The organism is Microbacterium sp. DWRC1-3 (genome assembly GCF_049896645.1).
In the GTDB taxonomy this organism is placed as follows: domain Bacteria; phylum Actinomycetota; class Actinomycetes; order Actinomycetales; family Microbacteriaceae; genus Microbacterium; species Microbacterium maritypicum.
On the sequence record NZ_JAFCUS010000001.1, the window covers coordinates 853,267 to 909,464 of the forward strand.

General features: G+C 68.5%; 57 protein-coding genes (2 of these 57 only partly in view). 19 read left to right on the plus strand and 38 right to left on the minus strand.

The window, feature by feature from the left end; translation table 11 throughout:
* Positions 1-499, plus strand: partial view of a flavin monoamine oxidase family protein gene (locus tag ACP699_RS04110; protein WP_426169387.1) — the final stretch only. Its footprint begins 857 nt before the window's first position; the window shows 499 of its 1,356 coding nt (coding positions 858-1,356); its start codon lies off the left edge, out of view; its stop codon occupies positions 497-499.
* Here ACP699_RS04110 and ACP699_RS04115 read toward each other — a convergent pair.
* Positions 468-1,508, minus strand: a complete 1,041-nt coding sequence (locus ACP699_RS04115; protein WP_426169390.1) for a TIGR00730 family Rossman fold protein — start codon at positions 1,506-1,508, stop codon at positions 468-470. The genes ACP699_RS04110 and ACP699_RS04115 overlap by 32 nt on opposite strands.
* 141 nt (positions 1,509-1,649) lie before the next feature.
* Here ACP699_RS04115 and ACP699_RS04120 point away from each other — a divergent pair, with 141 nt between their 5' ends.
* On the plus strand, positions 1,650-2,153 hold the full coding sequence (locus tag ACP699_RS04120; RefSeq protein WP_151486220.1) for a pyridoxamine 5'-phosphate oxidase family protein: 504 nt from the start codon (positions 1,650-1,652) through the stop codon (positions 2,151-2,153).
* A gap of 18 nt (positions 2,154-2,171) precedes the next feature.
* Here ACP699_RS04120 and ACP699_RS04125 read toward each other — a convergent pair whose 3' ends face one another.
* Both ACP699_RS04125 and ACP699_RS04130 read right to left on the minus strand, forming a co-directional pair.
* A complete protein-coding gene (locus ACP699_RS04125) occupies positions 2,172-3,929 on the minus strand; it encodes a proline--tRNA ligase (protein WP_151486219.1) in 1,758 nt (585 codons plus the stop codon).
* 42 nt (positions 3,930-3,971) lie between these two features.
* Complete coding sequence (locus ACP699_RS04130) at positions 3,972-4,742, minus strand: isocitrate lyase/PEP mutase family protein (protein ID WP_426169395.1); 771 nt, start codon at positions 4,740-4,742, stop codon at positions 3,972-3,974.
* 80 nt (positions 4,743-4,822) lie between these two features.
* Between ACP699_RS04130 and ACP699_RS04135 the strand changes: the two genes are divergently transcribed.
* Together ACP699_RS04135 and ACP699_RS04140 are read left to right on the plus strand one after the other, a co-directional pair.
* Entirely contained in the window at positions 4,823-6,238 is a 1,416-nt protein-coding gene (locus tag ACP699_RS04135; protein WP_426169398.1) for an RNB domain-containing ribonuclease, read from the plus strand.
* Positions 6,239-6,266: 28 nt separating this feature from the next.
* Positions 6,267-6,959, plus strand: coding sequence for a hypothetical protein (locus tag ACP699_RS04140; protein WP_426169401.1), 693 nt, complete (start codon positions 6,267-6,269; stop codon positions 6,957-6,959).
* 2 nt (positions 6,960-6,961) lie between these two features.
* Here the strand turns inward: ACP699_RS04140 and ACP699_RS04145 are convergent, their stop codons facing one another.
* The 3 genes from ACP699_RS04145 to ispG all read right to left on the minus strand — a co-directional run bounded on the left by ACP699_RS04145 (position 6,962) and on the right by ispG (position 9,393).
* Entirely contained in the window at positions 6,962-7,828 is an 867-nt protein-coding gene (locus tag ACP699_RS04145; protein ID WP_400645089.1) for a hypothetical protein, read from the minus strand.
* A gap of 63 nt (positions 7,829-7,891) precedes the next feature.
* Complete coding sequence (locus ACP699_RS04150) at positions 7,892-8,224, minus strand: nuclear transport factor 2 family protein (RefSeq protein ID WP_055868827.1); 333 nt, start codon at positions 8,222-8,224, stop codon at positions 7,892-7,894.
* Positions 8,225-8,241: 17 nt separating this feature from the next.
* A complete protein-coding gene (ispG, locus tag ACP699_RS04155; protein WP_174233197.1) occupies positions 8,242-9,393 on the minus strand; it encodes a flavodoxin-dependent (E)-4-hydroxy-3-methylbut-2-enyl-diphosphate synthase in 1,152 nt (383 codons plus the stop codon).
* A gap of 60 nt (positions 9,394-9,453) precedes the next feature.
* Between ispG and ACP699_RS04160 the strand changes: the two genes are divergently transcribed.
* On the plus strand, positions 9,454-10,080 hold the full coding sequence (locus ACP699_RS04160) for a peptidase C15 (RefSeq protein WP_055872810.1): 627 nt from the start codon (positions 9,454-9,456) through the stop codon (positions 10,078-10,080).
* 172 nt (positions 10,081-10,252) lie between these two features.
* Positions 10,253-12,136 (plus strand): chorismate-binding protein, encoded by a 1,884-nt coding sequence (locus tag ACP699_RS04165; RefSeq protein ID WP_055872812.1) that lies wholly within the window; start codon positions 10,253-10,255, stop codon positions 12,134-12,136.
* A gap of 19 nt (positions 12,137-12,155) precedes the next feature.
* Here ACP699_RS04165 and ACP699_RS04170 read toward each other — a convergent pair whose 3' ends face one another.
* The 3 genes from ACP699_RS04170 to ACP699_RS04180 form a co-directional block, all read right to left on the minus strand.
* Entirely contained in the window at positions 12,156-13,388 is a 1,233-nt protein-coding gene (locus ACP699_RS04170; protein ID WP_426169408.1) for an RNA polymerase sigma factor, read from the minus strand.
* A complete protein-coding gene (locus ACP699_RS04175; protein ID WP_017830974.1) occupies positions 13,385-13,753 on the minus strand; it encodes a YciI family protein in 369 nt (122 codons plus the stop codon). The genes ACP699_RS04170 and ACP699_RS04175 overlap by 4 nt, the downstream gene beginning before the upstream one ends.
* Positions 13,754-13,822: 69 nt before the next feature.
* Entirely contained in the window at positions 13,823-15,136 is a 1,314-nt protein-coding gene (locus ACP699_RS04180) for a M50 family metallopeptidase (RefSeq protein ID WP_157559404.1), read from the minus strand.
* A gap of 64 nt (positions 15,137-15,200) precedes the next feature.
* Here ACP699_RS04180 and ACP699_RS04185 point away from each other — a divergent pair, with 64 nt between their 5' ends.
* From ACP699_RS04185 to ACP699_RS04195, 3 genes are all read left to right on the plus strand, one after another.
* Positions 15,201-15,785: a hypothetical protein gene (locus ACP699_RS04185; protein ID WP_055868839.1), complete on the plus strand. Its 585-nt coding sequence runs from the start codon at positions 15,201-15,203 to the stop codon at positions 15,783-15,785.
* 104 nt (positions 15,786-15,889) lie between these two features.
* On the plus strand, positions 15,890-16,573 hold the full coding sequence (locus tag ACP699_RS04190; RefSeq protein WP_055868842.1) for a YcnI family protein: 684 nt from the start codon (positions 15,890-15,892) through the stop codon (positions 16,571-16,573).
* A 93-nt stretch (positions 16,574-16,666) separates the two neighbouring features.
* Positions 16,667-18,289 (plus strand): Mur ligase family protein, encoded by a 1,623-nt coding sequence (locus ACP699_RS04195; RefSeq protein WP_426169414.1) that lies wholly within the window; start codon positions 16,667-16,669, stop codon positions 18,287-18,289.
* Between the two features lie 38 nt (positions 18,290-18,327).
* On the opposite strand, the gene dxr is transcribed toward ACP699_RS04195, so the two are convergent.
* Complete coding sequence (gene dxr, locus ACP699_RS04200; RefSeq protein ID WP_055868846.1) at positions 18,328-19,410, minus strand: 1-deoxy-D-xylulose-5-phosphate reductoisomerase; 1,083 nt, start codon at positions 19,408-19,410, stop codon at positions 18,328-18,330.
* A gap of 38 nt (positions 19,411-19,448) precedes the next feature.
* Complete coding sequence (locus ACP699_RS04205; protein WP_426169418.1) at positions 19,449-20,411, minus strand: FKBP-type peptidyl-prolyl cis-trans isomerase; 963 nt, start codon at positions 20,409-20,411, stop codon at positions 19,449-19,451.
* A 123-nt stretch (positions 20,412-20,534) separates the two neighbouring features.
* On the opposite strand from ACP699_RS04205, the gene ACP699_RS04210 reads away from it, so the two are divergent.
* Entirely contained in the window at positions 20,535-21,332 is a 798-nt protein-coding gene (locus tag ACP699_RS04210) for a lysophospholipid acyltransferase family protein (protein ID WP_017830981.1), read from the plus strand.
* Positions 21,333-21,368: 36 nt separating this feature from the next.
* On the opposite strand, the gene ACP699_RS04215 is transcribed toward ACP699_RS04210, so the two are convergent.
* Complete coding sequence (locus ACP699_RS04215; RefSeq protein ID WP_151486207.1) at positions 21,369-21,863, minus strand: OsmC family protein; 495 nt, start codon at positions 21,861-21,863, stop codon at positions 21,369-21,371.
* A 67-nt stretch (positions 21,864-21,930) separates the two neighbouring features.
* Here ACP699_RS04215 and ACP699_RS04220 point away from each other — a divergent pair, with 67 nt between their 5' ends.
* A complete protein-coding gene (locus tag ACP699_RS04220; RefSeq protein WP_055868852.1) occupies positions 21,931-22,926 on the plus strand; it encodes an asparaginase in 996 nt (331 codons plus the stop codon).
* A 35-nt stretch (positions 22,927-22,961) separates the two neighbouring features.
* Here the strand turns inward: ACP699_RS04220 and ACP699_RS04225 are convergent, their stop codons facing one another.
* The 17 genes from ACP699_RS04225 to prmC all read right to left on the minus strand — a co-directional run bounded on the left by ACP699_RS04225 (position 22,962) and on the right by prmC (position 38,956).
* The gene (locus ACP699_RS04225) at positions 22,962-25,715 is read right to left on the minus strand and encodes an FtsK/SpoIIIE domain-containing protein (RefSeq protein WP_426169423.1); all 2,754 of its coding nucleotides are present in this window, start codon (positions 25,713-25,715) and stop codon (positions 22,962-22,964) included.
* A gap of 57 nt (positions 25,716-25,772) precedes the next feature.
* Positions 25,773-26,576, minus strand: a complete 804-nt coding sequence (locus ACP699_RS04230; protein WP_426169426.1) for a PP2C family protein-serine/threonine phosphatase — start codon at positions 26,574-26,576, stop codon at positions 25,773-25,775.
* Positions 26,577-26,660: 84 nt separating this feature from the next.
* Positions 26,661-26,819, minus strand: coding sequence for a hypothetical protein (locus ACP699_RS04235; protein WP_219868974.1), 159 nt, complete (start codon positions 26,817-26,819; stop codon positions 26,661-26,663).
* An 89-nt stretch (positions 26,820-26,908) separates the two neighbouring features.
* Positions 26,909-27,748 carry a large exoprotein gene (locus ACP699_RS04240; protein WP_426169430.1) on the minus strand — a complete coding sequence of 280 codons (840 nt, stop codon included), beginning with the start codon at positions 27,746-27,748 and terminating at the stop codon, positions 26,909-26,911.
* Between the two features lie 127 nt (positions 27,749-27,875).
* Positions 27,876-28,622, minus strand: coding sequence for a YaaA family protein (locus tag ACP699_RS04245; RefSeq protein WP_055869000.1), 747 nt, complete (start codon positions 28,620-28,622; stop codon positions 27,876-27,878).
* A 76-nt stretch (positions 28,623-28,698) separates the two neighbouring features.
* Positions 28,699-28,959, minus strand: a complete 261-nt coding sequence (locus ACP699_RS04250; RefSeq protein WP_017830988.1) for a F0F1 ATP synthase subunit epsilon — start codon at positions 28,957-28,959, stop codon at positions 28,699-28,701.
* A 2-nt stretch (positions 28,960-28,961) separates the two neighbouring features.
* Positions 28,962-30,416 (minus strand): F0F1 ATP synthase subunit beta, encoded by a 1,455-nt coding sequence (atpD, locus tag ACP699_RS04255; RefSeq protein ID WP_017830989.1) that lies wholly within the window; start codon positions 30,414-30,416, stop codon positions 28,962-28,964.
* A gap of 21 nt (positions 30,417-30,437) precedes the next feature.
* Positions 30,438-31,334, minus strand: coding sequence for a F0F1 ATP synthase subunit gamma (locus ACP699_RS04260; RefSeq protein WP_017830990.1), 897 nt, complete (start codon positions 31,332-31,334; stop codon positions 30,438-30,440).
* A gap of 19 nt (positions 31,335-31,353) precedes the next feature.
* A complete protein-coding gene (gene atpA / locus ACP699_RS04265) occupies positions 31,354-32,994 on the minus strand; it encodes a F0F1 ATP synthase subunit alpha (protein ID WP_017830991.1) in 1,641 nt (546 codons plus the stop codon).
* A gap of 47 nt (positions 32,995-33,041) precedes the next feature.
* A complete protein-coding gene (locus ACP699_RS04270) occupies positions 33,042-33,833 on the minus strand; it encodes a F0F1 ATP synthase subunit delta (protein WP_055869001.1) in 792 nt (263 codons plus the stop codon).
* Entirely contained in the window at positions 33,833-34,387 is a 555-nt protein-coding gene (locus ACP699_RS04275) for a F0F1 ATP synthase subunit B (RefSeq protein ID WP_017830993.1), read from the minus strand. Before ACP699_RS04275 ends, ACP699_RS04270 begins: the two co-directional genes overlap by 1 nt.
* Positions 34,388-34,414: 27 nt before the next feature.
* Positions 34,415-34,651, minus strand: coding sequence for an ATP synthase F0 subunit C (atpE, locus tag ACP699_RS04280; protein ID WP_017830994.1), 237 nt, complete (start codon positions 34,649-34,651; stop codon positions 34,415-34,417).
* Between the two features lie 43 nt (positions 34,652-34,694).
* Positions 34,695-35,363 (minus strand): F0F1 ATP synthase subunit A, encoded by a 669-nt coding sequence (atpB, locus tag ACP699_RS04285; RefSeq protein ID WP_017830995.1) that lies wholly within the window; start codon positions 35,361-35,363, stop codon positions 34,695-34,697.
* 261 nt (positions 35,364-35,624) lie between these two features.
* Positions 35,625-36,143: a hypothetical protein gene (locus tag ACP699_RS04290; protein WP_017830996.1), complete on the minus strand. Its 519-nt coding sequence runs from the start codon at positions 36,141-36,143 to the stop codon at positions 35,625-35,627.
* Complete coding sequence (locus ACP699_RS04295) at positions 36,143-37,312, minus strand: MraY family glycosyltransferase (protein WP_017830997.1); 1,170 nt, start codon at positions 37,310-37,312, stop codon at positions 36,143-36,145. Before ACP699_RS04295 ends, ACP699_RS04290 begins: the two co-directional genes overlap by 1 nt.
* Positions 37,309-38,043 (minus strand): L-threonylcarbamoyladenylate synthase, encoded by a 735-nt coding sequence (locus ACP699_RS04300; protein ID WP_426169442.1) that lies wholly within the window; start codon positions 38,041-38,043, stop codon positions 37,309-37,311. Before ACP699_RS04300 ends, ACP699_RS04295 begins: the two co-directional genes overlap by 4 nt.
* A 52-nt stretch (positions 38,044-38,095) precedes the next feature.
* The gene (gene prmC, locus ACP699_RS04305; RefSeq protein WP_426169445.1) at positions 38,096-38,956 is read right to left on the minus strand and encodes a peptide chain release factor N(5)-glutamine methyltransferase; all 861 of its coding nucleotides are present in this window, start codon (positions 38,954-38,956) and stop codon (positions 38,096-38,098) included.
* 98 nt (positions 38,957-39,054) lie between these two features.
* Between prmC and cysK the strand changes: the two genes are divergently transcribed.
* From cysK to ACP699_RS04320, 3 genes are all read left to right on the plus strand, one after another.
* The gene (gene cysK / locus ACP699_RS04310; protein ID WP_055869004.1) at positions 39,055-39,993 is read left to right on the plus strand and encodes a cysteine synthase A; all 939 of its coding nucleotides are present in this window, start codon (positions 39,055-39,057) and stop codon (positions 39,991-39,993) included.
* 8 nt (positions 39,994-40,001) lie between these two features.
* A complete protein-coding gene (gene epsC, locus ACP699_RS04315; RefSeq protein ID WP_017831001.1) occupies positions 40,002-40,574 on the plus strand; it encodes a serine O-acetyltransferase EpsC in 573 nt (190 codons plus the stop codon).
* A 75-nt stretch (positions 40,575-40,649) separates the two neighbouring features.
* Positions 40,650-41,015, plus strand: coding sequence for a transposase (locus ACP699_RS04320; RefSeq protein WP_426169450.1), 366 nt, complete (start codon positions 40,650-40,652; stop codon positions 41,013-41,015).
* Here ACP699_RS04320 and ACP699_RS04325 read toward each other — a convergent pair.
* The 4 genes from ACP699_RS04325 to ACP699_RS04340 form a co-directional block, all read right to left on the minus strand.
* The gene (locus ACP699_RS04325) at positions 40,899-41,330 is read right to left on the minus strand and encodes a MepB family protein (RefSeq protein WP_426169453.1); all 432 of its coding nucleotides are present in this window, start codon (positions 41,328-41,330) and stop codon (positions 40,899-40,901) included. The two genes, ACP699_RS04320 and ACP699_RS04325, sit on opposite strands and share 117 nt — an antisense overlap.
* A 115-nt stretch (positions 41,331-41,445) precedes the next feature.
* Positions 41,446-42,246 (minus strand): hypothetical protein, encoded by an 801-nt coding sequence (locus tag ACP699_RS04330; protein WP_426169456.1) that lies wholly within the window; start codon positions 42,244-42,246, stop codon positions 41,446-41,448.
* A 72-nt stretch (positions 42,247-42,318) separates the two neighbouring features.
* Entirely contained in the window at positions 42,319-42,726 is a 408-nt protein-coding gene (locus ACP699_RS04335) for a phage holin family protein (protein WP_031206276.1), read from the minus strand.
* A 71-nt stretch (positions 42,727-42,797) separates the two neighbouring features.
* Positions 42,798-44,342 (minus strand): CitMHS family transporter, encoded by a 1,545-nt coding sequence (locus ACP699_RS04340; RefSeq protein ID WP_017831005.1) that lies wholly within the window; start codon positions 44,340-44,342, stop codon positions 42,798-42,800.
* A 156-nt stretch (positions 44,343-44,498) separates the two neighbouring features.
* On the opposite strand from ACP699_RS04340, the gene ACP699_RS04345 reads away from it, so the two are divergent.
* A complete protein-coding gene (locus tag ACP699_RS04345) occupies positions 44,499-46,154 on the plus strand; it encodes an ATP-binding protein (RefSeq protein WP_426169461.1) in 1,656 nt (551 codons plus the stop codon).
* Complete coding sequence (locus ACP699_RS04350; RefSeq protein ID WP_426169464.1) at positions 46,151-46,804, plus strand: response regulator; 654 nt, start codon at positions 46,151-46,153, stop codon at positions 46,802-46,804. Before ACP699_RS04345 ends, ACP699_RS04350 begins: the two co-directional genes overlap by 4 nt.
* Positions 46,805-46,828: 24 nt before the next feature.
* Here ACP699_RS04350 and prfA read toward each other — a convergent pair whose 3' ends face one another.
* The 5 genes from prfA to lysA form a co-directional block, all read right to left on the minus strand.
* Positions 46,829-47,908: a peptide chain release factor 1 gene (gene prfA / locus ACP699_RS04355; protein WP_017831008.1), complete on the minus strand. Its 1,080-nt coding sequence runs from the start codon at positions 47,906-47,908 to the stop codon at positions 46,829-46,831.
* Between the two features lie 11 nt (positions 47,909-47,919).
* Positions 47,920-49,827, minus strand: a complete 1,908-nt coding sequence (gene rho, locus ACP699_RS04360; protein WP_426169468.1) for a transcription termination factor Rho — start codon at positions 49,825-49,827, stop codon at positions 47,920-47,922.
* 164 nt (positions 49,828-49,991) lie between these two features.
* Entirely contained in the window at positions 49,992-50,954 is a 963-nt protein-coding gene (thrB, locus tag ACP699_RS04365) for a homoserine kinase (protein ID WP_055869009.1), read from the minus strand.
* 2 nt (positions 50,955-50,956) lie between these two features.
* Positions 50,957-52,261: a homoserine dehydrogenase gene (locus tag ACP699_RS04370; protein WP_055869010.1), complete on the minus strand. Its 1,305-nt coding sequence runs from the start codon at positions 52,259-52,261 to the stop codon at positions 50,957-50,959.
* Between the two features lie 21 nt (positions 52,262-52,282).
* Positions 52,283-53,701: a diaminopimelate decarboxylase gene (gene lysA, locus ACP699_RS04375; protein WP_288968440.1), complete on the minus strand. Its 1,419-nt coding sequence runs from the start codon at positions 53,699-53,701 to the stop codon at positions 52,283-52,285.
* A gap of 147 nt (positions 53,702-53,848) precedes the next feature.
* Here lysA and ACP699_RS04380 point away from each other — a divergent pair, with 147 nt between their 5' ends.
* The 3 genes in view from ACP699_RS04380 to ACP699_RS04390 are tightly spaced (at most 55 nt apart) and all read left to right on the plus strand, a layout consistent with a single transcriptional unit that may run on beyond the window.
* Positions 53,849-54,895 (plus strand): YihY/virulence factor BrkB family protein, encoded by a 1,047-nt coding sequence (locus tag ACP699_RS04380; RefSeq protein ID WP_426169474.1) that lies wholly within the window; start codon positions 53,849-53,851, stop codon positions 54,893-54,895.
* A gap of 55 nt (positions 54,896-54,950) precedes the next feature.
* Positions 54,951-55,853, plus strand: coding sequence for an alpha/beta fold hydrolase (locus ACP699_RS04385; protein ID WP_426169477.1), 903 nt, complete (start codon positions 54,951-54,953; stop codon positions 55,851-55,853).
* Positions 55,831-56,198, plus strand: the 5' portion of a protein-coding gene (locus ACP699_RS04390; RefSeq protein WP_426169480.1) for a TetR/AcrR family transcriptional regulator. Its footprint extends 214 nt past the window's final position; only the first 368 of its 582 coding nucleotides appear in the window; its start codon is at positions 55,831-55,833; its stop codon lies beyond the right edge, outside the window. Before ACP699_RS04385 ends, ACP699_RS04390 begins: the two co-directional genes overlap by 23 nt.

Sequence of the window (56,198 nt, forward strand, 5' to 3'; positions counted from 1 at the left end):
CTGGAACGAGGGGACCTACGTGATCCGTGCCCTCGGCGAGGCCGGCGAGCACTGGCACTCCTGGTACGACGTCTCCGCCGTCAGCGGCATCCCGACACTGCTGACCTTCGCCGCCGGACCCTTCGGTCGCCGTATTCAGGAGCTTCCCGATGCGGAGATCGTCGCCGACGCGGTGAGTGCGCTGCGGGTCCTCTACCCGGATGCCGTGGGCGAGCCGCTCGCCCACTGGGTCACCCGCTGGGGTGAGGACGAGTTCTCGAACGGCTCCTACTCGCACCTCGCACTGGGTTCCACGCATCACGACCACGACGCGCTCGCGGGGCCCGTCGACGGGGTACTGCACTTCGCCGGCGAGGCCACCTGGGGCGACGAACCGGCAACGGTCGGTGCGGCGTTCTACTCCGGGCACCGGGCCGCGGAGCGCATCCTCGATCGCCCCGTCGACCTCACGGACTTCGCGGCCCGCATCACCGCGCGGGAGCAGACGGAAGCGCGTTGATCGCTCCGATCAGCCGGAACAGGTTGCCCACCTGCCGCTGATCCAGGTGCAGGATCAGACGCGGCAGGTCGAGGTTGTCGTCGTCGGCGACCTCGGGTTGCCGCGGAGCCGTCCGCTCGATCCGGCCCGTCGAGAGCATCGAGGCGAACTGCTGGTTGAGCGTTTCGATCTCGGCATCCGTCGGCACGGCCTTCAGGCGCAGCACCAGGGCGTCGCCCACCCACCGCAACGAGTCGTAGTTGTGCCAGAACCCGGTGATCTCCGCGCGCGCCGCCTCCACCGAATCCGTGATCACGACGCGGTCGAAGTCACCCTCCGAGATCACCCCGGTCGGAGCGAGGTGATCGTCGATGAAGCTGCGCAGACCCTGCCAGAAGGTGCCGCCGGGTTCGTCGAGGAGAACGATGGGGGTCGGCTCGGCCTTCCCCGTCTGCTGAAGGGTGAGCAGCTCGAACATCTCGTCGAGAGTGCCGAATCCGCCGGGAAGGCAGATGAATCCAAGCGATTCCTTGATCAGCATGAGTTTGCGCGTGAAGAAGTACTTCATCGCGACGACGTGGTCCTGACCGGTCACGAAGCCGTTCGGCTTCTCCTCGAAGGGCAGCCGGATGGAGACGCCCAGCGAGAGAGCGGGGCCCGCTCCCTCCGACGCCGCCTGCATGATGCCGGGTCCGGCACCCGTGACGACCATCCAGCCGTCGCCCGCCAGGGCCGCCGCCACATCGCGAGCCGTGAGGTAGAGCGGATCGTCATGCCGGGTGCGGGCCGATCCGAAGACGGTCACCTTGGGGACTCCGCGGAACGGCGCGAACAGCCGGAACGCATCGCGCATCTCAGCCAGAGCCGCCGAGGCGATCTTGAGGTCGAGACGATCGGCACCGTCCTCGCCGAGCAGGATCGCCGTGCGCAGCATGCGCATGATCAATCGTCGATCGGCGTGCACTCCCGCGTCGTCGAGCACGGCGTTGATCTCGGAGCTGAGGGCCTCGGGGAGTGGTTCGTCGATCATGTCACCAGGGTGTCATGGGACGGTGCGACCGCGGGCCGCAACGCCGGGGTGTCGCTGCGAGACGCCGGCACCTCCCTGTCACGGCACCGCCACGGTGTCAATGCCCGTGACCACCACCACGGCAGGCGGCACGCTGATGCCATGACCGAGATCACAGGACCCGAAGCCCTCGCCCGCGTCGCCGAGCTCGTGGAGGACATCGACATCACGATGCTCACCACCACCGACGACGACGGCAACCTCGTGAGTCGACCGATGTCGACCCGGCAGATGGACGATGCCGGCGACATCTGGTTCTTCACCTCCGAAGACACCGAGAAGGTCGATGAAGCGCGCAAGCACCGTGACGTCGGACTCGCCTACTGCGATGCGAAGGGGATGCGCTACGTGTCCGTCGCGGGAACGGCAGAGGTCGTGCATGACCGCGCGAAGATGGAGGAGCTCTACGCCGCGTCTCTGGAGATCTGGTTCGCCGACGGCCTCGACACTCCCGGCATCGCGCTTCTGAAGGTGACCCCGAAGGTCACGGAGTTCTGGGAACCCTCGAAGGGCAGGCTCGCGCTCGCTGCGGGTGCGCTCAAGTCCCTCGTCACCCGCGACACGCCTGACGACGACATCATGAACCACGGCCGCATCGTCTGCTGACGACGCGGCCGCACGGGCTCAGCGGGTGGAGAGCCGCCCGACGACCTCGTCGACGGTGACCGCGTCACGCTCCCCCGTGGCGCGGTCCCACAGCTCGACCTGGCCTTCGGCGGCCCCACGTCCGACGATGACGATCTTCGGGACGCCGACGAGTTCGGCGTCGCCGAACTTCACACCGGGCGATACCTTGGGGCGGTCGTCGTAGAGCACGTCGAGTCCCGCGGCCTCGAGCTGCGCGGAGATGCTCTCCGCCACCTCGAACGCGACCTGATCGCGACCCGCGGCGACGACCTGCACGTCGAACGGCGCGACGGACGCCGGCCAGATGAGGCCCTTGTCGTCGTTGTTGAGCTCGGCGATGATCGCGAGGATGCGGGTCACACCGATGCCGTACGAACCCATCGTCACCGTGACGAGCTTGCCGTTCTCGTTCAGCACCTTCAGCCCCAGGGCCTCGGCGTACTTGCGGCCGAGCTGGAAGACGTGTCCGATCTCCATGCCTCGCGCGAGCTCGACCGGCCCCGAGCCGTCGGGCGCCGGGTCCCCCGCGCGCACGTTCGCGATCTCCACGACGCCGTCGGCGGCGAAGTCGCGTCCGGCGACGACGGAGTGCGCGTGCTTCTGGTCGATGTTCGCGCCGGTGATCCAGCTCGTGCCCTCGCTCACACGCGGGTCGACCAGGTAGCGGATCCCGGTCGCGGACTCCTCGCCGAGCACCGCCCCTGTGGGCGACCAGGGGCCGATGTAGCCCTTCACGAGCAGCGGGTTGTTCTCGAAGTCGTCGGCGGTCGCCGTCTCGACCTCGGCGGGTGCGAAGGCGACCTCGGCGCGCTTCTCGTCGACCTCGCGATCGCCGGGGATGCCGACGATGACCAGTTCGCGCGTGCCGTCGAGGTGCGTGAGTGCGAGCACGACGTTCTTGAGGGTGTCGGCCGCGGTGTACTCGCCCTCGAGCTCACGGTTCGCGTGCACGACCAGCGTCTCGATGGTCGGCGTGTCCGGGGAATCGAAGATCACCGGGGTCGCGTCGGCGTCGTAGGCGATCGCCTCCGGAACCGCGGTGGTGAACGCCTCGACGTTGGCCGCGTATCCACCGGCGCTGCGCACGAAGGTGTCTTCTCCGACCGGTGTCGGGTGCAGGAACTCCTCGCTGCGGGAGCCGCCCATGGCGCCGGCGTCGGCCTGGACGATCACGTACTCGAGTCCGAGCCGCTGGAAGATGCGCTCGTACGCGTCGCGCTGCGCCTGGTAGCTGGCGTCGAGACCCTCGTCGGACGAGTCGAAGGAGTACGCGTCCTTCATCGTGAACTCGCGGCCGCGGAGCAGGCCCGCCCGGGGGCGCGCCTCGTCACGGTACTTGTCCTGGATCTGGTAGATCGTGAGCGGCAGGTCTTTGTACGACGAGTACAGGTCCTTCACCAGCATGGTGAAGGCCTCCTCGTGCGTGGGCGCGAGGAGGTAGTCGCCTCCCTTGCGATCCTGAAGACGGAAGAGCAGATCGCCGTACTCGTCCCAGCGGCCGGTGGCCTCGTAGGCCTCACGCGGCATGAGAGCCGGGAAGTGCACCTCCTGCGCGCCGGCAGCAGCCATCTCCTCGCGGACGACGGTCTCGATCTTCGACTTGACGCGCAGCCCCAGTGGCAGCCACGCGAAGATGCCGGCGGCCTGCGGGCGGATGTATCCGGCCCGGATCAGCAGCCGATGGCTGGCGACCTCTGCGCCTGCAGGGTCTTCACGGAGCGTGCGGAGGAAGAAGTTCGAAAGACGAGTGACCACGGAGCAAGTCTAGTGAGCCGCGGTCACTCGTCTTCGACCGTGTCAGTTCAGCGCCGGAAGGTTCCCCGGGACCACACCGCCCGCGTAGAGGTCAGCGGCGAGCTCCTGCAGCGCGGTCAGCGCGACGCGCTGCGGCAGCGGACCGTACGAGATGCGCGCGACGCCGAGCTTCTCGTACTCGGAGGCGGCGAGGGCACCGGGGAGCCCGATGACGCTGACCTTGCGCTCTCCGATGCCCTCGACGAGCTGACGGGTGACGTTCATGTCGAGGATGCCGGGGATGAACACGGCCGTCGCGCCCGCGTCGAGGTACGCCCGACCGCGCTGGATGGCGTCGGCGATGCTCTCTGGCACCGGGCGCCCTCCGGCGCGGACGAACGCGTCGGTGCGGGCGTTGAGGGCGAACGGGACGCCCTCGGCCTCCGCCGCCTTCACGATCGCTGCGACAGCGGCGACGGACTCGTCGAGCGGCTTGAGGCGATCCTCGATGTTCGCGCCGACGACCCCGACGCCGATCGCGAGGCGCGTGGTCTCGCCCGCGTCGCCGTATCCGTCATCGAGGTCGGCCGAGACCGGCACCGCGACGGCAGCCGCGATGCGACCCACCATGTCGATCATGATCTCGCGCGGAGTGGCACCGTCGTCATAGCCGAACGACGCGGCGATGCCGTGTCCGGCCGTGGCGATCGCCTTCGTCTCGGGGAGGGCGGCGACCGCCCGCGCGGAGACGACGTCCCACACATTCACGACGCGGAGGATCTCCGGTGCGTCATAGAGTCCGACAAGGGTCTGGGCTTTGGCTGCAGTGATCATGAGTCCACGCTAACGCGGGTTGCCATCCGCAGGGCCGGTTCGCCGAGCTCCTCCCGATCACTCGCGCCTAGGGTGGAGCCATGCCTCAGCGCCGATCACACGTCGCCCCGTCTGCCGCCCAGACCGAACTGGCCACGGCGCTCGCCGCTCTGCGCGAGTCGGCCGAAGCCCCCGTCGACTTCCCTGAGGATGTGATCGCCGAAGCTGAGGCATCGGCGGCGACCGTACCCGAACTCGACCTTCGCGACATCCCCTTCGCGACGCTCGATCCCGAGGGTTCTCGCGACCTCGATCAGGCGTTTCATCTCGAGCGCGACGGCAGCGGCTACACGGTTCGCTACGCGATCGCCGACGTCCCCGGCTTCGTCGTCCCGGGTGGCGCTGTCGATGCCGAGGCTCGGCGGCGCGGACAGACCCTGTACGCCGCCGACGGCTCGATCCCCCTGCATCCGCGGGTCCTGAGCGAGGATCGCGCGTCGCTGCTCGCCGATGTCGATCGACCGGCATTGGTGTGGACATTCGCCCTCGACTCCGCCGGCGTGGTCTCGACCTTCCGTCTGGAGCGCGCGTTGATCCGCTCGCGCGCCCAGCTCGACTACGCCACGACCCAGATGTCGCTCGATCTCGGCGAAGACGGGCCGGCCGCGCTGCTGCCCGAGATCGGCGCCCTGCGGATGGAGCAGGAGCGCCTGCGCGGCGGAGCGAGCCTGAACCTGCCCGATGAAGAGGTCGTGCGCGCCCAGGACGGCACCTATGCGATCGAGCGTCGCAGCCCGCTGCCCGTGGAGGAATGGAACGCCCAGCTCTCGCTCATGACGGGGATGGCAGCCGCGACCCTGATGCTCGATGCCGGGGTGGGGATCCTTCGGACCATGCCGGAACCGGATGACGCTGCGTTCGAGACGTTCCGGCACCAGACGGAAGCCCTCGGTCGACCGTGGACGACGGGGACCTACGGCGAGTACCTGCGAAACCTCGACCGCGCCGACCCGATGACGCTCCCCGTGCTGGAGGCCGCTTCGTCACTGTTCCGCGGAGCGGGGTATCTGGTGTTCGACGGCGAGACGCCGAAGGATGCTGTGCAGGCCGCCATCGCCGCGCCCTATGCTCACGCGACCGCTCCCCTGCGCCGGCTGGTCGATCGGTGGGCCCTCGCGATCTGCCTCGCCGCCTCGAACGGCACGCCTGCCCCCGAATGGGCACGCGCCTCACTCGCCGAGCTGCCCGCGCTGATGCAGGAGTCCGGTCAGCGCGCCTCACGACTGAACGCCGCCACGATCAACAGCGTCGAAGCCGCGCTCCTGACGCCGCTGGTCGGCTCGACGATGGAGGCGACCGTGATCGAGCTGCGGGGCGAGCGTGCGGCGATCCAACTCGCCGACCCCGCGGTCACGGCGACGGCACCCCTGCCCACGGGGGCGAAGCCGGGCGATGTCGTCCAGCTCCGAGTGGCTCGGGCTGACATCGCGAAGGGAGAGGTCGAGTTCGCGATCTGAACATCTCGACCACCGCTACCCTGTCGAGATGGATCATGCTGAGCGCGCTGAGAGGTTCGTCGCATCGACGTACCCTCACGCCGAGATCGCTATCGTCGCCGGAAGCACAGCACGCGAGGAACGCACCGCGACCAGCGACATCGATCTTCTGCTCATCGGTGCGTCGCTCTTCGGCCAGGTTCCGCAGTCCGGCGAGGCCGCCACTCATGAGTTCGAAGGCGAGATCTTCGAGGTGTTCGCCTACACGCCGCAAGGCTTCGAAGAATGGGCGGAGCGCGGAGTCTCCCAGCACCGCCCGGTGATCGCACACATGCTCGTCGAGGGGGTCGCGATCCGCGAGAACGCCGCGTTCGACGCTCTCCGATCGCGGTGGAGCGACACTCTCGCCGCCGGTCCACTCCTGGATGTGACGGAGTCTCGGTTGCGGCGGTACATGATCACCGACCTGCTCGACGATCTGAGGGACGCGACGGACGTTCTGGAGCAACGGGTGATCGCCGGCACGCTGTTCGAGCGGATCGCGGAGTTGATGCTGTTGGACGGTGGACGCTGGGTCGCGACCGGCAAGTGGCTTCCGCGACGCCTGCGCGATCTGAGCCAGGAGCGTGCTGACCTGCTGAGTACCCCCTTGCTCGCCGACGACCTCGCCGGCTTCGCTGATCGCGTCGAGGCGGAACTCGAGCGCGCGGGCGGACGGGTGCAGGCGGGATTCGTCCGCTGACGTCAGTCGGCTGGCGTCGCCACGGTCGTCATGACCAGGAGCTGAGGATCGCTCAGGTCGAGCGACACCGTGATCGAGGCGAACGCGGCGAGCGAGTCGACGTGCGTTCCTCCGCAGAGGATCACGGCCTCGCCCTCGGGGAGTTCGCAGTGCCAACGACGACGGTCGACGATGGACGGGCCCTCGGTCTCGACGCTGCTGGAGACACCGGCGGCGACCCATGCCGCGAGCTGGTCGTTGACGCGTGCTTCCCGATCGGTGAGCGTCGCCGCGAACGTCTCGGTGTCGAACCCGGCCCTGCGCAGACTCTTGCCCAGACGGTACTCGTCGACGGCCCCGTCCTCGTGGATCCGACTCGACTGATTGGCGCGGCCCTCGAAGTCGGGGGCACCGAGGGCGTCGACACCGGGGTCCTTTCGCCAGAGGTCCGCCAAGGCCCGGTCGAGCGCGAGAGAGGCGAGGTGACAGGCGGTGTGGCCGCGGCTGAGGCCGACACGACGCGCACCGTCGACCGAGAGCGTCACCCGCGTGCCCTCGACGAGAGCAGCCGGAGCGGCGCCCTCGATCCGATGCCCGACGAGCCAGGTCCAGCCGTCGGCCCCGCGCTTGACGGGGATGTCGCTCCCGACGGCGAACTCGCCCTCATCCGAGATCGCGGCCATCAGCGCCTCCGTCACCTGGACGGTGTCGCCGGCGACCGCGATGGTCCCCGTGTCGCCCGGCTGATCCGGCCAGGTATGGTCGACGGGGTGGAAGGGTGTCGTGTCCACGACCACGACGGGGCCGTCCGGGTGGTTCTCGACACGGGTGACGATGCCATCTCCGGCGATGGCCCCTGCCGCGAAGGTCACGATGGTGGGCGTCGACATGGTTCTCCTAGGATTCGACGGCACGCAGTCGGCGCGCGGGCTCCACAGCCCGCAGCTGACGTGTCAGTGGGACGGGGGGATGGTGAAGCTGGCGAGCTTGTCGCCCTCGACGACGAAGATGCCGTCGGACTCACCGTTGAAGACGCGACTCGCCCATCCGAAACGGAGGCGCGTGGTGTCGCCCTCGGTCTCGGCCGAGAGCACGGTCATCTGCGCACCGGCGCCGATCGCGTCACTGCCCGCCCAGTCGCGCACCCCAGCGGGGCCGGCCTTGACCGTGCCCCAATCGCTGACGAAACCGTCGGCGGTGAAGGCATCCACGAATGCCTCGGTGTCGGCGGCGTTGATCGCGTCGATCATCGCCTGCACAGGAGCGGGAAGTGTGTGATCGGACATGTGGTGCTCCTCCTGGCTCAGACCGTGACGACCTGGGCGGTGCCGAGCGGCGCTTCCGGGCCCATCTCGGCGGCGATGCGGTTGGCTTCTTCGATCAGCGTGGCGACGATGTCCGCCTCGGGCACGGTCTTGATGACCTCGCCCTTCACGAAGATCTGCCCCTTGCCGTTGCCCGAGGCGACGCCGAGGTCGGCCTCTCGAGCCTCGCCGGGTCCGTTGACGACGCAGCCCATCACGGCGACCCGCAGCGGGACGGTCATGTCCTTGAGTCCCTCGGTGACGTTCTCGGCCAACGTGTAGACGTCGACCTGCGCACGACCGCACGAGGGGCACGAGACGATCTCGAGCTTGCGCTCACGCAGGTTCAGCGACTGCAGGATCTGGTGGCCCACCTTGACCTCTTCGGCCGGCGGCGCCGACAGCGACACCCGGATCGTGTCGCCGATGCCCTCGCCGAGCAGGATGCCGAACGCCGTGGCGCTCTTGATCGTGCCTTGGAACGCCGGGCCGGCCTCGGTCACGCCGAGGTGCAGAGGCCAATCGCCCCGCTCAGCCAGCAGCCGGTACGCCTTGACCATCACGATCGGGTCGTTGTGCTTGACCGAGATCTTGAAGTCGTGGAAGTCGTGCTCCTCGAACAGCGACGCCTCCCAGACGGCGCTCTCGACCAGCGCCTCGGCCGTCGCCTTGCCGTACTTGGTGAGGATGCGGCGGTCGAGCGATCCGGCGTTGACACCGATGCGCAGCGAAACACCCGCGGCCTTCGCCGCCTCCGCGATCTTGCCGACGTTGCCGTCGAACTCCCGGATGTTCCCGGGGTTCACTCGAACCGCCCCGCATCCGGCGTCGATCGCCGTGTAGATGTAGCGCGGCTGGAAGTGGATGTCCGCGATCACAGGGATCTGGCTCTTCATCGCGATGATCTTCAGCGCGTCGGCATCGTCCTGATGCGGCACGGCGACGCGCACGATCTCGCAGCCGGAGGCCGTGAGCTCGGCGATCTGCTGGAGAGTCCCGTTGATGTCGGTCGTCTTCGTGGTCGTCATCGACTGCACGCTGACGGGAGCGTCGCCGCCCACGAGCACCTTGCCCACTTTGATCTGCCGGGACTTACGGCGCGGGGCGAGGACTTCGGGGATCTTCGGCATTCCGAGGTTCACTGCTGGCACCCCTCAAGCCTACGCCGCCAGGATGCAAGTGGGCTGGACGGACGCACCTACGCTGGATGAATGGCAGTCGTCCTCCTCACCGGCTTCGAACCCTTCGACGGCGCCGCGCGCAACCCCTCTGCGGATGCGGTGAACGCCGTCGTGGCCGACTACGACGGCCCGCACGACCTGGTCGTCGCGACTCTTCCCGTCGCATTCGACGCCTCGGCGCGCCGCCTGCGCGCCCTGATCGAGCGCCACTCCCCTGATGTCGTCATCGCCACCGGACTCGCCGGTGGGAGCTCACACATCGCCCTCGAGCGCATCGGGGTGAACCTGATCGATGCGCGCATCCCCGACAACGACGGCGCACAGCCCGTCGACGTGCCCAGCGAGGCCGGCGGCCCTGCGGCGCGGTTCTCGACGCTTCCCGTCAAGCGTCTCGTCGACGAGCTGATCGCCGAAGGACTCCCGGCGCGGCTCTCGCTGTCGGCGGGCGCGTACGTGTGCAACCACGTGCTGTACACCGCGCTGGGTGCGATCGGGCCGAATGCCATCGCAGGGTTCGTGCACCTCCCCTGGTCGACCGGCACCGCTCCCGCAGACGCTCCGCATCTCGCCGAGGCGCAGCTGGCTCGAGCGGTGCGTCTCGTCGTCGATCACGCCCTCGACACCGAGACGAAAGAGCCGGGCGGCAGCATCTGGTGACGTCATCGCGCTCGGGCCGCCACGCGCGATGTGGTAGTTTCGGCCCCATGCTCGCGAACTTCACCTGGTGGCCCGCCTTCTAGGCGGTGTGTTCGCGTTCCCACGAATTCAGACCGCCGACCTCGGCGGTCTTTTCGTTGCGCCGAGCCGGAGCACAGCACAGGAGACATCGATGACCCTCTCACGACTCGCCGAGCTCAGCGCCGATCCGACGGCGTCCTTCGTGCTGATCGCACGTGACGGCGCCGACACCGTCGAGCTGCTCAGCGGGGAGGTCGTCGACGTCGATCTGCTCGCGGATATCCCGCTGACCATCGACGGCACCCCTCGCGAGGTGTTCTCGATGGTCCCCTATCGCCAGGTGCGTGAACGCGGATTCGTCGCCCAGGACGACGGTGCCCCGCTGCGGTGCGTGGTCGTCGACGAGCATCTGCACCTGCCCACCGCGGAACTTCTCACGGCCCTCCCCCGCACACCCGTCGCGCTCCACGACGACGGCTTCGACATCGCCGACGCCGAGTACGCCGCGATCGTCGAGAAGGTCATCGCCGAAGAGATCGGCCGCGGGGAGGGTGCGAACTTCGTCATCCGGCGCGATTTCACCGCCGGCATCGACGTCGACGACCGGACGGCCGCCCTCACCTGGTTCCGTGCGCTGCTCACGCACGAACGCGGCGCCTACTGGACTTTCGCCGTCGTCACTCCCGGGCACATCGCCGTCGGCGCCAGCCCGGAGGCCCATGTGGTCGCCCGCGAAGGCATCGTCACGATGAACCCGATCTCCGGAACGTTCCGTCACCCGGCCGGTGGTTCGACGAAGGAGACGCTGATCGACTTCCTCGCCTCGACCAAGGAGACCGAGGAACTGTTCATGGTCGTCGACGAGGAACTCAAGATGATGAGCGCCGTGTGCTCCGACGGTGGGCGGATCACCGGCCCCCACCTCAAGGAGATGTCGCGGCTCACGCACACCGAGTACATGCTTCGCGGACGCAGCTCCCTCGATCCGCGCGACATCCTGCGCGAGACCATGTTCGCGCCGACCGTCACCGGGTCGCCCATGCAGAACGCGTGCGCCGTCATCCGTCGCCACGAGCGCGAGCCCCGCGGCTATTACTCCGGAGTCGCCGCCCTGTTCACCCCGAACGCCGACGGCGGCCACGACCTGGACGCGCCGATCCTCATCCGTACCGTGTACCTCCAGGACGGTACCCTCCGCGTGCCGGTCGGTGCGACGCTCGTTCGGCACTCCGACCCGATGGGCGAGGTGTCCGAGACGCACGGCAAGGCCGCCGGCGTGCTGGGTGCCATCGGAGCGATCGACCGGGACCGCGTCGCCGAGGCACGCAGCGATGCGGACGCTCCGGGCGCGGCACGTGCCCTGGCCGACGACCCCGCGATCGCCGAGCTGCTCTCGTCGCGCAACGCCCGTCTGGCCGAGTTCTGGCTCAACCCGCAGGGCGAGGAGTTCACGGGCCCGTTCGCCGGACACTCGGCCCTCGTCGTGGATGCCGAGGACCGTTTCACGACCATGCTCGCCCACCAGCTGCGCCATCTGGGTCTCGCGGTGACCATCGCCCCCTGGAGCGAGGTGCGGGACGCCGATCTGGATGCCGCAGACCTCGTCGTCGCAGGCCCAGGTCCCGGAGATCCGCGGGATACGGAGAACGCCCGCATCGCCAGGATGCGCGCCGTGGTCGCGCGTCGACTCGATTCCGACGCACCGCTGCTCGCGGTGTGCCTCAGCCACCAGATCCTCGCCGACAGGCTCGGCATCTCGCTGACTCCGCTCGATACCCCGCATCAGGGTCTGCAGAAGTCCGTGCCGGTGTTCGGAGAGGACGCATCGATCGGCTTCTACAACACCTTCACCGCGCGGGTCAGCCCTGGCACGATGACCGTCGGGGATGCCGACGTGTCAGCGGATCCCGACTCCGGCGATGTGTACGCGCTCCGCGGGGCGCACTTCGCCTCGGTGCAGGGACATCTCGAGTCGATCCTCTCGCGCGACGGGATCCGCACGCTCGAGCGCCTCGTGTCGCACGCCCTCGCCTGATCCGTCGAAACGGGGTCGGTCAGAGCTCGAGCGATACCCGGGAGCGGAGCAGGCGTCGCTCCGCGTCATTCACCGCGAGCTCGTGGGCATCGCGGAGTGCCGCGAGAGCCTCCTCTTCCCGTCCGGTTCGCCGCAGCAGGTCGCCGCGCACGGCATGCCAGAGGTGGAAGCGCACCAGATCGTCATGAAGGGCCTCCACCTCCGCGAGCGCGCGCTTCACGTCGCCGGTCTGCCCGACCGCGACGGCGCGATTGAGACGAACCACGGGCGAAGCGTCGTGGACGAGAAGCAGGTCATAGAGCGCGACGATCTGTGCCCAGTCCGTGTCGGCGAACTGCTGCGCATCGGAATGACACGCAGCGATGGCCGCATGCAGCTGCCAACGACCTGACCGCCGCATCCCTGCAGCGCGCGAGAGCGCTCGATGGGCATCGCGTTGAAGCGCAGCGTCCCACCGCATCCGGTCCTGATCGGCGAGCAGGACCATCTCGCCCTCGAGCGCTCGCGCCGGCTCTCTGCTGCGATGGAACTTCAGCAGCGCCACGAGCCCCCATGCTTCGGGTTCACCAGGGAGGGCGTGCGCCACGACCTCCGCCAGCCAGAGTGCGTCTTCTGCGACGTCGCGATCCGCCCCGGAGTCCGAGCCCGGCAGGAGATGCGCCATGTTGTACATGACCGAGATCACGGTGAGGACCATGTCCAGGCGCGGTGCCCGCTCCCCGCCCTCCGGCACGCGCAGCGGGATCCCTGCCGCGCCGATCCTGCGCTTGGCGCGCACGATGCGCTGTCCGACGGCGGCCGGAGTGCTCATCGTCGCCCTGGCGATCTGCTCGGTCGTCAGGCCGCACACCGCGCGCAGGGTGAGCGCGAGCTGTGCGGGCTCGGACAGCGCCGGATGGCAGCATCCGAACAGCAGTGGCAGTCGCTCGTCCATTTCGGTGTCGACCAGCGGCGCCCGGTCGGAGAGGATCGCGAGCTTCTGGCGGTAGCGCTTGTCGCGGCGCAGCCGATCGAGTGCGTTGTGACGCGCAGCCGTGGTGAGCCACGCGGCCGGATTCGGCGGGACTCCCCTCACGCGCCATCCGACCAGAGCTTCGGCGACAGCCTCGGCCACGGACTCCTCCGCGAGATCGAGGTTGCCGAGCGATGTGGTGAGAGCCGCGACGATCCGGGCGGACTCGCCTCGGACCACCCGCTCCAGGGCGCGATCGGATGCCGCATCCCCCGATGACGCGGCATCCGAGGCGTTCACTGCTCGAACTGGCTGTAGTCCGTCACGATCGGACGGATCTCGACCGAGGTGCCCTCGAGCTCGAGCATCGGCCACGTCCGCGCCAGGGCTATCGCGGCGTCGAGGTCGGGCACATCGATGAGAGTGAAACCGCCGACGGCCTCACGCGCCTCCGTGAAGGGACCGTCGACGACGACTGCACCCGTGGCCCCGTGTCGCACGGTGGTCGCCGCATCGACCGGCTGCAGTTCTGCGCCGCTGTCCTCGATCGAGTCGGCGTTGTCCTGGAACCACTGGTAGACACGCGCGTATACGTCTTGAGCGACCTCCGGCGAGACGGCGGCGTCGTGCGCGGGGGTGGATGTAAACATGATGACGTACTTCATGAGGTTCGTCCTTTCGTCTTGAGAACCGTTTCACCCCTTCAGCGAACGGACAAGGACGAATTCGACACCTCAGCCGAGAAGATTCACCGGGTTGAACAGATCGGCGACGAGCAGCAGCGCTCCCATCGCGATCAGAAGCACCGCGACGACGACGGTCAGCGGCACGAGCTTCGTCGCATCGACGGGCGCCGGGGGCGGCCTGCGGAAGAGCTTGGCCCACGCGCGCTTGATGCCGTCCCACAGCGCGACGACGATGTGACCACCGTCGAGCGGGAGCAGCGGGATGAGGTTGAAGACGAACAGCGCGATGTTCAGCGAGCCCAGCAGACCGAGCAGGAAGGCGAACCTGTTGAGGATGGGCGCATCGGTCGCGGCGACCTCACCTGCAAGGCGTCCGACCCCGACGACGCTCAGCGGTCCATTCGGGTCGCGTTCTCCGCCGGTGACGAGGGAGACGCCGACGTCCCACAGACGCACAGGGAGCGTGACGATCATGGATGCTACCCGAGCGGTGCTGTCCGCGGCCATCTCGGGGCCGGCGGTGAGGGGCTGCTGCACGTAGCCCATCTGCGCCCCCATCCCGACATAGCCGACCTCCTTGACGACAGGCTTTCCCGCGTCGTCGAGGACCGGCTGGCCGCTGGCGTCGGTGATCGTGCGCTCTGCCGCGATCGGCGTGAGACGCAGCGACTTCTCCGCCCCATCACGTCGCACCACCATGTCGAGCGTCTCGCCCGGTGCCGCCTGCACGATCGTGGTGGCCTCGGCGAACGTCGACACCGGCTGTCCGTCGACGGACACGATGACATCTCCCGGCTTGATCCCGGCTTCCGCGGCGGGTGAGGCCGGGTCATCCGGTGTGCACTCGGTCGCCGTCGAGCCCGCGGGCACCACGCATTCGGTCACCGAGGCGATGGTGGTGGTTCCCTGCTGCAGGCCGATCCCCGACAGCAGCACGGTGAAGATCACCGTGGCGAGCACGAGGTTCATGGCGGGACCGCCGAGCATCACGATCACGCGCTTCCACACGGGCAGGCGGTAGAAGACGCGATCTTCCGCGCCCTCCGCGATGGTCTCGTCGTTCGCGCTACGCGCATCCTGGATCAATGAGCGGAAGACGCCGGAGGCAGGACCGGAGCTCTTCGACGCCGGGTACATGCCCGACATCGAGATGAAGCCCCCCAGCGGAAGCAGCTTGAACCCGTACTCCGTCTCGCCGATGCGCCGAGACCACAGCCGCGGGCCGAAGCCGATCATGTACTGACCGACGCGCACGCCGAAGAGCTTCGCGGGGACGAGATGCCCGACCTCATGCAGGCCGATCGACAGCCCGAGGCCGATCAGCATGAACAGGATGCCGGCCAGATAGAGCAGGAATTCCACGTGCCAACGTTAGTGCCCCCAGCTAGGAATCCGCCCGGCGCCGCGGCGCAGCTAGGCTGAGAGCGTGAATGCCCGGCAGCTGCGACTCGTGCGCGCTGCCGCCGTATCCTCGGTGGCGACGTTGCTCGCCGCACTGTCCCACACTCTGGGCGGCGGAGCGGCTCCGCATGCGCTGCTGATCCTCGCGATCGCGACTCTGGTCACACCGCTGTCCGCCGTGCTGGTCGGCGTCAGGCAGTCGCGCGGCCGTGTAGCCCTGGCGGTCTTCCTCGCGCAGGGCGCCTTCCACGTCCTGTTCCAGCTGCTGGGCGCCCCGACGGGTACGACGCCGATCGCCGGCGGCGCACACTCCCACCATCTCGACGTGGCGCTTCTCGGGTCTACGGCACCCGCAGCGGCTCCCGGCGCACTGATGCTGTTCGCGCACGTCGTCGCGGCCGTGCTCACCACGATCCTGGTGTGGCATGCGGAAGCGGTCGTGCGCATCGTCGCCCGCTGGGTCGACGCACTCTTCCGACGCGCATCCGCGCTGGCGCCCGCGATGCATCGCCGACCGCCTCGACTGCGTTCGGTCACCGTCGTCTCCTTCGACGCCGCCGTCTCGGCCGCTGTGCCCAGACGCGGTCCTCCTGCGCTCGCCCGCGACTGATCCGTCGCACCGGAGTCCGCCGACCCCCGACGGGGCGGCATCACCCCTTTCGCGGAGACGCGCCGTCGTGGCGCGCCCGCACTTCGAGCACCAGGAGATCTCTCATGTCCCGCAACACCCGTACCCGTCGTCTCAGCCTCGCCGCCCTCGGCGTCCTCGGCGGAGCCACCCTCGCCCTCGCCGTCCCCGCCATGGCCGGCGCCCACGTGGGCGTCAGCCCCGACGAGCTCGCCGCAGGAGACCACGGCGTGCTCACCTTCTCGTTCTCCCACGGCTGCGAGAACTCCCCCACCACCGCCCTGCGCATCACGATGCCCGAGGGCCTCGCCTCGGTGGCACCGACCATGGACAGCAATTGGAACATCGAGGTCGAACGCGGTGATGACGGCCTCGTCAGCGCCGTGACGTACACCGCCGTCGCGCCGGTGCCCACCGACCTTCGCGGCGCGGTGAGCATGGGAGTCGGCCTGGACGAGAACACGCCCGACACGCTGGCGTTCCCCGTCGTGCAGGAGTGCGTCGAGGGTTCGACCGAGTGGACGCAGCTCGCCGAGAACGGCGAGGACCCGCACAGCCTCGACGCACCCGCCCCGGTCGTCTCCGTCACCGCGGCCGCCGCCGGCGGGCACGGCGAGCACGCCGAGACCGAAGATGCCGACAAGGGCGACGAGGCCACCGCCACGTCCGCGGTCTCCGACCCCCTGGGAGTGGCTCTCGGCGCCGGCGGTCTCGTCGCCGGCTTCGCCGCCCTCGTGGTCGCGATCCTCGCCTACCGACGCCGCGCCTGACGGCCTGCACGGCCCCTCGCGCTGCGCTCTCCGGAGCGCGAGGGGCCGTGCCGCGAGTGGTTCCCACCGCGGTCGTGAGATCATGGATCCGCCATGTCGATTGAACAACAACCGAGCTTGCCTCCCGTGCTCCGCCCCGCGAACCCGCCCCGGCGTGAGCTGTCCGAACTCGCTTCCCGCTTCGCCCGCACCGTTCGCGGTGACGTCGACGGGATCGCCCTCACCGGCATCACCCTCGCGACGGCGGATCTCCGCCCCGGCGAGGCGTTCGTCGCGATCCAGGGCGTCAATCGGCACGGTGCGGACTTCGCCGTCACCGCCGCCGAGAAGGGCGCCGTCGCCGTCATCACGGACGAGGCCGGCGCGGAGATCGCAGAAGCGGCGGGACTCCCGATCCTCGTGGTCGATGACCCTCGCGCTGTGCTCGGCGACCTCAGCGCGTGGGTCTACGGCACCGGAGCAGGCGACCCGCTCCCGTTGCTGTTCGCGACGACCGGAACCAACGGCAAGACCAGCGTCTCCCACCTGCTGGAAGGCATCCTGGATCAGATCGGCGTCGTCACCGGACTCTCCTCCACCGCCGAACGTCATATCGCCGGCGAGGTCATCGTCTCGAGGCTGACCACCCCCGAAGCCTCCGAGATGCACGCACTGCTGGCACTCATGCGCGAACGTGCGGTCGAAGCCGTCGCCGTCGAGGTCAGCGCGCAGGCGCTCTCCCGTCACCGCGTCGACGGCATCCGGTTCGACGTCGCCGGCTTCACCAACCTGAGCCACGACCACCTCGACGACTACGCCGACATGGACGAGTACTTCGAGGCGAAGCTGCCGCTGTTCCGCCCCGATCGTGCCGAGCGCGGCGTCATCTGCCTCGACTCCCCCTCGGGGGCGATCGTCGTCGACCGTGCCGAGATCCCTGTCGTCACGGTGGGCGCTCCGTCCATCGCCGCAGACCCCGAGGCCGCGACCGCCGCGGACTGGGTCGTCGTCATCGACGACGAGCGGGCAGCCGGCACCACGTTCACGATGACCGGCCCTGCCGGTTCCCTCACGACCACGGTCCCGGTGATCGGGCCGCACATGGCCGCCAACGCGGCCCTGGCGATCGTGATGCTGCTCGAAGGCGGCTACGCCTGGGATCGCATCGTCGAGGCGCTCACCCGCGACGGCGGTATCCGCGCCTATCTCCCCGGTCGCACCCAACTGGTCTCCGGAGCGACCGGCCCCGCCGTGTTCGTCGATTTCGGTCACTCCCCCGACGCGTTCGAGAAGACGCTCGCCGCCGTCCGCCGAGTGACCCCGGGCAAGGTGCTGATGCTGTTCGGTGCCGATGGCGACCGCGATGCGAGCAAACGCTTCGACATGGCGCGCACCGCTGTCGAAGGCAGCGACATCCTCGTGGTCACCGACCACCACCCGCGCTTCGAGGACCCTGCCTCCATCCGGGCGACTCTCATCGAAGGCGCCCGCAAGGCACGACCGGATGCCGAGATCCACGAGGCCTCGCCGCCCGAGAACGCGATCGTCACCGCGGTCGGACTCGTGGGCGACGGCGATGCGATCCTCTGGGCAGGCCCCGGGCATCAGGACTACCGGGACATCCGCGGGGTCCGCACGCCCTACTCGGCACGCGAGCTCGCCCGCCGGGCACTGCGCGCCGCCGGCTGGCCGGTGCCCGACTCGCGCTGGCCGGTGCCCTACCCCGACGAGGACTGATCCGAACGCCAGGGCGGTGAAGCGCCCTGGCGGACTCCTCAGACGGCCGCGATCATGCGGTCGGCGGTCGCACGCGCCCAGGATTCGGCCGCGGCAAGAGTTTCGACCGTGAGCGCGTCCGGCGCATCATGCGCGTCGATGACACGGGCGATCGTGTCGACGATGCCGAGGAACGAGAGCCGTCCCTCATGGAACGCGTCGACGGCCTGCTCGTTGGCCGCGTTGTATACGGCGGGGAACGTACCGCCCGCGCGTCCGACGGCTTTCGCCAGCGCCACGGACGGGAACGCCTCTGCATCGAGCGGCTCGAAGGTCCAGGAGGTGGCGGACGACCAGTCCAGCGGTCGTCCGACACCGCCGACACGGTGCGGCCAGTCCAGACCGAGAGAGATCGGCAGGCGCATGTCGGGCGGCGAGGCCTGAGCGATCGTGGAGCCGTCGATGAACTCGACCATCGAGTGCACGATCGACTGCGGATGCACGACGACGTCGATGTCGTCATACGCGATGTCGAAGAGCAGGTGCGCCTCGATCACCTCGAGTCCCTTGTTCACCAGGGTCGCGGAGTTCGTCGTGACCATGCGCCCCATGTCCCACGTGGGGTGCGCGAGCGCCTCCGCCGGGGTGACCTGGGTCAGTTCCGTGCGGCTGCGTCCGCGGAACGGACCGCCGGATGCCGTCACCACGAGCCGCCGCACCTCTGCGTGAGTGCCGGCGAGCAGCGCCTGCGCGAGCGCGGAGTGCTCGGAGTCCACAGGGACGATCTGACCGGGAGCTGCCGCGGCGAGCACGAGGTCGCCGCCCACGATGAGGGACTCCTTGTTCGCGAGGGCGAGTGTGCGGCCCGCCTTCAGCGCCGCGAGGGTCGAGCCGAGCCCGATCGAGCCGGTGATGGCGTTGAGCACCACGTCGGCTTCGACATCGCGGACGAGCTGCTCGGCCTCGACGGCTCCGAGAGCGGTGGACTCGACCTGGAACTGCGCGGCCTGTGCCTCCAGCATCTCTGCGTTCGAACCGGCGGCGAGACCGACCAGCTCGAATCGACGAGGGTTGGCCCGGATCACATCCAGTGCCTGGGTGCCGATGGAGCCGGTGGAGCCGAGGACGATGACGCGACGCATAACGCCAGCCTAGGTCACGCCCACGGCTCCGCCCGCGGTTACTGCTGCTGCTGGACCGGGGTCGTGGCGAGGATGTCGACAACGAACACGAGGCTCTCCTTCTGGAGCTCGTGTCCCTCGCTCGCGCCGTAACCGTCGGACGGCGGCATCACGACGATGACCTGAGAGCCGACCTGCTGGCCCTCGAGAGCCTTCTGGAAGCCTGCGACGACACCGGTGGTCTGGAACTGCGCCGGGGCGGCGTCACGGCTCCAGCTGGAGTCGAACTCCGTGCCGTCGGACCACTTGACGCCGAGGTACTGCACGACGACGAGATCGCCCGAGGCGACCGTCGCGCCGTCGCCCTGCTTGAGGACGGCGACCTTGGTCTCGGTCGGCGCCTCGCCGTCCGGGATCGTCACGGTCGGGGCGCCCTTGTCGTCGAGCTTGACGGTCGGCATGCCCGGGGTCGGGTCGACCGGCGTTCCCGTCGCTACCTCCGGGAGCTGCTCGACCGCTTCGGCGTAGACGACCTTGGCTGTGCCGCCGTCGCCGAAGACCTTGCCGGGAAGCGCCAGGACCACCTGGGTGCCGAGGGGCTGGCACTCGAGTGCTGCGATGAACAGTGAAGCGTTGTTCTGGTCGAGGAGGACGGAGGCTTCCCCTCCGTCGCTGCGAGCCGAGGAGTCGACGATCTCACCCGTCGCGGCTTCGATGATCTGGAACTTCACGCCCACGAGGTCGTTCGCGACGACCTCGTCGCCGTCGCCCTTGGAGATGATCGTGCGCTCCACGTCGGCGAACGGCGCGTCCGCGGGGACGGTGACCTTCGCGTCGATGCCTTCGCCGTCGACGACGACCGCGTCGGACGTCGCACCGGGCTGCGCGTTCAGCAGACATCCGCTGGACGCGGTCGGCGAAGGCGTGCCGGAGCTCTCCGGCGCAGCGCCACCGGCACAGCCCGCCAGCAGAAGGGTCGCCGCGGCGACGGTGGACAGAACGATGAGCGGACGCTTGCGCACAGTGAGACCTCGGGATCGCGGGCAGGAAACTCCATCCTGCCTCATACCCCTTTGCTCGCGCTGGGAGGCGCGGCGCAAGTCTTCATTCCCACGCTGGCATGGATCCGGGAGTAATCTGCTCTGATGACCTCTGAGCAGTCCGTCGAGCCCGAATCCTCGTCACCGGAGGAAGCCTCGTCAGAGGAGACGACGAAGCCGCGTCACGCCGGGTTCGCCTACACGCTCGGCCGCAGCCTCATCACCCCTCTCGCTCGACTGGTGTACCGGCCCCGGATCGAAGGGCGCGAGAACGTCCCCCTGAGCGGTCCCGTCATCTTCGCGAGCAATCACCTGTCCTTCATCGACTCGATCGCGATCCCGGTCGCCGCACCCCGTCCGGTGCACTTCCTGGCGAAGTCGACGTACTTCGAGGGCACCGGCTTCAAGGGCTGGATGAGCAAGACGTTCTTCGAGTCGATCGGTGCGATTCCGGTGCGCCGCGGCGCCGGACAGGCCGCTCTGGATGCCCTCGACCTGCAACGCCAGCTCCTCGACGAGGGACTCGCCGTAGCGCTGTACCCGGAGGGCACCCGCTCCACCGACGGCCGGCTGTACAAGGGCCGGACGGGCGTCGCGTTCCTCGCGCTCCAGACCGGCGCACCCGTGGTCCCGGTCGGTCTGATCGGCACCGACAAGGTGATGCCGGTGGGGGCGAAGATGCCCACGCTCAAAGAGCGCATCACGGTGCGCTTCGGCGAACCGCTCGACCTTTCCCCGCACGGTCCGGCGACCAGCGGACGGGCGCGTCGACTCGCCACGGATCAGATCATGGCCGCGATCCACGGGCTCTCCGGCCAGGAGCTCGCGGGCGCGTACAACGAGGCACCTGCGCAGGGCACGATCGAGAAGATCAAGCAGGCTCTGCCGCACGAACGTCGCTGACGCGGCGAGAGCGCGTGGTCAGGTGCGAGCGCGTGGTCAGGCGAGAGCGCTGACCGTCGCCTGGTGACGCACCGGGAAGTTCATCGAATTCGCGATGAAACACCACTCGTTCGCCTGAGCGTGCGCGCGCTCGGCGGCCTCGATCATCGAAGCCTCGGCGACGACGACCTCTGGGCGCAGCAGCACCTCCACGAACGCGCCGCCCCCTGCGCCGTCTTCGCGCATCACTCCGCTCGCGCGGTCACGGTAGGACACCACGACGACGCCGGCAGTGACACACGCGTGCAGGTACGACAGCAGGTGACACTCGGAGAGGGATGCCAGCAGAAGGTCTTCTGGATTCCATCGTGAGGGGTCACCGCGAAAGGGCTTGTCCGCTGAGGCGAGCAGATCGGGCTTTCCGCCGACCTCGATCGTCACGTCTCGGCGGTAGTCACGGTAGCCGGTGGTTCCGGTGCCGGTATTGCCGGTCCACGTCGCGGTGAGCGCATAGTGGTGTTCGCCGAGAGTGCGCGAGGTCGTCTCTGCCATGGGATCAGTCTGTCAGGCTCCTCCGACACGACGCGAGACGCCGCACACCCCGGGCTAGAGTTGACGGGTGCTGGAGACTCTCACCGTTCAGGATTCCGTGGAACTCGCCGTCGTCGAGAGGAGCGGATTCGTCGAATCCCGCCACGCCGGTGCGGCCGTCGTGCTCTCGCCCGACGGCGACGTCGTCGCCCGTCACGGCAATGCCGATGCGCTGATCCTGCCGCGCTCCAGCCTCAAGCCCCTGCAGGCCATCGCCTGCATCACTGCAGGCGCGGTGCTCGAGGGCGAGCAGCTGGCGATCTCGACGGCGAGCCACATCGGCACCGACCGTCACGCCTCGGTGGTACGCGACATCCTCACCGAGGGTGGTCTCACGGAGGACGCCCTGGGCTGTCCCGCCGCCTGGCCGAGTGACTCGGCGACACGCGATGAGCTCGTTCGTGAACACGGTGTGCCGACGCGGGTGCGCATGAACTGCTCCGGTAAGCATGCCGCGATGCTGCGCGCCTGTGTGGCGACGGGCTGGCCGACCGCAGGCTACCTCGATCCCGCTCATCCTCTGCAGCAGCACATCCGCGACGTCATCGAGCGCCTCACGGGCGAGAAGATCGCGCACACCGCGATCGACGGGTGCGGCGCGCCGGTCCACGCCATGACGCTGACCGGTCTGGCACGCGCGATCCACCGCATCGGCACCGCTTCGGATCGTTCGCCCTTCGCTCTTCACCGGGTGGCCGGCTCCCTCGTCCGCGCGGTGCGCGAGAACCCCTGGACGATCGAGGGCCCCGGCCGCCCTGACACCATCGCGACGGAGACGCTCGGTGTGTTCACCAAGTACGGCGCCGAGGGCGTCATGGTGATGGTCGCCCCCAATGGAACGACCGTGGCGCTGAAGATGCTCGACGGGGCTACTCGCGCCTCGACGATCGTGGCCGCAACGCTTCTCGCCCGCGCGGGAGGGCTGAGCGACGCCGACGTCGCGGCTCTCAGCGGCGCGCTTCCGCTCGCCGTGCTCGGCGGCGGGGCGGACGTCGGTGCCATCCGTCCCGGTGCCGGGATCTGACGCCGCGTCTTCCTCTCGGCCGCGCGCGAGGATGCTCATGCCGGCGACAGCTCGGGTAGGTGGACGCGTCTCGGCGCACGCGCGCCGATCACCGACCACGCCCGGCCTGCATGCGGGCGCGCGTAGGGCGGAAGCTCGCGGGCGCCGACCAGCTGGCGGAGGTCGGCCGGGTGTTCACAGCGGATGAGCACCTCACCGACTGATCTGACGCGTTGCCACACGGGCCAGTTGCGCTGCCATGTCTCCGCATCGGCGACCACGATGCATCGCGGTCCCACACCTTTGGGCTCGGTGCCGACGGCCACCACCTCGCACGCAGGATACGCGTCGCGCATCCGGGCGATCACCTCCTCAGCCCCGGGGCTGACGACGCCCGTGATCGCAGAGGTCGGAGCCCACGCCGCCATCGACGGTGCCGCGGTCCGGTCGACTTCGCTTTCGTCGACCCAGGCCAGCTGCACTTCGTGGTCGCCCATCCTGGCTCGCCCGGGAGCGCGGTCGCGCACGAATCCCGACGACTCTCCCCCGGCCGCCAGATGCTCCATCCGGTTCGGCATGCGCAACAGCACTCGACGCGGCAGCAGATCGAGCACCCGCCCCAGCGCTCCGCTCGCTCTGGTCGCGGTCAGGACGAAGGTCGTCCCCCGCGCTGCACGAAGAACCTGCTCCCAGCGGTGGACGAACTGCTGGCCGTACTCCGGTGGCAGAGCGGCGGTAAGCGCGTCCAGGTCGTCGCCCAGCACGACCGCAGGAGGACGCTCCCTCCCGTCCGCCCATGCGGCGAGCAGATCCCAGGCATCTTCAGGGTCGCTCGGCAGCCAGACGGCGTCGTGGCGCTGCGCCGCGACCGCCCTCAGCGCCGCGGTGCGGCCGGAGCCGGGCGCACCGAGAAGCGCGAGTCCTCGCTCGCCTGCGCACCGCAGCAGCACCGCTGGCTGCGACTGGCGGCCGGGGTCGTCGGCGCGACCGAGGACGACCGTATCGGGCGACGGCCCGGCTGCGTCGATGACCTCCGAGAGTGGGAGAACGGCAGGAAGAGCGGGGAGCCATGGGCTGGGCGGCACATCTGCTTCCGCCCACCGCATCCCGACGTCCCTCAGATCGGCGGCCGCGGTCAAGGCGACGCGGATCGCGACGGGCTCGTCGTCCGCAGGCCGCCGCACCAGCCCGTGCCCGCGCGCGCTCGCGTCGCCCGCGAGCATCGCGGCCGCGTCCGTGCCGATCATGAGTCGGCTGTCTGCGACGTCTCCGACCCGCAGACTGATGCGAAGGGGGCAGTTCGCGGCCAGTGCGTCTCTGATGACCCCGGACGCACGCTGCGTGCCGATGATGAGATGCATGCCGAGCGCGCGGCCGCGGGCTGCGATGTCGGTGAACACCGCGCCCAGGTCGGGGTGTTCTGACAGCAGGGCCGCGAACTCGTCGACCACGATGACCAGCCGCGGCATCGAGACATCACGCACATCACGAACTCCCGCAGCGGCCAGCACAGCCTCTCGCCGCCGCAGCTCCGCCGTGAGGCTGGAGACGCCGCGCCTGGCGCCTTCCTCGTCGAGGTCGGTGATGACGGCGACCACCTGCCGCAGCGCGCGCAACGGCTCGAATGCGGTGCCGCCCTTGAAGTCGGCGAGCACGAAGGTCACGCGATCCGGTCCGTTCACCGACGCGATGGCTGTGACCCAGCTGACGAGCAGCTCGCTCTTGCCCGTCCCCGTCATACCGGTCACGATCGCGTGCGGCCCGTCGCCGACGATGTCGACCGTGATGCTCCCCCTCTCACCGCGACCGATCGTCGCGGCCAATCCGTCTGCGTCCTGAGGCTGTGCGAGCTCGGAGAGCGACACCGCGTCGGGGAGCACATCGACCTCGTCGCCCCGATGCGCGAGCTCTGCACCCACGGCGCCTGCCTGTGCGAACGACAAGCACTCGACAGCGATGGCGATCGAGCCGTTCGGGGTGCGCAACGTCCCCCGTCGCGGTTCGATGATGTCGATGACCGTCGTGATGCCCTCTGGCACGTCTTCTTCGACCGAGGCCAGCCAGATCATCGCATCCGCCTGCGGCCGTCCCTCAGCGGTCGAGCCGACCCCCACCCGGAAGCCGCCTCGATGCCCACGTCGCGTATGCGGGAGACTCTCGAACCCGTAGGCGGAGAGGGCGGCACCGCCCGGATCTGCGCCGACCAGGGACAGTTGTGCGGCGCTGAAGCGCAGACACAGCTGCACGATCAGGGCCCTCGCCGCCGCCTGGGTCAGCGGTCGTGGGCCTCGGAGACAGATGCCTCCACCGATCGGCACTGCGATCGGCGCATCCTCGACCACACCGCATCGTTCGCGGAACTCCCGCCCACGGGCATCATCTCCGCCGCTGCAGCGCACCTCACTGGTCGCCCCGCCTGCGCCGACGACGACGGGCGTGATCGCGTCGAGCGGTTGAGCGCCGCGAAGGGGCGGCTGCGCGATGCAGTTCGCCGCGTCGGGGCGCCGCTGCCAGAGCATCTCGCGCTCGTCACTGTGCCGGCGGAGCAGCTCTGCCTCGGCTTCGGCCCACTCCGCTTCGTTCTGCTTCTCACCCTGTCGACGCTCGCGACGCCGGGTGCGTGCGGAGTCCACGAGCGAGGCCCCGATCATCAGGGGCCCCAACGCCGCGAAGCAGAGCGCGAGGAGCGAGCCGGTGACCGTCCACAGCACCACGCCCGCCGCGATCGGCACGAGCGCCGCCAAGAACGGCAGCGGGGCGCGACGCGAGGCGGCCGGAGCCGTCGGAAGTACGATCGGAAGGGAGTCCATCCCCCCAGTGGATCGCATCGCGATCCTGGGATGAGCGCTGTCCACAGCGCGGGACGGTTACTCCGCGGTGTTCTCGATTGGGTAGGACGAGTCGTCTTCTGCGGTCACCTGGACGATGATGAGCGTGACGTTGTCCCGTCCGCCGTTCTCCAGAGCCGCTGCGAGCATCGCATCGGCCGCCGCACCCGGGTCTTCGTGTTCCCGGAGGAAGTGCTGGATGCCGTAGTCGGTGAGCTCTTTGGTGAGACCGTCGGAGCAGATGACGAAGCGGTCACCTGCGCGCACATCGATGGAGACGTAATCGGGGGCCGTGAGCTCACTCGCTCCCACCGCGCGGGTGATCACGTTGCTGTACGGATGCCCTTCGGCCTCTTCCGGGCTGAGCTTCCCCGCCGTGATGAGTTCCTGCACGACCGAGTGGTCTGTCGTGATCTGGACGAGTCGATCGTCACGGAGCAGATACACGCGGGAATCGCCGATGTTCAGTGCGATCCAGTGCGATTCGTCACCGTCGGCGTCGGAGTCGAAGTAGACCCCTGTGAGCGTCGTCCCGGTGCCTTCGTCGGTCGTCTCGGGGTGGTCGGCGATGTCACCGACAGCCAGCTCGAGCGCATTCTCGATCGACGGCCCATCGACCTTGCCTGAGGAGACCACGGCCTGCAAGCGGGCGACCGTGCTCTGGCTGGCGATCTCGCCACCGGCGTGACCACCCATCCCGTCGGCGACGATGAACAGCGGGTAGTCGGCCAGGAAAGCGTCCTGGTTCGTCTCGCGGCGTCGGCCTTGATCGGTGATCCCAGACCACGACAGCAGCAGCGGGCGCTGCGCAACCGTGATTCGGTGCGTCTTCGTCTCAGCCACGTGCTGCCTCCGATAGGCCTGCGGCGGATCGGACGGTCGCAGGATACTCACAACACATCGTAGTAGAACTCACGCGCACCTCGATCACACCTGGGCTCCAGCATCCACCGGCAACGGGAAGAACTCGTCGATGACGACCAGGTCCTCCGTCGCCGCGCAGGCACGTCCGAAGTCGTCGCAGCCGGGGCCGGTCGAGGACACGGGGAGACCAGAAGCACCCACGCGGCGCTGCGACAAGACCATGTCATCCACGTTAGCGGCCGCTGAGGATCGTCCACCACCCGAGACAGCACAGGGCCCTCGACCGGAGTCGAGGGCCCTGTGTCAGGCGATCACGCCGGAGGCTGCGTGGGGTCGGCCGGCGGAGCTGCGGGCGGTGCCGGCGGAGCTGCGGGCGGCGCGGTCGGCGGCGCAGGCGGGGTTGCCGGCGGCGCCGCGGGAGGAGCCGGCGGCGTGGTCGGCGGAACCGGGGGAACCGGTGCGCCGGTCGCCGGAGCTGCGGGACCTGCAGGCGGTGCGTAGCCGGGCTGAGCGGGCGGCGCGTAACCGGGCTGGGCCGGCGGCGCGTAACCCTGCGCGGGGGGTGCGTAGCCCTGGGGCGCGCCGTAGCCGGCCTGCGGAGCCGCAGCCGATGCCTGAGCGGGGATCCCGTCCCACACCGTGCGGTCGCCGAGCAGGCTGTTCGCTGCCCAGGAAGCGGGCTGGATGCCCGCGTTCCAACGCGACTTGTCGAACGCGTTGATACCGAGCCACACCGGCGGCAGGAAGAAGTACAGAACGACCCAGACGGCGTCCTTCTGCAGCTTCAGGCCGACCCGCCACGCGGCGATCAGGTCGATGACGCGACCGGCGATACCGATGAGCGGGAGGATCAGGAACCATCCCAGGAACGGGATGATCGAGCCGATGATACCGCCACCGATCAGGTACAGAACGAGCCAGGGACTCAGGTCACCGAGCTTGTAGAAGATCATGGTGCTGTAGACGGGCACCCAGGCGCGCCACTTGCCCTGCACTCCCGCCTTCTCGAAGATCTTCATGTAGAACCACGAGTAGAGCGCGTAGATGGCGAGTGGCAGGATCGTGTAGACCAGGATCAACGCGACCAGCGCGCCGCCTGACAGGCCGTCATAGCCGTAGTAGTCGTTCATGGTTCCCTCCAGAAAATTCATGATGCGGCATCATGCGCTGAACACACTAGCGTGTTGCGGGGTTTCCCCGCAGGTCTCTTTCGCCGTCTGGCATGTTCGGGTCGCCGCCGTTCGCGGACGAAGCGTCCCTCCTCGCACGGAAGACGACTCACTCCTCGACGACCAGCTCCAGAATGCCCGGCTGTGCGCCGTCGCGGAAGACGATCCCCCGCTTCTGCGCCCACGCGCGAAGGCCACGGAGCGAGCTGACACGCGGCCGATCCTCGGCGATCGCCCGCACGAGCAGGCCCTTCGACTTCTTGTTGAAGTGGTTGAGGGCTCTTCCGTGTGCGGTCACGACACGGACGTACGCGGAGGAGACGGCACTCGGCACGGGCCCGAGCGCGACGTAGGCCTCGCTGCGCAGGTCGAGGACGAACGACGGGTCGGCCTCGGCGATCGCTGCGGAGGTGGCTTCGGCCCAGTGCCGGCGAAGCGCCGGGAGTCCGGGTAGTGAGGTCCCGGCGGCGAGGCGGTAGGTGGGAAGAGCGTCGAGGGCTCCGACCGGGCCCAGCGGAGCGCTGTGGATCCACACGTGCTCTCCCAGCCACCGTCGGGAGACCGCGGAGAGGGAACGCGCATCGAGCGCATCGAACAGCACGCCCGTGTACCGGTCGATCGCCGGCATGGTGGGCGACGATCGAAGCGCCCTGTTGTGTGCGATGTCCCCCCGCTGCCGCTCGCTCAGCTTGAGCACGCGTCGTGCGGCCTCTTCATCGGCGGCGAGGTCGATCAGCGCCTCGAGGACCGCCGACCGTCGCTCGTTGAGCGACGGAAGCACGAGCGAGTCGAGATCGAGAGGGGAACCGTCGCCACCCTCGTGTTTGGTCTCCGACGGAGGGAGCAGGATCTTCATGAAACCTCTGTGGATACAGACGCGTCCGCCTCGGAACCCGTGCGGGTGCCGAGGCGGACGCGTGAAACAGGTACTGCTAGGCGATGAGAGCCGCGTTGCCGGCAACGATCGTCAGGGTGTCGCCCTCCATGGAGAGGAACCCGTCCTGCGCGTTGGCCAGCACCTTGGTGCCATCCGACTGGGTGATGCGAACCTGGCCCTCGGCGAGGATGGCCAGCACCGGCTCGTGGCCGGTCATGAAGCCGATCTCACCCTCGACGGTCTTGGCGACCACGAGGCTCGCCTCTCCCGTCCAGACCTCCGCATCAGCGGAGACGAGGCTGACGTGCAGCGCCATGGTCAGCCGTTCTCCTTCTGGATCTTCGCCCACTGCTCTTCGACGTCGGAGATGCCACCGACGTTGAAGAAGGCCTGCTCGGCCACGTGGTCGAAGTCACCGCGGGTGATCGCGTCGAACGACTCGATGGTCTCCTTCAGCGGGACGGTCGAACCCTCGACGCCCGTGAACTTCTTGGCCATGTAGGTGTTCTGCGAGAGGAACTGCTGGATGCGACGTGCACGCGACACGACGATCTTGTCTTCCTCGGAGAGCTCATCGACACCGAGGATGGCGATGATCTCCTGCAGTTCCTTGTTCTTCTGGAGGATCTGCTTGACCGTCGTGGCGACGCGGTAGTGGTCCTCGCCCAAGTAGCGGGGGTCCATAATGCGCGACGTTGAGGTCAGCGGGTCGATGGCCGGGTACAGACCCTTCGAGGCGATCTCACGAGAGAGCTCGGTCGTCGCGTCGAGGTGGGCGAACGTGGTCGCCGGAGCCGGGTCGGTGTAGTCATCGGCGGGCACGTAGATCGCCTGCAGCGAGGTGATCGAGTGGCCGCGCGTCGAGGTGATGCGCTCCTGGAGCACACCCATCTCGTCGGCGAGGTTCGGCTGGTAACCCACGGCGGAGGGCATGCGGCCCAGCAGCGTGGAGACCTCGGAACCGGCCTGCGTGAAGCGGAAGATGTTGTCGATGAAGAGCAGCACGTCCTGCTTCTGCACGTCACGGAAGTACTCCGCCATCGTCAGAGCCGACAGGGCGACGCGCAGACGCGTTCCCGGCGGCTCGTCCATCTGGCCGAAGACGAGGGCCGTCTTGTCGAAGACGCCCGCCTCTTCCATCTCGTGGATGAGGTCGTTGCCCTCACGGGTGCGCTCACCGACACCGGCGAACACCGACACACCACCGTGGTCCTGCGCGACGCGCTGGATCATCTCCTGGATGAGGACGGTCTTGCCGACACCGGCGCCACCGAACAGACCGATCTTTCCACCCAGCACGTACGGGGTGAGGAGGTCGATCGACTTGATGCCGGTCTCGAACATCTGAGTCTTGGACTCGAGCTGGTCGAAGTTCGGCGCCTTGCGGTGGATCGGCCAGCGCTCGGTCACCTCGATGGTCTCGCCGGGCTCGAGGTTGAGCACCTCGCCGATGACGTTGAACACCTTGCCCTTGGTCACGTCGCCGACGGGGACCGAGATGGCCTCACCGGTGTCGCGGACTTCCTGGCCGCGGACGATGCCGTCGGTCGGGTTCAGGGCGATGGCGCGGACGAGGTCGTCGCCGAGGTGCTGAGCGACCTCGAGCGTGATCTCGGTGGACTCTTCGCCCATCGCGATCGTGGTCTTCAGCGCGTTGTAGATGTCGGGGATCGAGTCATGAGGGAACTCGATGTCGACAACCGGACCGTTGACGCGTGCGACGCGCCCGACGACCGCGGTCGCCGGCTGGTCAGCCGGAGCGGTGAGGGTCATTTTCGTCTCTTTCCTGATGGTCTATTTGCTCGAGAGGGCGTCGGCGCCGCCGACGATCTCGGCGATCTGCTGCGTGATCTCCGCCTGGCGCGCGTTGTTGCGCAGACGGGTGTAGTCGGTGATGAGCTTGTCGGCGTTGTCGCTGGCCGACTTCATAGCCTTCTGCGTCGCCGCCTGCTTCGCGGCAGACGACTGCAGGAGCGCGTTGAAGACGCGGCTCTGGATGTACACCGGCAGGATCGCGTCGAGAACGGTCTCGGCATCCGGCTCGAACTCGTACAGCGGGTAAACGGTGTTACCGGCTTCCGACTCATCGGCTTCCGTGATCTCCAGCGGGAGCAGACGCACGGATTCGGGCGACTGCGTCATCATGCTGACGAAACGGTTGTACACGAGGTGGATCTCATCGACGCCGCCATCCTGTCCCCCGCGGGAGAAGGATTCGAGCAGCGTCGCGGAGATCTCCTCCGCGGTGTGGAACGACGGGGTGTCCGTGTCGCCGGTCCACTCCGCAGCGGCGGCGAGGCGTCGGAACTGGAAGTATCCGACGGCCTTGCGACCGATGAGGTAGAAGACCGGCTCCTTGCCCTGCTCGCGCAGGAGCTCTGCGACCTCGAGACCCTCACGGAGGATCTGCGAGTTGAAGGCTCCGGCGAGACCGCGGTCCGAGGAGAAGATCACGACCGCGGAGCGGGTGATGTTCTCGGACTCGCGGGTCAGCGGGTGATCCACGTTCGAGTGCGTCGCGACGGCCGACACGGCCCTCGTCACGGCACGCGCGAAGGGTGTGGACGCTTTGACGCGTGCCATCGCCTTCTGAATGCGCGAAGCCGCGATGAGTTCCATCGCCTTCGTGATCTTCTTGGTCGTCTGAGCAGAAGAGATCTTCTGCTTGTAGACCCTGAGTTGAGCGCCCATATGTCAGTACCTCACGCGGTTACGCGCGACGACCCTTGACGATCTTCTCCTGGTTGACGTCCTCAGCCTCGGCTGCAGCGTGCTCCTCGTGGCCCGGGGCGCCGATGGCGTGTCCCTTGCCACCCTGGAACTCCAGGATGAAGGCATCCGTCTGCTTCTCGAGCTCTGCGACCGTGGCGTCATCGAGGACGTTGGTGTCGCGGAGCGTCTCGAGAACCTTGGTGTTGCGACGCAGGTAGTCCAGGAGCTCGCGCTCGAAGCGCAGGACGTCCGAGACCTCGATCGAGTCGAGCTTGCCGTTGGTGCCGGCCCAGATCGAGACGACCTGCTCCTCGACGGGGTACGGCGAGTACTGCGGCTGCTTGAGCAGCTCGGTCAGACGCGCACCACGGGAGAGCTGACGACGCGAAGCCGCGTCGAGGTCGGACGCGAACATCGCGAAAGCCTCGAGGGAGCGGTACTGCGCGAGCTCCAGCTTCAACGTTCCGGAGACCTTCTTGATCGACTTGACCTGAGCGTCACCGCCGACTCGCGAGACCGAGATACCCACGTCGACCGCGGGACGCTGGTTCGCGTTGAAGAGGTCGGACTGCAGGAAGATCTGGCCGTCGGTGATCGAGATCACGTTGGTCGGGATGTAGGCCGAGACGTCGTTCGCCTTGGTCTCGATGATCGGGAGACCCGTCATGGAACCAGCGCCGAGCTCGTCGGACAGCTTCGCGCAACGCTCGAGCAGACGCGAGTGCAGGTAGAAGACGTCACCCGGGTAGGCCTCGCGGCCCGGCGGGCGGCGCAGGAGGAGCGACACGGCGCGGTAGGCCTCAGCCTGCTTCGACAGGTCGTCGAAGATGATGAGGACGTGCTTGCCGCCGTACATCCAGTGCTGGCCGATGGCAGAACCCGTGTAGGGAGCCAGGTACTTGAAGCCGGCGGGGTCGGATGCGGGAGCGGCCACGATCGTGGTGTACTCCAGCGCACCGGCCTCTTCGAGGGCGCCCTTCACCGAAGCGATGGTCGAGCCCTTCTGACCGATCGCGACGTAGATGCAGCGAACCTGCTTGTTGACGTCGCCCGACTCCCAGTTGGCCTTCTGGTTGATGATCGTGTCGATCGCGATGGCCGTCTTACCGGTCTGGCGGTCGCCGATGATCAGCTGACGCTGGCCACGACCGACGGGGATCATCGCGTCGATGGCCTTGATGCCGGTCTGCATCGGCTCGTGCACCGACTTGCGCTGCATGACGCCGGGCGCCTGGAGCTCGAGGGCGCGGACGCTCTCGGTCTCGATCGCGCCGAGTCCGTCGATCGGGTTGCCGAGCGGGTCGACCACGCGGCCGAGGTAGCCGTCGCCGACCGGAACCGAGAGGACCTCGCCGGTGCGGGTGACTTCCTGACCGGCCTCGACACCGGTGAACTCGCCGAGGACGACGACACCGATCTCGTGCTCGTTCAGGCTCTGTGCGAGACCCTTGGTGCCGTCGGCGAAGATGACGAGCTCGTTCGCCATGACGCCGGGCAGTCCCTCGACGTGCGCGATGCCGTCGGCCGCGTCGATGACGGTGCCGACCTCGGTCGCCCCGGCCCCGGAGGGCTCGTATGCTGCGGCGAAGTCCTTCAGCGCGTCACGGATGACGTCGGGGCTGATCGATAGTTCTGCCATTGTCTTCCCTTTGTATCTGGGTGCGCGGTTCCCCGCGCGAAGTCGTGTTAGCCCGCGAGCTTCTGGCGAAGGTCGGCGAGTCGTGCGGAGATGCTGCCGTCGATGACGTCATCGGCGATCTGCACGCGCAGGCCTCCGACGACGGCAGGGTCGATGACGACGTTGAGCGATACCTGACCGTCGTAGCGACGCGAGAGCGAGTCGCTGAGACGGGCGCGCTGTGCGTCTGTGAGGGCGGCCGCAGTGTGCACCGTGGCGACCACTCGACCGCGCTGGCTCGAGACGACGCTCATCGCCCGGTTCAGCAGCCGTCGGACTCGACGCCCGCGCGGCTCGCGCACGAGCGACGTGATGATCAGCGTCGTCGCGGAGCCGGTGGAGCCTTCGGCCAGGAGACGCTCAACGAGCGCACTCTTGGCGTCTTCTCCGCCGACGCGGCTACCCAGAGCGAGTTCGAGCTCGGGGTTGGCCGCGATCACCCGGGAGAAGCCGAAGAGCTCCCCCTCGATGTCCGTTCCGGGCTCGGCGATCGCTGCCGCGCGGATCGCGAGCTCCTCGATACCGTCGACGAGCTCGCCCGCGTTGGACCAGCGTTCTGCGACGACGGTCTTCAGGACGCCCTGGGCACCTGCGGAGAACCCGCCGAACACCGCGGCGACGACATTCTGTCGTGCCGCGGCGGGAGCGGAAGGATCAGCAAGCGCGCCGCTCAGCTGGGACGATGCACTCACGGCATGCGCGGCAGCGAACAGCTCCCGTGCGGTGTCGAGAGTGACGTCCTTCGCTGCGGCAAGCGTCTTGATGGATGCCGCGAGTGCCTGAGTGGTCGCGCTGCCCATTACTGAGCCGCCTTCTCGGATGCCTCGAGCTCGGCGAGGAAGCGATCGACGACAGCCGTCGCACGCGCGTCGTCGGAGAGCGTCTCGCCGACCACGCCACCGGCGAGGTCGATCGCGAGGGTTCCGACCTCGCTACGCAGCGAGACGAGAGCGGTCTGACGCTCCGCTTCGATCTGCGTGTGCGCGGTGGCGGTGATGCGTGCGGCCTCGGTGGTCGCAGACTCCTTCGCCTCGGCGACGATCTTCTTGCCGTCCTCACGGGCGGCTTCGCGGATCTCACCGGCCTCGGTGCGCGCCTCAGCGAGCTGACGCGTGTACTCCTCGAGTGCCGCCTCCGCCTGCTTCTGCGCCTCGTCGGCCTTGGCGATGTTGCCCTCGATGGCGGCGGACCGCTCGTCGAGCATCTTCGTCAGACGGGGAAGGGCGACCTTCCAGACGACGACGAGGATGACGATGAACCAGAGGCCCGACCAGATGATGTCGTACCACGCAGGGATGAGGGGGTTGTTCGGCTCACCCTCTGCTGCGAGGTTCGTGACAAGAGCGTTCAGCATCCTGTCTCCTTCAGAAGTCGGTGAGGATTACGGGAAGGGGATGAATGCGACGGCGATGCCGACGAACGCAAGTGCCTCGGTGAAGGCGATACCGATCCACATGAGGACCTGGAGACGACCGGCCAGCTCGGGCTGACGAGCGACACCCTCGATGGTCTTGCCGACGACGATGCCGACGCCGATGGCCGGGCCGATGGCTGCGAGGCCGTAGCCGACCGCTCCGAGGTGACCGTTGATTTCAGCGAGAACCGTAGTAGCGTCCACGGGTTTTTCCTTTCGTTGGGTGGGAAGGCTGATGCCTGCCCGCTCAGTGCTCTTCTGCGACCGCGAGCTGGATGTAGACCGCGGTGAGGACGGTGAAGACGTATGCCTGGAGGACGGCGACCAGCATCTCGAAGAGAGTGAAGGCGCCACCGAAGGCGAGGGTTCCGACACCGAGTGCGGCCCAGCCGCCACCTGCGGTGAAGAAGAAGAACTGGGTCGCGGAGAACGCGAGGACCAGGATCATGTGCCCCACGACGAGGTTCATGAGAAGACGCAGCGTCAGCGTGACGGGGCGCAGGATGAACGTCGAGATGAGCTCGATGATCGCGACGATCGGCATCGCGGCGACCGGCACACCCTGCGGGAACAGGGAGTTCTTGAAGAACTTGAAGCCGTGTCGCTTGATACCGGCGTAGATGAAGGTCACGTAGCTGACGACGGCCAGCGTGAGCGGCACCGCGACGATCGCCGTTCCCGGCATGTTCAGGAACGGGATGATGCCCGTGATGTTCATGAACAGGACCATGAAGAAGATCGTGGTCAGGATCGGCAGGAAGCGGTCACCGTCCTTGCGACCGAGCATGTCGTGGGCGACGTTGGTCCGGACGAAGCCGAGCCCCATCTCCACGAGGCTCTGGAAGCGGCCGGGGACGACCTTCATACGGCGAGTGCCGAGCCAGAGGATCAGAACCACGGCGATCACCGCGAGCAACTGGACCAGGTGGATCCGGTTGACGGGGATGGGGCCTACGTGGAAGAGGATCTCCGGAAAGAAATCGTCGATCGAAGGGCCGTGGAACTCGCCGTCGGAGGCGAGTCGGGGGGTCAGGGTCGCAGCAAGATTAAACAGCGCGGGCTCCAGCTTCGGGGCACCGGTCTAAACCGGGGCGACGATGGTCGGTGTGCTACACAGCGCAAGCGCTCGCGGGCGAGCGGCGGGCACGTATCAACAGTATCAGAATCTGAGGGTCTCCTAAGACCGCTGGCCACCCTCGACGGGTCCGTCTCCGATGTGATTCGCCGAGCCGGGCGCACGGTCTTCGGGAACCTCCGTCGGCAGGTTCGTGTCGCTGACGTTGGGCAGCCGCATGCTCGTGAGGACGATCACGTCGATCGCGAGTGACATCAGCACGCCGGCCACGATCGACAGGAAGAACACCATCGGCTGCAGCCACGGCTGACCGGCGAGCATGATCATCGCGACGACGAAGAGCCCGAGCTTGAGCAGCCAGCCGCCCAGGACGATGGCGAAGAACAACTGCACGTAGATCGGGTCGCCGTACCAGCGGTTCGCGATCAGGATGCTGATGCCGGTGATCGCCAGGAAGACGGCGGCCAGGAGCACGCCGAGCAGACCGCTGACGAGCCCCTCCCCCTGAGCGACGAGGTAGCCGATGCCCCCGGCGATGATCGCGAGCACGACGGTGGCGACCGCCGACCAGATGAGGGTGCGACGCAGGATCGGCGTGCTGGAAACAGGACTCGGGCTCATCAGGACTCCACGGGTGTCGGATCGGGTTCGGCGCCCGCTGCGCTCTTCCTGCGGCGGGTGGGACTCAGCGTGACGACGAGGCAGGCGGCGATGCCCACGATGCCGAAGCCGACACCCGGCAGGTACTGGCCGGGCCAGTCCTCTCGGGCACCGACGTACATGAGCAGGACGGCGAGGGAGACCACGGCCGTCCAGGCGTAGAAGATGAGCACGGCGTCACGGTCGCGGTGACCCAGATCGAGCATGCGGTGATGCAGGTGCTTCCGGTCGGGCGAGAACGGCGATCGTCCCGCGCTCATGCGTCGGAGCACGGCGAGTCCGAAGTCCAGCAGCGGCAGCAGGACCACCAGCAGCGGGAGCAGGATCGGTAGGAAGGCTCCGACCAGCTGGGAACGCCCGAGCCGCTCGGGGTCGAGGGCGGACGGATCCATCTGCCCGGTGATCGCGATCGCCGATGTGGCCATCAGGAGGCCGATCACCAGTGCACCGGAGTCGCCCATGAAGATCTTCGCGGGGCTCCAGTTCAGCGGCAGGAAGCCGAGGCAGGCTCCGATGAGGACGGCGGCGATGAAGGTCGAGAGGTTGAAGTAGCTGGAGGCGCCGGAGTCGCGCGTGAAGATGTAGGAGTAGGCGAAGAACACGCCGTTCGAGATGAGACACACACCGGCGACGAGCCCGTCGAGTCCGTCGATGAAGTTCACCGCATTCATCACGATGACGATCGCGAACATCGTGATCGTGATGCTCAGCCAGCTCGACACCACGATGAGGTCACCGAACGGCAGAGACAGGATCTGCAGTCCCCCACCGACCGTGATGACGCCGGCAGCGAGGAACTGCGCGCCGAGCTTGATCATCCAGTCGATGTCCCAGAGGTCGTCGACGACCCCGATGATCGCGATCAGCAGGGACGCGCCGAGGATCGACCACATGGTCTGCGGCGGCACCCAGATGCTCTGGAAGAACGGGTTCACCGCGGAGAAGCCGAACGCCGCGGCGATGGCGAGGAAGATCGCGACGCCGCCCAGTCGTGGCTTGGGGGTGGTGTGCACGTCCCGGTCGCGGATCGCGGGGTACAGCTTGAACCGGAGGCTCAGCTTCCACACCGCCCAGGTCAGCGCGAACGTGATCGCGGCGGTGAGGATGATCGTGAAGAGGTACTGCTTCACGAATCCCCGTCCTGCTCCTGCGCGTGCTCAGGGTCATGCTCGTGTCCGGCGTGGTCCTCGGGCTCGAGGCGGTCGCCGAGGACTTCCTCGAGCTGCTCCCTGGTCACGGCGCCGTCACGGAGGATGCGCACCGTCCCGGGTTCGGAATCCGCGCCGCGGCGCACCAGAGAGGTGGCATCCACGATGGTGGACGCGATGCCGTCCTTGCTCAGGCCGTCTGCGAGATAGACCGCGACGCTGTCGCCCAGCATCTTCTCGGCGTCGTACGCCGAGATGGCCGCGGCTTCGCCCGTGAGGTTCGCGCTGGAGACGGCCAGCGGACCGGTCTCCGCGAGCAGTTCGAGGGCGACCCGGCCCTCCGGCATGCGCACCGCGACCGTGCCGAGAGTCTCTCCCAGGTCCCACACCAGCGACGGCTGCGCGGGCAGCACGATGGTCAGTCCGCCGGGCCAGAATGCCTCGACGAGGCGCTCGACCGGCTCCGGAACGGACTCGGCCAGGGCGGCGAGCGTCTCTTTCGTGCCGATCAGCACGGGCGGCGGCTGATCCCGCCCGCGCCCCTTCGCATCGAGGAGGCGCTGGACGGCGGCCGGGGAGAAGGCATCGGCGGCGACGCCGTACACCGTGTCTGTGGGGATGACGATGAGGTCGCCACGGCCGATCGCCTGGCGCGCGTGGCGCATGCCGGCGAGGAGCTGCGACTCGTCGCTGCAGTCGAAGATGGTTGACATGACGGTTCGATTCTATGCGGCGCGGCCAGTGAGCACGCTCGGAGGTTGCTGATCAGGGTCGGAGCGCGGTGGTGGTGCGATCCCGGAGCGTCAGGTCGCGGTGCGTCGCCGGCGCGCGCCAGCCGTCGGCCGCGAGGAGGTCCCTGATCGACTCGCCCTGCAGTTCGCCGTGCTCGATGACGAGGAGACCACCGGGGCGCAGCAGCCGCAGGGCCCGTGAGCTGAGCACACGCACGATGTCGAGACCGTCCTCTCCCCCGTACAGCGCCATGGCCGGGTCGAACAGCCGCACCTCCGGATCGCGGGGAATGGCGGCATCGGGCACATACGGCGGATTCGAGATGACCACGGAGGCCGTGCCGTCGAGCTCCGGGAAGGCTTCCCCCAGGTCGGACAGCACCAGCGTGAGGTTCTCGACTCCCGCGACGTTGCGGCTCGCCCAGGCGTGCGCGTCCTCGGAGAGCTCGGCGGCGAAGATGCGCGCGTGCGGCACCTCGGTGGCCATCGCGAGGGCGATCGCCCCGCTGCCGGTGCCGAGGTCGATGCCGAACGGTGCGGACTCCGGGGAGCTCAGCAGGGCGTCGATCGCGTACTGCACCACGGTCTCCGTCTCCGGACGGGGTACGAAGACGCCGGGGCCGACGGCGAGCTCGAGGTGACGGAACGGCGCGGTTCCGGTGATGTGCTGCAGCGGCTCCCTGGCCGCACGACGCGTCACGGCCTCATCGAGCGCCGACACCGCTGCGTCATCGATGCCGTCGCCACGGACGATCGCCGCCTGCACCTCGCCGCGTCGTCGTCCGAGGATGTGGCCGGCGAGAAGCTCTGCGTCGACGAGAGGGTCGGGCACTCCGACATCGGCCAGACGCTGGGCCGCCGTGCGGACGACCGCAGCGAGAGAGGTGTCAGACATGCCTTCCAGCGTAGAGTGCGAGCGGCCGTCACAAAGGCCTCCCCATAGGACCCCTCCCCTAGGCTGGTCCGCAGCGACCCCGCACAGGAAGGTTCATCATGCCCGGCATCCACTCCGACATCACGACCGCGTTCGGCAACACACCGCTCGTCCGCCTGAACCGGGTGACCGAGGGACTGGGTGCGACCGTCCTCGCCAAGCTCGAGTACTACAACCCCGCCTCGAGCGTGAAGGATCGCATCGGGATCGCCATGGTCAACGCCGCCGAGGCATCGGGTGAGCTCACGCCGGGCGGCACCATCGTGGAGTCCACGAGCGGCAACACCGGCATCGCTCTCGCGATGGTCGGCGCCGCGCGCGGCTACCGCGTGATCCTGACGATGCCCGCCTCCATGTCGAAGGAGCGCCGGGTCCTGCTGAAGGCGTTCGGCGCGCAGATCGTGCTCACCGACCCCACCAAGGGCATGAGCGGTGCGATCGAGGAGACCAAGCGCATCGTCGCCGAGACTCCCGGAGCCATCTGGATCCGCCAGTTCGAGAATGCCGCGAACCCCCAGATCCACCGCGAGACCACGGCGCAGGAGATCCTCCGCGACACCGACGGCGCGGTCGACATCCTCGTCGCGGGCGTCGGCACCGGTGGAACCGTCACCGGGACCGGGCAGGCACTCAAGGCGGCGAAGCCCGGCGTCCAGGTGATCGCGGTCGAGCCCAAGGATTCCCCGGTACTCACCGAGGGACACCCCGGCCCGCACAAGATCCAGGGCATCGGCCCGAACTTCGTCCCCGGTGTGCTCGATCGCGAGGTGCTCGACGAGATCCTCACCGCCGAGTTCGACGAGTCCATCCGTGTCGCCCGTGAGCTCGCAGCCAAGGAGGGTCTCCTCGTGGGCATGTCATCCGGCGCCGCGGTGGCCGCCGCGCTGAAGGTCGCGGCCCGACCGGAGAACACCGGCAAGACGATCGTCGTCATGATCCCCGACACCGGTGAGCGTTACATCTCCACCGCGCTGTTCGAGGATCTGCGCGAAGACTGAGACCGGCGATGGGCATGATCGGGCGGATGCGCGAGGACATCGCGGCCGCACGCCTTCGGGATCCGGCCGCGCGCAGCGCCGTCGAGGTCGCTCTGCTCTACCCCGGGCTGCACGCCGTCTGGGCGCACCGCGTCTCGCATGCGCTCTGGCGGCGCCGCCTGCGTCTGCTCGCACGCGCCGGCTCCCAGGTGTCGCGCTGGCTGACCGGGATCGAGATCCACCCCGGCGCGAACATCGGCCGTCGCTTCTTCATCGACCACGGCATGGGCGTGGTCATCGGCGAGACCGCCGTGGTGGGCGACGACGTGATGCTCTACCACGGCGTCACCCTCGGCGGACGCACACGCGCTTCCGGGAAGAGGCACCCCACGCTCGGAGACGGAGTGGCCGTCGGCGCCGGCGCCAAGATCCTCGGCCCCGTGACGATCGGGGCCGGCTCCGTGGTCGGTGCGAACGCCGTGGTCACTCGTGACGCCCCCGCCGACAGCGTGCTCGTCGGGGTGCCGGCGAAGCCGCGTCATCGCACGGTCGGCGAGGACACCAGGGCTCTGCTCACCGCGCCGGACCTCTACGCGATCTGAGCAGGCGAGAGCGGCGGACGCCCTAGGCGGTGTTGCCAGACACCTTCGGGCGCCTTGTGGGCGGGTGTTGGATGCGTGTCGCGTGATGCGATCTCTGACGAGGCCTGGGCTGTGATCGGCCCGCTGTTCCCGAACGTGAAGTCGACGGGACGGTCACCGGCGGATCGGCGCACCGTGGTCGAGGCGACTGCGTGGCGGTTCCGGACGGGCGCGCCGTGGCGGGATGTTCCGGACCGGTTCGGGAGCTGGAACACGATCTACAAGACCTTCGACCGGTGGTCCGAGCAGGGCGGGTGGGCGCGGGTGCTGGACGACCCGGTGAGCTCAGAACTCCTGAAACGCGGGCGCTTGAGCGCTTTGCGTGGTCGCGGCCTGGGCATTCAAGCCCGCGCACCAGCTCGGATACACCCGGAACCCACGTTTGCCTGGCCGCCTTCCTGACGTGACGCCGAGCGCTGTCAGGTGCGCGCTGGTGAACCGGAACATCCCTCGCTGATCATGCTGCTCCACGAAGACAAGCAGCCCCGCTGCGGGATCGGCATCGCTGAACGGCACTGTGTTCCCCTCCGCGTCCCTTTGCCAGAACGCGACGAAGGCCCCCGGTTTGGTCGGAGTGTTCCGCGCTGTGCGAATATGCCAAGCCTCTTCGCCTATCTGGACAATCCCGGACTCATAGTCGCTGTTCTGGGTCTCGGGGATGACTTCAGCGGTCACGCCCACCTCCGCCGAGTAGACCGCGAAGGCGTTGAACTGCATGCAGCCACGCTATCTTGCCGAGCCACCAGCCCGGGCCTAGGCTCCACACACCTATAGCGATACGGCCTAGCAGCCCGACAACCAGGACCGTGATCGCGACGAAACCCGGAGCCGACTACTCGACAAGGTGGGCAAAGTCTTCGGTGTATCCGAGTATCAATATCGGGGAGGTGGCAAGCGTGGCTTCTAGCCGCTGCCAAGCGCTGCTCTCCTGCTGTCCATAGAGGTGTTTGAGGTCCTCTACCAACGCCGGAACGTCTTGATCGGTGGTGCTGTCGAGTTGGCGGACGAACCCGAGCGTCGACGCGCCGATTCCGAAGAGCACGTAGTTGTGGCGTTCGCAGATGCGTTTCACTACCGCACGGAGCTGAAATGGATTCCAGTCAACCGAGAAGTACCCATTTGGGATGTTCGCAAGCAGATCGTCATGATGCCGGCCGGGGAGGCACTGCACGACATGCGCATCGTCGAGCAGCAGATCAGGCTGGCGGTTGAGGTCCGACAGCGCATCAATGTCGGTTTCGCTGGTCGTGAGCTCGCCACGCAACTGCTCCCACGCGACCATTCTGCCCAGATCGCGAAGCGCTCGCCCTGTGGCTTCGAAGAGCGCTGCTTCGTACGTGTCGACCGCTTCCGCATCGTCATCGTCGGGGTAATCAAGGTCATCGCCGAAGCCGTGCTCGTTCGCCGCGTGTCCGCTCGTATAGAGACACTGATTCAGGTCGTCCAAGGTCACGAAGCTGCGCCCATTGGCAACCTGTCCAGCGCCGACCTGCTGGAATGCGTCAAACAGCTCAGCGAACGACGACGCCCCCTTGATCAGCGCGACACTGAACCGGTCAAGGCCCCGGCGTCCGTCAACCGTGGGGAGTGCGACGAGCTCCAACCGCGATTGTTCTCGCCCTTCAAATTCCATCGATACCGACTACGCACAGCGAGGCGAGCTGATCCGACAGCCACAAAGGGACAGCCACTTCAGCAACACGCCCTAGCGGCGTTGGCCCTTGACCGCCGCGACCTTCTTACGCAGGAAGAGGAGCGGGAGCAGCACGCTGCCGAGCGCCGTGATCAGCCAGACGATGACCGCACCGAGCAGCCACCCGGTCAGATCGGTGATCCGCAGCCCGCCGATGGGCAGCAGCACGACGACGACGAGGGAGATCAGCGTCGAGAAGATCCCGATACCGCCCATCAGCACCGGCGCGTAGCGGTTGGCCATCTTGCCGACCCAGGGCGCGAGCACGCTCTGCAGGATCGCGAAGATCAGGATGCAGATGACGAAGCCCCACCACTTGTCCCATTCGATCGTGAAGCCGTCGAGGAGGAGGTCAGCGGCGATCAGGCCGAGACCGGCGGACACCACGTAGAGCAGGCCGCGGAACAGGAAAGTGATCACGGGCCGAGCATAGCGCTGTGCACGCACGATGGTGGGGAGCACGGCGTCCGCGCTCCCCACCACCCGGAGCGTCACTGCGCCACGAAGAACGGGACGGCTCCGGTCAGGATGCCGACGCCGAGCATGACCAGCGAGACGATCGTGGCGCGCCACAGCACCTTGCGGTGGTGGTCACCCAGGTTCACGCTCGCGAGCGACACGAGCAGCAGGATGGCGGGTACCAGCGGACTCTGCAGGTGCACGGGCTGGCCGGTGATCGACGCCCGCGCCATCTCCACGGGATCGATGCCGAAGTTCGCGGCGCTCTGGGCGAGCACCGGGAGGATGCCGAAGTAGAACGCATCGTTCGACATGAAGAACGTGAACGGGATCGAGAGCACACCGGTGATCGGCGCGAGGAACGGACCGAGCGCCGGCGGGAGCACGTCGGTGATCCACGTGGCCATCGCATCGACCATCCCGGTGCCGGTGAGCACGCCGACCAGGACTCCTGCGGCGATCACCATGGAGACCACGCCCACGATGCTCGGTGCGTGCGCGACGATCTCCGAGGCCTGTTCCTTGATGCCACGGAAGTTGATGACGAGCGCGAGGCCCGCTCCCACCATGAACACGTACGGCAGCGGCAGGATGTCGAGCACCAGCAGCACCATGACCGCGACGGTGAGAGCGAGGTTGAACCAGATGAGCTTCGGCCGGAGGGTGGGCCGTTCAGGGTCCAGCATCGTGTCGGCCATGGCCGTGTCCGCAGGATCGACGCTCGCGGCGGAGACGGGAGCGTGTCCGCCGGCGACGACCACGAGGTTGCCGGTGCGCAGCGAGGCGCGCGCACCCGGCTTCGGCTCTGCCCCGCGGAAGATCTTCGGCACCGTGGAGAGCGTCCCGCCGTCGGCACCGACCAGCAGCCCCTCGGAATCCAGGCGACCGAGTCGCCGGCGCTCCTGCAGGCCCAGGATCCATGCGAAGCCGAGGGTCACGACGATCCCCGCTCCGAGCGCCGGCAGCATCGGCACGAAGATGTCTGTCGGCTGCAACCCCAGGGCCGTCGCGGCCCGCACGGTGGGTCCGCCCCACGGCACGATGTTCAGCGTGCCGTTCATGAGGCCGGCGACGCAGGTCAGCACGACGGGACTCATCCCCAGACGCAGGTAGATGGGCAGCATCGCCGAGGTCGTGATGATGAAGGTCGTCGAACCGTCGCCGTCGAGCGACACCGCTCCGGCGAGGATCGCGGTGCCGAGCACCACCTTGGCCGGGTCGTCACCGAGCAGGCGCGTGATCAGCCGGATGAGCGGGTCGAACAACCCCACGTCGATCATGATGCCGAAGAACATGATCGCGAACATCAGCAGGGCCGCGGTCGGTGCCATCGCGCCGATCGAGTCGAGGATCATGTCGCCGAGGCCGAGGCCTGCTCCCGCGAAGAGGCCGAAGACGGTCGGAACGAGGATCAGCGCGACCATCGGAGTGAGGCGCTTGGTCATGATGAGCGTCATGAACGCGAGCACCATCGTGAATCCGAGGAGCACCAGCACCCACTCGGGTGGCACGAAGGCCACGTCGTAGGTTGGCGCCTCTTCGGCGGCCGCGAACAGGCCGGTGAGTGCGTCGGGCATTGCGTTGACTCCTTCGTCGTGGCTCCGTCGTCCGTGACGGATCCCGATGAGACTAGGGAATCGGCGCGCTCAGGGAGCGGTATCCCGCATTCCCTTGCGTTGTGCGCGTAGCGTGGGTTCTGCGCATATTGCGCGCAGAGCTACGGGAGAAGCGCGGTGCCGAGGACGACGTCGACCAGACCACGGTTCGCCACGCGCGCCCTGCTGCTCCAGCTCGCCACGGTGACCCTCGTCGTCGCCCTGTGCACCGGCGTGTATCTGCTCCTCACCCTGCAGCAGCTTCGCGCGGAGGCCGAATCGACAGCTCTGGGCATCGCCCGTACGCTGGCGGAGGACCCGCAGGTTCGCGCCGAGGTCGCCCGCATCTCGCTCGCCGAAGGAACGCCCGACGCAGAAGAACTCCGCGACGGCGAACTGCAGCGCCTCGCGTCCGAGGTCACCGCCCGCACCGGAGCCCTGTTCGTCGTGATCACGGACGACAACGGCATCCGTCTCGCTCATCCCACCCCCTCCCGCATCGGCGAAGAGGTCAGCACGCCGTACGAGGCCGTGCTCGCTGGCGCCGAGGTGGTCGACTGGCAGACCGGGACGCTCGGGGAATCCGCGCGCGCGAAGGTGCCGGTCCGTGACGCCGCCGGCTCCCCCGTAGGCGAGGTCAGCGTCGGGTTCGAGCGCGCAGGCGTCTTCGACGACCTGCCACCGCTTCTGGCGATGATCGCGGGCACCGCCGCCGGGGCGCTCGCGCTGGCGGTCCTCGCATTCCACCTGCTCCGGCGGCGCTGGGAGCGGCTGACCCTCGGTGTCCAACCGGAGGAGCTCATCGCGCTCGTGCAGAATCAGACCGCCGTGCTCGACGGCGTGGACGACGGGGTGCTCGCGGTCGACACACGAGGTGTGGTGCGCGTGAGCAACGCCGCCGCCGATCGCCTGCTCGGCCTGGACGAACCTGTCGGGCGGTCCATCGACGATCTCGGGCTCGCCCCGGCTGTCCTCGATGCAGCGACCGGCGCCCGCACTCGCTCGAGTGCCATCGTCGGAGACCGGATGCTCTACCTCGACTCGCGCCCCGTGGTGCGCGACGGCCACGCGCTCGGCGACGTGCTGATCGTGCGCGATCGCACGGATCTGGTCGCCCTGACCGAGCGCCTGGAGACCGTCAGGACGATGACGGCGGCGCTGCGCGTGCAGCGGCACGAGTTCGCCAACCGCATGCACGTGGCCGCCGGGCTCATCGACGCCGACCGGGTGCCGCAGGCCCGGGCGTTCCTGGGCGAGCTCGTGGACCGCGGCCCCGTGGCGTTTCCCGTCGTGGGACTCGACCTCGTGGGCGACCCCTTCCTGCACTCGTTCCTCGGCGCCAAGGGGGTGGAGGCGGGAGAGCGCGGCGTCGCCCTCCGGATAGCGGAGGACACCCAGCTGATCGGCACCGTGCAGGAGGCGGAGGACGTCGCGGCCGTGCTCGGCAACCTGATCGACAACGCGGTGACCGCCGCCGTCTCGGGCGAGCGGACCCCGCGCTGGGTCGAGGTGGCACTGCTGGATGACGGCGATGCCCTCGTGTTCACCGTCTCCGACTCCGGACCCGGCCTCGGAGGCATCGAGCCGTCGCCTGCACAGCCGAGGGAGGGGACCACGGACGACGACGTGCACGGGCATGGGATCGGCCTCCCCCTCTCCACCGAGATCGCCCGTCGCAGCGGCGGGGACCTCTGGGTCATCGATCAGGGCGGTGCCGACAGCGGTGCGGTGTTCGCCGCGCGCATCGGCGGAGCCGTGGCACGGACCTCACCCGACGAGAAGGAGAACACATGACCGAGCCTGTACGCGTGCTCATCCTCGACGATGATTTCCGGGTAGCCCAGCTGCACCAGGGCATCGTGGACGATCATCCCGGCTTCGCCGTGACGGGAGCGGTGCGCTCTCTCGCGGAGGCCCGCGACAGCGTGCGCACGTCTCGCCCCGATCTCCTGATCGCCGACGTCTTCCTTCCCGACGGGGACGGCATCGCGCTCGTGCGGGAAACCGGGATCGACGCGATCCTCATCTCCGCGGCCGACGACGCCGCCACGGTGCGCAGAGCATTGCGCTCCGGGGCGGTGGGCTATCTCGTGAAGCCGTTCGAAAGACGAGCACTGTCGAGCCTCCTCGATCGCTACATCCGCTACCGCAATCTCCTCAGCGGTGACCGCGCACTGCGCCAGGAGGACGTGGATCGCGCTCTGGCGATCCTGCACGGTGCGGGTGAGCCCGTGTCGATCTCGCGCTCGGCGACGGAGCAGCTCGTTCTCGCCGCGCTCGGCGACGGTGAGGCTTCGGCCGCAGAGGTCGGCGAACGCGTCGGGATCTCCCGCGCGACTGCGCAGCGGCACTTGGCGGCGCTGGCCGCCAGGACCGTCGTGGAGGTGCGCCTCAACTACGGCTCGACCGGACGCCCCGAGCATCGGTACGCCGCCCGTACTTGAGCGGCCGACGCGTGAGAGCGTTCGTCAGGAGTCGGAGCCGACCGCGGCGAGCCGTGCTTCCTCGTCGGCGGTGATGGCGCTCTCGATCAGCGGATCGAGCGCTCCATCCATGACCTGATCGAGGTTGTAGGCCTTGAACCCGGTGCGGTGATCCGCGATCCGGTTCTCAGGGAAGTTGTACGTGCGGATGCGCTCCGAGCGGTCCATGCCCCGGATCTGCGATCGGCGGGCGTCGGATGCCGCAGCGTCGAGTTCCTCCTGCTGACGCGCGAGCAGTCGGGCACGCAGCACGCGCATGCCCGCCTCGCGGTTCTGCAGCTGAGACTTCTCGTTCTGCATCGAGACGACGATGCCCGTCGGCACGTGCGTGATCCGCACCGCGGAGTCCGTCGTGTTCACGGACTGCCCACCGGGACCGGAGGAGCGGAACACGTCGATCTTGAGATCGTTCTGGTCGATGTGGATCTCCTCCGGCTCATCGACCTCGGGAAAGACGAGCACGCCGGTGGTCGACGTGTGGATGCGCCCCTGCGACTCGGTCGCCGGCACACGCTGCACGCGATGCACGCCGCCCTCGTACTTCAGGTGCGCCCAGACGCCCTGAGCGGGATCGGACGACGAGCCCTTGATCGCGACCTGGACATCCTTGTAGCCGCCGAGGTCGGACTCGTTGCGTTCGAGCAGCTCCGTCTTCCAGCCCTTGGAGGCCGCGTACTGGATGTACATGCGCAGGAGATCCGCGGCGAACAGCGCGGACTCCGCACCGCCCTCCCCCGCCTTGATCTCCATGATCACGTCGCGGGCGTCGTCCGGGTCACGCGGGATCAGCAGACGCCGCAGACGCTCCTGCGAGGCCTGCAGCTCCTCCTCCATCGCCGGGATCTCCGCGGCGATCGACTCGTCCTCGCGAGCGAACTCACGAGCGGTCTCCAGATCGTCGGTCGCAGCGACCCACGCTTCGTAGGCGGCGACGATGCGCGACAGCTCGGCGTAGCGGCGGTTGACGCGCTTCGCTCGGGCGGCGTCGGCGTGCACCGCCGGGTCGGAGAGTTCCTCCTGCACCCGGCGATGCTCGTCGATCAGAGTCTGGACGGACTCGAACACGGCTCAGCCGCTCAGCGGATGTTGTTGTCGTGCCCGTGCGCGCCCGAGGGGAGCGTCGGGATCGACTTCTGCATCTGCACGAGGAACTCGACGTTGGAGTTGGTCTCCTTGAGCTTGCCGAGCACGACCTCGAGGGCCTGCTGCTGGTCGAGGCCGGCGAGGGCGCGACGCAGCTTCCACGTGATCTTGACCTCGTCGGCCGAGAGCAGCATCTCTTCGCGGCGGGTGCTCGACGCGTTGACGTCGACGGCCGGGAAGATGCGCTTGTCGGCGAGCGAGCGCGACAGGCGCAGCTCGCTGTTGCCGGTGCCCTTGAACTCCTCGAAGATGACCTCGTCCATCTTGGAACCGGTCTCGACGAGCGCGGTCGCGAGGATGGTGAGCGATCCACCGTTCTCGATGTTGCGCGCGGCACCGAAGAAGCGCTTGGGCGGGTACAGCGCCGAGGCGTCGACGCCACCGGTCAGCACACGACCCGAGGCCGGGGCGGCGAGGTTGTACGCGCGGCCGAGGCGGGTGATCGAGTCGAGCAGCACGACGACGTCGCGGCCCAGCTCGACCAGGCGCTTGGCGCGCTCGATCGCGAGCTCGGCGACCGTGGTGTGGTCCTCAGCGGGGCGATCGAAGGTCGAGGCGATGACCTCTCCCTTCACCGTGCGCTCCATGTCGGTGACCTCTTCGGGGCGCTCGTCGACGAGCACGACCATGAGGTGGACCTCGGGGTTGTTCTGCGCGATCGCGTTGGCGATCTGCTGCAGGACGATGGTCTTGCCCGCCTTGGGCGGCGCGACGATGAGGCCGCGCTGGCCCTTGCCGATCGGGGCGACCAGGTCGATGATGCGCTGGGTCAGCTTCTCGGGGGCCGTCTCCAGACGCAGACGCTCCTGCGGGTAGAGCGGCGTGAGCTTGCCGAACTCCACGCGGGTGGCGGCATCGTCGACCGAGAGGCCGTTGATCGAGTCGACCTTGACCAGCGCGTTGTACTTCTGGCGGCCCTGCTGCTCGCCCTCGCGGGGCTGCTTGATCGAACCGACGACGGCGTCGCCCTTGCGCAGGTTGTACTTCTTCACCTGTCCGAGGGACACGTACACGTCGCTGGGGCCGGCGAGGTAGCCGGTCGTGCGGACGAAAGCGTAGTTGTCGAGCACATCGAGGATGCCGGCGATCGGGATCAGGACGTCGTCCTCGCCGATCTCGGTGTCGAACTCATCGGTCGGGGTGCCGCTGCGGCGCTTGTTGCGCTGACGGTTGCGGTTGTTGCCGCCGGCCTGGTCATCGTCAGCCGCCGGCTGCGCCTGCTGCTGCTGTTCCTGCGCGGCGCCGTTCTGCCCGCGTCCGCGATTGCGGCTACGGCTGCGGTTGCGGCCGCGACCGCCCTGCTCCTCGCCACCATCGGAGGAGTCGGAGTCGTTGTTCTGCGAGGTCTCCGCGGGAGCGGCTTCGGAGGCGGACTCCGCTGCCTGCTCCGCGGCGGGTGCCTCGGCATCGGCGGCCGGCTTCTGCGCACCGCGGCGTCCACGCCCGGTCGTCTTGGGGGCGGGCTCGGCAGGAGCCTCGGCGGGCGCCGCCTCGGGGGCGGGTGCTTCCGCAGCAGCGGTGTCGGCGGCCGGAGCCTCGGCATCGGCCTTCTTGGCACGGCTGCGACGCGGCGCCTTCGCCTTCGGCGCGGCCTCGGTGGGCTCCGCACCTGCGGATGCCGTCTCGGGGGCGGCGGCTTCGGGCGCAGCATCCGACTTCGCGGCCTTCTCGGCCTTCGCCGCTTCGGCCTTCTCGGCCTTGGCTGCCGCCGTGGCGGTGCTGGCGCGACGCGGTGCGCGCTTACGCGCCGGTGCGGACTCGGTGGCCGACTCCGCGGATGCCGCGGGTGCTTCGGCGGTAGGCGCCGACTGGTCGTTCTGGGTCTCGGAGAGGTTCTCCACGAGTACTCCCTTATATGTCATGGGGAATGAGCGTTGAACGCACACAACGGGTGCTGCGCGCGATCGCACGGGCTGACGCTCGGCGCCAGCCAGCCTCGGCACTTGTGCCACAGGGATTTGCGTGCGGGTCTTGCAAGATTTGCAATGGGGCCAGATTCACGCAGTTACGTGGAGCCCTCCGCTCGAGTCCCCACTGTACCACCACGGACGTCGACTGCGAGCAGGAGCGCCTCCCACGGGGTGTCGGTGACTCGATCGGCCAGCTCGACCGCGTCCTGGCGGCTGCCCGGCCCGTCTGCGAGCACGAGCACGCTGGGCCCCGCTCCCGAGACGACGGCGGCGAAACCCGCTGCGCGCAGCGCCTGCACCAGACGCTGCGTCTCGGGCATGGCTCCTGCCCGGTAGTCCTGATGGAGCCGGTCGGCGGTGGCGTCAAGGAGCAGCTCAGGGCTCTGCATGAGCGCGGCGATCAGCAGCGCGGAGCGCGAGACGTTGAACACGGCATCCGCGGTGGAGACCTGCGGCGGCTGCAGCGACCGCGCCTGCGATGTCGACATCGTGTACGCGGGAACGAGAACGAGGGGCGAGACGCCACGGTGGACGAGCAGCTTCTTGTGCTGCGGTCCGCGCTCCGACATCCACGCGATCGTGAGACCGCCGAAGAGAGCCGGCGCGACGTTGTCGGGGTGGCCTTCGAGCTCGGTCGCGAGGCGGAGGAGGTCGGTGTCGCCGATCTCGACATCGCCCTCGAGCAGGCCCTTCGCGGCGAGCACTCCTGCGGCGACGGCGGCGCCGGAGGAGCCGAGCCCCCGCCCGTGCGGCACGGCGTTCTCGGCGACGATGCGCAGCCCGGGGACCGGACGCCCGGCGTCGGCGAAGACGTACGCGATGGTGCGCACGATCAGGTTCGACTCGTCACGCGGGATCTCGCTCGCGCCGGAGCCCGTGACCTCGATCTCGAGCCGGCCCGCGGGCAGTGCCGTCACCAGAAGGGTGTCGTAGACGCTGAGAGCAAGGCCCAGCGTGTCGAAACCAGGGCCGAGGTTCGCGCTGGTCGCGGGAACCCGCACCTCGACCGTGCGGCCTTCGACCGCACCGTCCGACGCGGTCGCGGAGGCTGCTGCCATCGTCACTCGCCTTCCACCCGGAGCACCGAGACCACACGGGCGACGACCTCGCTGTCGGCGAGAGCATCGACCGTGGCGCTGAGCGCCTGCTCGGTCGCGCGGTGGGTGCCGATGATGAGGCGTGCCGTCGGCTCGTCCTCTCCCTCGACGGTCTGCACGACCGTCGCGACCGAGACGCCGCCGTCGCTGAGGATGCCGGCGACCGTGGCGAGCACACCGGGCGCGTCCGCGACCTCGAGAGTGATCTGGTAGCGGGTCGTGACGTGGCCGATCGGCACGACGGGGAGGTTCGCGCGGGTCGACTCCCCCACCCCGACACCGCCGGCGATGTGACGGCGGGCGGCGGAGACGACGTCGCCGAGCACGGCGGATGCGGTCTGCACACCACCGGCCCCAGCTCCGTAGAACATGAGGGATCCGGCGGCCTCGGCCTCGACGAACACCGCATTGTTCGCGCCGTGCACGGAGGCGAGCGGGTGCGACGCGGGCACGAGGGCCGGGTAGACCCGCACCGAGATCGACTCGGCACCGTTCGCCTCGATCCGCTCGCACACGGCGAGCAGCTTGATCACGAAACCGGCGGCGCGTGCCTCTTCGATCATGGATGCCGTGATCGAGGTGATGCCCTCGCGGTAGACGGCTTCCAGCGGGACAGCGGTGTGGAACGCGAGGCTCGCGAGGATCGCCGCCTTCTGCGCGGCATCGTAGCCCTCGACATCCGCCGTCGGATCGGCTTCGGCGTAACCCAGACGCTGCGCGTCGGCGAGCACGTCGGCGAAGTCGGCGCCCTCGGTGTCCATCCGGTCGAGGATGTAGTTGGTGGTGCCGTTCACGATGCCCATGATGCGCACCACGCGGTCGCCGGCGAGCGAGTCGCGCAGCGGGCGGATGATCGGGATCGCGCCGGCGGCTGCGGCCTCGTAGTACACGGAGGCACCGACGCGGTCGGCGGCCTCGAACAGCTCGGGGCCGTGCGTTGCCAACAGCGCCTTGTTGGCGGTGACGACATCGGCGCCGGAGCCGATCGCCTGAAGGATGCTCGTGCGCGCCGGCTCGATGCCGCCGATGAGCTCGATCACGATGTCGGCGCCCAGGATCAGCGACTCGGCGTCGGTGGTGAAGAGCTCCTTGGGCAGGTCGACGTCACGCGGAGCGTCGACGTCGCGCACGGCGATGCCGGCGAGCTCCAGCTCGGCACCGGCACGGTCGGCGAGCTCATCGCCGTGGCGCAGCAGGAGCGCCGCGACCTGAGAGCCGACGGCTCCGGCACCCAGCAGCGCCACACGAAGTCGTCGGTAGTCAGTCATGGTTACTCCTTCGGAGGTGGGTCATTGGTCTCCCTCGGGGGCGTTCGCCCCGTCGATGCCCGCGTCGCGGGCCAGCACGTCATCGATGGTCTCGCCACGGACGATGACCGCCGAGCGCCCGCCGCGTACAGCGACGACAGGAGGACGCGGGACATGGTTGTAGTTGCTCGCGAGCGAGACGCAGTACGCACCGGTGGCCGGCACAGCGAGCAGATCGCCCGGCACGAGGTCTTCGGGCAGGTACTCGTGATCGACGACGATGTCACCGGACTCGCAGTGCTTGCCCACCACGCGGCTGAGGCGGGGCTCGCCCTCTCCGACGCGTGAGGCGAGGCGAGCCGAGTACTGCGCGCCGTAGAGGGCCGGACGCGCGTTGTCGCTCATTCCGCCGTCGACGCTGATGTAGCGGCGCACGGCTCCGGACTCGATCGTCACGTCCTTCGTGGTGCCGACCTCGTAGATCGTCACACCGGCCGTGCCGACGATGGCGCGCCCCGGTTCGAACGACAAGGCCGGGACGGGGATGCCCCTGGCCGCGCAGTCCTCGGCCACCGCGGTGACGATGGCGGCGGCCAGTCCCTCGATCGGAGTCGGGTCGTCGACCCGCGTGTAGGCGATGCCGAAGCCGCCGCCGAGGTTGAGCTGCGGCACCGGTCCGTCCGCGAGCAGGGACGCGTGCAGGTCGAGCACGCGGGACGCCGATTCGCGGAAACCTGCGACGCCGAAGATCTGTGAGCCGATGTGGCAGTGCAGGCCCGCGAACACCAGGCCGGGGATCTCGCGGATACGTGCCACCGCCCGCTCGGCGTCCGGGAAGGGGAAGCCGAACTTCTGGTCCTCGTGCGCCGTGGCGAGGAAGTCGTGGGTCTCGGCGTGGACGCCGCTGATCACGCGCACCAGCACACGCTGCGTCGCTCCGGTGCGGGCGACGATGGCCGCGAGCCGCTCGATCTCGATGGCGCTGTCGACGATGATCGTGCCCACGCCCACCTCGACCGCCCGCTCGAGCTCGGCCACCGACTTGTTGTTGCCGTGGAACCCGAGCGAGGCCGGTGCGACTCCGGCGGCGAGGGCGACGGCGAGCTCTCCCCCGGTGCACACGTCGACGCGCAGTCCCTCGTCGACTACCCAGCGCGCGACCGTGGTGCAGAGGAAGGCCTTGCCCGCGTAGTACACCTGCGCCGTGGTGCCGTTCTCGGCAGCCGCCTGGTCGAAGGCGAGCCGGAACCGCCGCGCACGGCCGCGCACCTCGTCCTCATCGAGCACGAGCAGCGGGGTGCCGTAGGTGCGGGCGAGCGTGGTGGCGCTGACGCCCGCGATGTCGATCGCACCATCGGCGTCCCGCGTCGCGGAGGCCGGCCAGACGCCGTCGGCGAGATCGTTCGCGTCTTCAGGGACGGCAAGCCATTCCGGAGCGAGCGAATCGGCAGGGAGAAGCACTGATCACCAATCGTGGGAAGGATCTCGGGCAGGGCGCGCACATCGAGGTTGACCCGATTCTAGGGCACCGGCCCCGCCACCTTCGTCACGGCGACGCGCGGCGTCAAGCCCCTGCATCCTGTCATCGTCGCCTCTTAGGGTGGGGTCGTGACGAACAGCGAAACACGAACAGACTCCCCGGCGCGTCCGGGTCTCATCGCGCGCATCACCGGGCCGCTGATCGCCTGGGCGCTCGCACGTCGCCCGGTGCGCGCTGCGCTGCTGTACATCGAACGCCGCGGCCCCATGCTCGCCGACAGCGTCACGTACCGCGCGCTCTTCAGCGTGTTCGCCGGCGTGCTGCTGGGCTTCTCGATCGCTGCGCTCTGGCTCGCCGGGAACCCGGTCGCGTGGCAGGCGATCATCGACGCGGTGCAGTCGGCGGTGCCGGGGCTGATCGGCGAGGACGGTGTGATCAAGACCGAGGACCTGCGCGCACCGGCCTCGCTGTCGATCGCCGGCATCATCTCGCTCGTCGCGCTCGTGGGCGCGGCGCTCGGAGCCATCGGCTCCCTGCGCGCAGCCGTGCGCGTGCTGGCGGGGACCCTGCAGGACGACATCCTCTGGATCTGGGTGATCTTGCGCAACCTCGCGCTCGCGATCGGAATCGGTCTCGCCTTCGTCGCCTCGGCTTTCCTCACCTTCGCCGGCCAGCTCGGCATCGTGTGGATCACCGGCCTGCTCGGACTCCCCGAGGACTCTCCGGTGGCCGCGTGGACGGTGCGCCTGGTGTCGCTCCTCGTCGTGTTCGCGCTCGACGCGGTGATCATCATCGGCGTGTTCCTCCTGCTCTCCGGTGTCCGCCCGTCAGCACGGTCGCTCTGGTCCGGCGCGCTGCTGGGTGCGCTGGGTCTGCTGGCCTTGCAGGAGCTGTCGAGCCTCTTCGTGGGCGGCGCCACCAGCAACCCGCTCCTGGCCTCGTTCGCCTCGCTGCTCGCGCTGCTGATCTGGCTGAACTTCTCCGCTCAGGTGATGCTGTTCGCCTGCGCCTACATCGTGACCGCCGAGGAGGAGAGCACCGACCGCGTGCACGCGAGATTCGCGGCGACCACGTTCCCCGAGCGACGTCTGCAGCGCGCAGAGGTCGAGGTGCGGATCGCGACGGCCGAGCTCCGCGCGGCGCAGAAGGCGGCGGCCGCCGACGCGGGTTCCTGATCCGCGCACCTCGTTGTGACCAGATCATCTAGATTGGTCACAACGAGAGGGCATCATGGATCCCCGACGCACGAGCATCACCCTCCCCCATTCCACGGTCTCGACCCTGGAATGGCGACCAGAGTGCGAGTCCGCAGTGCCGGTGCTGCTCCTGCACGGAGGCGGCGCCGACAGTGCCGAGCTCTCCTGGGGCGCGGTCGGAGCAGCCCTCGCCGCCGCCGGACACCGCGTCTTCGCGCCCGACCATCCCGGTTTCGGGCGCAGCGCCCGCGCGGAGTGGCCGCTCACGCAGGAGCGACTCGTGCGGCATGTGGGGGAAGTCGTCGACCGGCTCGGTCTGCACGACTACGCGATCGCGGGCCTCTCCCTCGGCGGCGGGATGACGCTCGGGCATCTCTTGGATCAGCCGGGGCGCGCGCGATCCGCCGTGCTGCTCGGATGCTATGGGCTGATGCCGCGGCTGGCCGATGGCCTCGTCGGCCGGATCACCCATTTCGGCACCTTCGTGCTGTTGCGCACCGGGCTGCTCGCCGCGATGACCCGCTCCTACGCGCGCAACCGCTCCGCGATGGAACGCGGCCTCGGCGACCTGGTGCGCACTCCGCAGGCACGGACTCCTGAACTCGTCGAGGCCGTGCTCACCGAGGCCGCCGTCGGCACCGGTCTGGAGACCTTCGCACAGTGGCAGCACGATCAAGTGCTCTGGAATCGACTGCGCACGTTCTACACCCCGCACCTGCCATCGATCACGACGCCCACGCTCCTCGTGCACGGTGATCGCGACTCGGGAGTCCCGCTCGCGCGCATCCGCACCGCCGCCGAGCTGCTGCCCGCGGGGTCGCTGGTGACCGCTCCCGGTGCCGGCCACTGGGTGCAGCGCGATCGTCCGGACGTCGTCATCCCCGCGATGCTCGATCACCTGGAGAGGACCACCGATGCCCCGGCCCCGCGTCCCTGACCGTCGCGACCGCATCCTCGATGCCGCGGAGGAACTCGTGCTCGCCCACGGGTTCGACGCCATGAGCGTGGCGTCGATCGCCGACCGTGCAGGGATCGGCAAGGGCGCGGTCTATCTGGAGTTCGCCGGCAAGCGAGAGATCCTGGACGCGCTCCTGCAGCGCGGGACGACGCGCATGAACGACCGTGTGAGCCGTGAACTGGGTGACCGACCGCGACTGAGTGCGGCGTATCGCGCGAGCGCCCGCGCTCTGAGCGACGACGCTCTGATGACGGCGGCTTTCCTCGACGATCGCGGCATCCTCGGGGAACACGTGGCGGAGGTCACCGACGGCCGGTATCGCGA

What these genes read in the sequence shown, in the direction of transcription:
- ACP699_RS04270 (WP_055869001.1), bottom strand. Translation starts at nt 33,833, where the DNA reads ATGGGCAGCGCGACCACTCAGGCACTCGCGGCATCCATCAAGACGCTT.
- ACP699_RS04330 (WP_426169456.1), bottom strand. Translation starts at nt 42,246, where the DNA reads ATGGAATTTGAAGGGCGAGAACAATCGCGGTTGGAGCTCGTCGCACTC.
- ACP699_RS04145 (WP_400645089.1), bottom strand. Translation starts at nt 7,828, where the DNA reads ATGTCGACGCCCACCATCGTGACCTTCGCGGCAGGGGCCATCGCCGGA.
- ACP699_RS04195 (WP_426169414.1), top strand. Translation starts at nt 16,667, where the DNA reads ATGTCGATTGAACAACAACCGAGCTTGCCTCCCGTGCTCCGCCCCGCG.
- ACP699_RS04160 (WP_055872810.1), top strand. Translation starts at nt 9,454, where the DNA reads ATGGCAGTCGTCCTCCTCACCGGCTTCGAACCCTTCGACGGCGCCGCG.
- ACP699_RS04135 (WP_426169398.1), top strand. Translation starts at nt 4,823, where the DNA reads ATGCCTCAGCGCCGATCACACGTCGCCCCGTCTGCCGCCCAGACCGAA.
- ACP699_RS04215 (WP_151486207.1), bottom strand. Translation starts at nt 21,863, where the DNA reads ATGGCAGAGACGACCTCGCGCACTCTCGGCGAACACCACTATGCGCTC.
- cysK (WP_055869004.1), top strand. Translation starts at nt 39,055, where the DNA reads ATGCCCGGCATCCACTCCGACATCACGACCGCGTTCGGCAACACACCG.
- ACP699_RS04150 (WP_055868827.1), bottom strand. Translation starts at nt 8,224, where the DNA reads ATGTCCGATCACACACTTCCCGCTCCTGTGCAGGCGATGATCGACGCG.
- ACP699_RS04290 (WP_017830996.1), bottom strand. Translation starts at nt 36,143, where the DNA reads ATGAGCCCGAGTCCTGTTTCCAGCACGCCGATCCTGCGTCGCACCCTC.
- ACP699_RS04115 (WP_426169390.1), bottom strand. Translation starts at nt 1,508, where the DNA reads ATGATCGACGAACCACTCCCCGAGGCCCTCAGCTCCGAGATCAACGCC.
- ACP699_RS04235 (WP_219868974.1), bottom strand. Translation starts at nt 26,819, where the DNA reads ATGGTCTTGTCGCAGCGCCGCGTGGGTGCTTCTGGTCTCCCCGTGTCC.
- ACP699_RS04210 (WP_017830981.1), top strand. Translation starts at nt 20,535, where the DNA reads ATGACCTCTGAGCAGTCCGTCGAGCCCGAATCCTCGTCACCGGAGGAA.
- ACP699_RS04350 (WP_426169464.1), top strand. Translation starts at nt 46,151, where the DNA reads ATGACCGAGCCTGTACGCGTGCTCATCCTCGACGATGATTTCCGGGTA.
- ACP699_RS04120 (WP_151486220.1), top strand. Translation starts at nt 1,650, where the DNA reads ATGACCGAGATCACAGGACCCGAAGCCCTCGCCCGCGTCGCCGAGCTC.
- ACP699_RS04190 (WP_055868842.1), top strand. Translation starts at nt 15,890, where the DNA reads ATGTCCCGCAACACCCGTACCCGTCGTCTCAGCCTCGCCGCCCTCGGC.
- thrB (WP_055869009.1), bottom strand. Translation starts at nt 50,954, where the DNA reads ATGGCAGCAGCCTCCGCGACCGCGTCGGACGGTGCGGTCGAAGGCCGC.
- prmC (WP_426169445.1), bottom strand. Translation starts at nt 38,956, where the DNA reads ATGTCTGACACCTCTCTCGCTGCGGTCGTCCGCACGGCGGCCCAGCGT.
- ACP699_RS04300 (WP_426169442.1), bottom strand. Translation starts at nt 38,043, where the DNA reads ATGTCAACCATCTTCGACTGCAGCGACGAGTCGCAGCTCCTCGCCGGC.
- ACP699_RS04385 (WP_426169477.1), top strand. Translation starts at nt 54,951, where the DNA reads ATGGATCCCCGACGCACGAGCATCACCCTCCCCCATTCCACGGTCTCG.
- ACP699_RS04250 (WP_017830988.1), bottom strand. Translation starts at nt 28,959, where the DNA reads ATGGCGCTGCACGTCAGCCTCGTCTCCGCTGATGCGGAGGTCTGGACG.
- ACP699_RS04175 (WP_017830974.1), bottom strand. Translation starts at nt 13,753, where the DNA reads ATGAAGTACGTCATCATGTTTACATCCACCCCCGCGCACGACGCCGCC.
- ACP699_RS04140 (WP_426169401.1), top strand. Translation starts at nt 6,267, where the DNA reads ATGGATCATGCTGAGCGCGCTGAGAGGTTCGTCGCATCGACGTACCCT.
- dxr (WP_055868846.1), bottom strand. Translation starts at nt 19,410, where the DNA reads ATGCGTCGCGTCATCGTCCTCGGCTCCACCGGCTCCATCGGCACCCAG.
- ACP699_RS04325 (WP_426169453.1), bottom strand. Translation starts at nt 41,330, where the DNA reads ATGCAGTTCAACGCCTTCGCGGTCTACTCGGCGGAGGTGGGCGTGACC.
- atpD (WP_017830989.1), bottom strand. Translation starts at nt 30,416, where the DNA reads ATGACCCTCACCGCTCCGGCTGACCAGCCGGCGACCGCGGTCGTCGGG.
- ACP699_RS04165 (WP_055872812.1), top strand. Translation starts at nt 10,253, where the DNA reads ATGACCCTCTCACGACTCGCCGAGCTCAGCGCCGATCCGACGGCGTCC.
- ACP699_RS04275 (WP_017830993.1), bottom strand. Translation starts at nt 34,387, where the DNA reads ATGCTGAACGCTCTTGTCACGAACCTCGCAGCAGAGGGTGAGCCGAAC.
- ACP699_RS04260 (WP_017830990.1), bottom strand. Translation starts at nt 31,334, where the DNA reads ATGGGCGCTCAACTCAGGGTCTACAAGCAGAAGATCTCTTCTGCTCAG.
- epsC (WP_017831001.1), top strand. Translation starts at nt 40,002, where the DNA reads ATGGGCATGATCGGGCGGATGCGCGAGGACATCGCGGCCGCACGCCTT.
- ACP699_RS04225 (WP_426169423.1), bottom strand. Translation starts at nt 25,715, where the DNA reads ATGGACTCCCTTCCGATCGTACTTCCGACGGCTCCGGCCGCCTCGCGT.
- ACP699_RS04130 (WP_426169395.1), bottom strand. Translation starts at nt 4,742, where the DNA reads ATGATCACTGCAGCCAAAGCCCAGACCCTTGTCGGACTCTATGACGCA.
- ACP699_RS04245 (WP_055869000.1), bottom strand. Translation starts at nt 28,622, where the DNA reads ATGAAGATCCTGCTCCCTCCGTCGGAGACCAAACACGAGGGTGGCGAC.
- ACP699_RS04240 (WP_426169430.1), bottom strand. Translation starts at nt 27,748, where the DNA reads ATGAATTTTCTGGAGGGAACCATGAACGACTACTACGGCTATGACGGC.
- ACP699_RS04340 (WP_017831005.1), bottom strand. Translation starts at nt 44,342, where the DNA reads ATGCCCGACGCACTCACCGGCCTGTTCGCGGCCGCCGAAGAGGCGCCA.
- atpA (WP_017830991.1), bottom strand. Translation starts at nt 32,994, where the DNA reads ATGGCAGAACTATCGATCAGCCCCGACGTCATCCGTGACGCGCTGAAG.
- ACP699_RS04370 (WP_055869010.1), bottom strand. Translation starts at nt 52,261, where the DNA reads ATGACTGACTACCGACGACTTCGTGTGGCGCTGCTGGGTGCCGGAGCC.